Genomic DNA, 57,671 nt, shown 5'->3' on the forward strand with positions numbered 1-57,671 from the left:
TTTAATCTTTTTGTCCTTAAGCAAAAGGTCCGCAATATCTATTAACCTTATTCTCTTCTTCTTGTTTTTGCTTTGTGCCTGCAACCTTCTCTGGCACTCGGAAAGGGAAAGGATTTTATCAACGGCGGCCTCTTTCTTTCCCCTGTCAATCTCGAGGTCGCTTAAAACCAGTATTTTTTCGCCGTTATGCTCTATGTATATAACCGGGTCCGGCACAAAAAAACGGGTCCTGTAAAAGAGATCGGCGTTATTCTCGCTTTTGTCTATTATTAATAAAGTGCCCTTCATCGTTGAAGAAACACTATACCTTACGACATGTTCCAATATCAAGAAGAAAATGATGTATCCGGCGTTTGGGAATCAACGGGCGCTCAAGAGCGCCTGAACCTTTCGTATTCGACCTACTACGTGTTATAATTAGAGCACTTGACGGGAATAAATCTAATAATAAGAGGGGATTTATGAACAGAAATTCTTTCAATGCCGCGCTTATGATCCTGGCCGCCGCTTTTTTATATGCCGTTACAACTACGCCGGGCTATACAGAGGACGGAGACTCCGCAAAGTCGATATCCCTGGACCAGATTTGCGAACTCTATAGTGATTACCCCATGTCCACCGACAATATTTACGGAAACAAAACCGTCAAAACAACCGTGGAAGTATCGAGCGTGAGAAAAATTCACTCAATTTGCTCGGACGCCCCCGAAGGCAGCTTTACGATGGAGATAACAAACAAAAGCGGGACAATTCTGGAGTGTTTCTGCAACGAGCCGGTTTACAAAAGCGTGCTCGAAAATACACCCGGGGGGAGCCGCCTCAGTGTCGAAGGGATGTACAAATCAATGACAGCATCGTACTCGGAGAGTGAAAACAAACAGTGCAAGGTCACTATCTATAACTGCAGCTTTAAATAACGATGCATACGGCGCTGAAATTCATTTACAATCTGTCTATATGTTTCTGGATAGGGAGCATTTTCTTTTTCTCTTTCGTGGCAGCCCCGAGTATTTTTAAGGTATTGTCCAGGGAAACCGCGGGAAACGTAGTCTCGGATATATTTCCGAAATACTACCTCGTAGCATATATATCGGGCGGCCTGGCCATAATTTCATCTGTTATCCTCTGGTACTTGAGCGACCGCGGCTCGGGGCTTTTATTCGGAATAAAAATAGCGGTCCTGTTCGTTATGCTGGCGTTAGCTGTTTTCGCGGGGGAGGTGATAAGACCCAAAGCTGTCGAAGCCAGGGCGGAAATGAGAAGTCTTTCCGAAAAATCGCCTAACTACCCGATAACACATGATAAATTCCGGAACTTGCACAGGCAGTCGGCTATCATGAATTCGGCTGTTTTTTTATTGGGAATTGCCATATTATTCTTTAATGCATATACTAATAAAGAATAGGAAACACATTTTTTCAAGGGAGGTAGTTATTAATGTTCACAGTAACTACAAAAGCAGTTGAAGAGATCAGGAAATTACTGTCTGAAGAGAATATACCCGATGCCTTTCTCAGAGTAAGGGTTATACCCGGCGGCTGTTCCGGTTTTTCCTACGAAATGGGATTCGACGACGAGATGGAGGATTCGGATAAGCTTTTTGAACAGGAAGGAGTCAAGGTTGCTATCGATGAGCTCAGCCTTCCATACCTCCAGGGCGGCGTTCTCGACTATCAGGACGGTCTCAACGGAACCGGTTTTTCCATAAACAACCCCAACGCGACTGGTTCCTGCGGCTGCGGGCAGTCCTTTACCGCATAAAATCAGAATTTAAAAGCTAACCAAATGGCCGGATAGGGAACATTCCCTATACGGCCATTTTCTTTTTCGTTCTTATCAATTTAGAACCTTTCAGGTTATAATAGTCAATGCCGAATTTAAAGGCACAGAGCATATTACCGGTAAATTTCAACCGCATTATTAAACAGGAGTAGAAACGATGAAATTCGGAATAGGTTATTTTAGTCTTCAGTCACCCCCGCATAAATCAAGGCCTCACAGAGAGCTATACGCGGAAATGCTTGAAGAAATCAGCGCTGCAGATGAAATGGGTTTCGATTCGGCCTGGCTAACGGAGCATCACTTTCTGGAAGACGGGTATTGCCCTTCGCTTTTGGTAACGGCCGCAGCCATCGCTGCCAGGACAAAGAAAATACGTATCGGCACCGGAGTTCTTCTGATGCCGCTTCATGACCCTGTGAGGGTCGCCGAAGACGCCGCTGTCGTCGATCTTATTTCAGGTGGGCGCTTAATTCTCGGGCTGGGTCTCGGATACCGGCAGGAGGAATTCGCAGCATTCGGCAGGAGTCTTAAAGAAAGAAGGGGACGTATGGAGGAAAGTATCGAAATACTCCATAAAAGCTGGGCGGATGAGCCGTTCAGCCTGGAAGGAAAGTATTATAAAATCGAAAATACGAACGTCACGCCGAAACCGGTGCAAAATCCGATACCTATCTGGATAGGGGCGTTTACCGAACCTGCCATAAGAAGGGCTGCGAGGATAGGCGCGCCGCTCTTCGTACCCGCAATCGGGACAATACCTATTGTGAAATATCTCTTCGACCTCCATAGCTCACTGCTTGAGGAATACGGAGAAAATCCCGATGACTTTGAAAAACCGCTTGTGAGAGAGATATATATTTCGGATCAAAAAAGCGACAAGGCGTGGGAGAAAATAAAGGAGAACGTTACATATACGGCAAAGGGATACGCGTCGTGGGGTTCTATGGTGGACCGGGAGGGCAATTTGCTTTCGGACCCGGACGACCCTGTTTTGTATGATATAGCGAGGGAACAGTCCATAATCGGCACACCGGAGGAATGTATCGACACCATAAAAAGGTACATGGACGAACTCCCTGTCAATAATCTGATATGCCGGTTTAAATTCCCGGGAATCAGCCATGATGAAGCGATGAGGTCAATGAAACTTTTTATTGAGAAGGTGCTTCCGGCTGTATCTTAAGGCTTCAGAGGCTGTAAAGAATCCCGCCTTAAACCCTTGAAAAGAGGATATATGGAATTTAAGCCTGGAAAATTCTCCAGGTCCTCTATATATCATCTAGCCTGTTATGTGGTTATAATAATTCGGTTTATTATAAAATACAGCTCAAATGATTCAAAAAGCACGGAGAAAATAACAAATGAGCCGACCTTCCAAGCTGAGTTCAATACATGAACAATCAAGGTCCTACGATAAGATAAAATCCAGGCAAATAATCGATTCTTTATATAAAGATTTCGTATCGTACGGCGAACTGGAGGATTTCCCTACCAGTATAAGCGCCCCTTCCGGACAAATAATTGATATCGTCGATGATCCCGCCGTAATTGTAGGCACAGCTGTATTTAAGAAAAACAATAAAAAGGTCGCGGTCATCGCTCAGCTGATGCCCTCAAGCGACGAGGAGCGCACAAGACTCAACTACGGACTGGTTAAAGCCGACGGGTACGCACTGGCTTACAATATGATGAACTACGCCGAGGAGAACGGCCTGATGCTCCACACATATGTGGACACAATCGGAGGAGACCCTTTCGAGTACTCAGCGGGCAAACTGCAGTCGTGGCTGATTTCCAATTGCCAGGCTAAAATGATTTCACTCAAGACCAAATCCATATCAATAGTCCTTGGCAGCGGTGGCAGCGGTGGAGCGATCGCGCTTCAGCTCGCGCACAGAAGATATATGCTCTCGCGCGCAGAATATTCGGTTATAACCGCCGAAGGATGCTCCGCCATACTATTTCGGAGCGCCGAGAATATAGAAGAAGCGCTTGAGGTTCTGCAGCCGACCTCCGAGTATATGCTGAAATACGGAATAGTGGATAAGGTAATTAAGGAGCCGGCACTGGATAACTCCGACTATAAAAAGAAGATTCTGGGCAATATAGAAAAAACAATATTGACGGCTACCGAAGAACTTGAAAAAACGGACATAAAATACCTTCAGAAAAACCTTGTAGACAGGATACAGCAATGCGGTGAGGTAGAGAAGGGCGAGCATACCTATCAGGCGATTGCAAAGAAAATAAAAAGCTGGCTGCCGCACTACTCGTTCGGCAGGACGCCCACGCCCGAAGTATCCCATATGCAGTTAGCCCTCTACGGCGCCGAGCCTCACTTCTGCAACGATGAAAAGGATGCGGAGGGAAAAATAGTAAGGCCCGGATGCCGCAGACACTTTGCAAAGGAAGAGTTTCAAAAGAATTTTTACGCCTGCCCGTACTGCGAAAAACCCAATCCGATCGGGTCACACGATTATCTTGACCTTCTGCTTAATACGGATTCGTTCCATGAGCTTCATTCTAATTTCAGCGTGGACGATATCGATTCACGGTTCAATTTTTATGATTACAGCGAGACCAGAAAAAAAACTTTCAACCGCACGGATTCAAAGGATTCCCTGGTTGTAGGCTACGGGAATATGTTCGATATCCCTGTCGCGATAGCAGTGAGCGAATTCAGGTTTATGGGAGGGTCGATGGGAGCCGTATTCGGTGAAAAAATGAAACTGATAGCCGATTTCGCGGTGAAGGAAAACCTTCCTCTTATTTCCGTGACTGCATCGGGGGGAGCCAGAATGCAGGAAGGGACGATCGCTTTGTATCAGATGGCAAAAACCATCTCCGCCATACTACAATTAAAAGAGGCGGGACTTCCCTATATTTCGGTGCTGGGCCACCCTACGACAGGCGGGGCTTTGGCCAGTTATGCCGTTCAGGGCGACTATATAGTCGCCGAGAAGAAAGCCACGGTCGCCTTTGCGGGGGACAGGGTAGTTAAACTGACGAGCGGCGGAAGAGGCGTCGATCCGGCAACCATGACGTCCGAGTTTTTCACGAAACAGGGCGGAATTCACCTGGTAACGGAAAGAAGCCAGTTAAAATCATCCATTGCGGGAATCTTGAGGCTCACCCCATGGTATAACTCCATAAAAACCAAAAATAAAGATAATTGAAACTGTTTGGATTAATGACAAAATACAGTTGACCGTGATTCCGAAGCAATTACAACGTTGAGATTTGCTTATAATGATATGAGCTGGATCGGCGTAATCGATCGTAATGCAGTACCTATTGCGCCGATGATAAAAATGATACCTGTATAAAGAAATGAAACCTGAATCCGGATTAAAGAAGACGGAAAACAACGAAAAGGTCGTAATAATCGGGGCCGGACCCGCCGGTTTGACCGCCGCTTACGACCTCTTGAAAGCCGGTATGACGCCCGTTGTGCTTGAAAAGGACGACACGGTCGGAGGCATTGCAAGAACCGTAAACTACAGAGGGTACCGGTTCGACATAGGCGGCCATAGATTCTTTACGAAAGTCCCTCAGGTCCAGGGTATGTGGGAAGAGGTACTTGGGGAGGATTTCCTGGAGAGAAAGCGCCTGTCCAGGATATACTACAATAACAGATTTTTTTATTACCCCTTCCGTATATCAAACGCGGTGTTCGGACTCGGTTTGTGGAACAGTATCCTCATTGTCACAAGCTATCTGAAATCGCAAATTTCACCAAGCCTGCCCGAAGACACATTTGATAAATGGGTATCGAACCGTTTCGGTAGACGTCTCTACGAACTGTTCTTCAAAACTTATACGGAAAAGGTATGGGGTATCCCCTGCAGTGAAATAAGCGCCGAGTGGGCCGCGCAGAGGATAAAAGGTCTCTCGTTATTGCAGGCGCTCAAAAACGCCTTGCTCGCGGATAAGGGCAAGAAAAAAGAGGACGTAATTAAAACGCTTATAGACAGCTTTTACTATCCGAGGCTCGGACCGGGGATGATGTGGGAAAAGGTTGCGGACAGAGTGACCGAAGACGGGGGCGAGGTTTTGCTAAACGCCGATGTGCGAAGGATATTGATTGAGAACGGCGAGGTTCACGGGGTCGAAGTAGATGAGAACGGAGTGAAACGGGTCGTCAAAGGTTCTCATTTCATAAGCAGTATGCCGATCAGAGAGCTTGTGGCGAAGCTCGATCCTCCCGCGCCCGAAGAGGTATCTACAGCCGCTTCTCAATTAAGCTACAGAGATTTCCTCACTATTTCCGTTATAGTCAGCAAACGGGTCGTTTTCCCCGATAACTGGATTTACATCCACGACCCGGGAGTAAAGCTGGGAAGGATTCAAAACTTCAAAAACTGGAGCGAGGACATGGTTCCTGAAAAAGAGAAGACCTGTCTGGGGCTCGAGTATTTTTGCTTCGAAGGGGACGGGCTCTGGTCAATGAGCGACCGGGACCTGGTAAATATGGGAATAGAGGAGCTGGAGAAGGTGGGGCTGGTGAAAGCTTCCGAGGTGGTGGACGGAACTGTCGTCAGGATGCCGAAAGCGTATCCGGTTTATGACTCCACTTACAGGGAATCCCTGAGGGTAATACGAGCCTACCTCGGTGGAATCGATAATTTACAGCTCGTCGGCCGTAACGGAATGCACAAATATAACAATCAGGACCACTCGATGCTTACCGCAATGCTGGCGGTGCGGAATATTCTGGGCGCTGATTACGACCTCTGGAGCATTAACACCGATCAGGAGTACCATGAGGAAATATCAGAGGACAGCCGGCCCGAGCGATACGAATTCGGGGAAATTTCACAAACCCAGCCTATAGTGCCCGAACACGCAGCCCGGGAGGGCGCGTCCCCTGTTGAGCAGGCAATAATAAGAGCTTTCGCCAGACTGGATAAAGGAGCCTTCGCGGTTTCGGTAGGAACGGTTTGCGGTCTCGCGATTTTCCTTGCCACCCTTTTCCTGATAATAAAAGGCGGGCCTGACGCAGGAGCGAACTTGAGACTGCTCGGCCAGTATTTTATCGGCTACTCGGTAAGTCTGGAGGGGACGTTTATCGGGTTGGCATACAGCTTTCTATGGGGTTTCATTTTTGGATGGCTCTTCGCGTATATGAAAAATTTCTTTACCGGCCTTTTCATATACAGGGTAAAAAAAGAAAGGGAGCTTTCATCATTTAAAAATTTTATCGATTATATTTAAAGGCTTAACCCATGAACAACCGTTCGGATGAACAAAAACTGCTTGAAGCGGTCGCTATTTTAAATGCGAAGATGCTGGGGCTCATTCTCGGACTTTTAATAGGACTCGTAATATTCATAGCAACCAACTGGCTTGTGATAAAAGGGCCGCAGCTCTCCCCGTCCGGAGAGTACGTAATGGGCCCGCATCTGGAGCTGCTAAGCCAGTTTTTCATAGGCTACAGAGTTTCCTTTGCGGGAAGTATAATCGGTTTTCTTTACGGTTTTGCCGCAGGGACGATAGGAGGAGCTTTAATAGGCTGGATATACAACCGAATTGTTATATTGAAGCAAAAATACTGACCGGGGCTTTGAACATCAAATAGGGCTTATTTCCTGCTTCCTGCTGGGGTATAGTCTTCACCGGGAGTGTTCCCCTTGCTACTGTTTTAAAACCAAGAGAGCCGGAAGCTGCTTTTAAATCCTGTTCGTAATGTAACATTTACAACTTACAGCACTTTTTATAGCATTTGAAAATCAAGTAAAATAAGTTTCGACCAAAGGCAATCATTCATCTGACCGGACATCAAAACTTGAAGAACGAAAAAAAACTGAAAAGAGAGTTTTTACTCAACCTTCTGAAGCCCTATCGTAAATATATCGCATTACTACTCGTGCTGCTTTTGCTTGCGTCTGCGTTTGACGGAATATCCATAGGTATGCTCGTACCCCTTCTGGCGGGAATACAGCAGGTGCAGAACTACGAGCAGCTTCCCCGGATACTGCAACACATAATAGATATATTCTCGGGTTTTACGATTGAAAAACAAATTTTACTCTCCCTCGCTTTTGTAGTTGCCTCAATATTGCTGAAAAACATCTTCCTGGCCGTCTCTCATTATCTGGGCTACTGGTTAACGGCGAGACTGATCGCAAAATTGAGGTTACAGGTGGTAAATACACTGATGGTCGTTGGAATCGGTTTTTACAACACCGTCAAGACAGGCGACCTAGTCGACAAGGTAATACACAATACATTTATGGTCGAGGAAATAATAAAACGAACGACCGAAATACTGGATTATTTAATCTCCTTTTTAATACTCCTCGTACTGCTGGTCGTTTTCTCATGGAAATTGACGATAGTTACCATTTTGCTGGCCGCCGTCATAGCTTACGCCGTTTCTCTATACATAAAAAAGTTATCCTTAAGAGGCCGGAAACTCTTACTAAGCGGGAGAAGTTTGACAAGCACCCTGCAGGAGAGCCTTCTCGGAATACAGGTCATAAAATCATTTACAAAGGAGCGGGAGCAATTCCTCAAGATCGGGGGGGAAATTGAAAATCATGCGGCCAATCATCTTAAAGTGAATTTTTCGAATTTCATGGTCCATGTAATTACGGAGGCCTTAGGGGTCGTAGCCATAGGAACACTATTTTTAATCGCAATCGAGATCTCTCAGATGGATTACAGACTGGTTTTAACGCAGCTGCTTCCGTTCATCTACATACTCGCCCGTATTCTGCCTTTGATAAAACAGATCAATCAGGCGAGGGGAGTGATAGTCAGCAGATGGCCCGCATTTGAGGCGGTCTACGATCTGACACGGTTAGATAATAAGCCGGTTATTCCCGACGGGGATACGGAATATACAGGTCTGAAAGAAGGTATAGAATTCAGGTCGGTCAGTTTTTCCTATAATAACGATGAGAAATTAGCCCTGAGGGACGCGGGCTTTTTTATACCGAAAGGAAAAACGACGGCGATCGTCGGAAAATCAGGCTCGGGCAAATCCACCGTTATTAACCTCCTGTTAAGATTCTACGATCCTCAGGGGGGTAAAATCCTGATTGACGGGGAGCCGCTTGTAGATTACAGGACCGAATCATACAGGCGGAACATAGGTATCGTAAGTCAGGATACCTTTATTTTCAACGACAGCGTAAGAAATAATATCGCTTTCGGACTTATTGGCGAGGCAAGTGAAAGTATTATCGTGGAAGCCGCCAGAAGAGCGGGGGCCGATGAATTTATCGCCAAGCTGCCCGATGGCTATGATACGGTATTGGGGGACAGGGGCGTAAGGCTTTCGGGGGGACAGAGGCAGAGGATATCCATTGCCAGGGCGATATTGAAAAACCCCGAGATACTGATACTCGATGAGGCGACGAGCTCCCTTGATTCGAGAACGGAGCAGCTTATTCACAGGGCTATTACGGAACTCAGCCGAAACAGGACCGTAATAATTATTGCGCACAGACTTTCCACGATAAAGAACGCCGATCAAATAATCGTGCTCGGAGACGGCAAGGTGTCCGAGATCGGAGAGGAAAAAAATCTTCTGGAACAAAGAGGGGAGTTTTTTAAATTAGCGACAACCGAGACAGATCGGTAGTGAATGCCGGATCCGCCCGACCTCGCGATTCCGTGTAAGATTGAATTCCCGGTGCCGACGCAGTTCATCATGAATAACGAGCAACCCTTCATATCGGTAATAATACCGGTTCACAACGGAAGTAAATATATTGCCGGGTGTATCGATGCGCTCGGGGATTCTTCCTATCAGTCGTTTGAAATTATTGTTGCGGACGACGCTTCAACTGACGGCACGGCAGAAATCTGCAAACGGGCCGGGGCGAGGGTTATCGAGCTTCCCCGCCGGTCGGGTCCCGCATCAGCACGCAACCGGGGCGCCGAGGAGGCGGTTGGGGAGATATTGCTCTTCATAGACTCGGATGTCGTCGTCAAAAAAGACACAGTAGAACGGGTGGCTCGAAATTTCAGGGATAATCCCGGTATATCCGCTCTCTTCGGCTCATATGACGATGAGCCTTCGGCTCCCGATTTCCTGTCTCAGTACCGAAATCTCCTCCATCACTACGTACATCAGCGTTCGGAAAGATACGCAAAAACCTTCTGGGCGGGGTGCGGCGCCGTAAGGCGTGAGGTTTTTTTGACGCTGGGCGGCTTTGACAATGAGCGTTTTGAAGAACCCTCGATAGAGGATATAGAATTCGGATACAGATTGTCCGAGAAGGGTTACAAAATTGTTTTGGACAAAGAACTGCAGGTAAAACATTTAAAGCACTGGGGCTGGTACTCACTGATAAGGACCGACATAATGAACCGCGCTCTGCCGTGGTCAAAACTCATTGTGGAGAGTAAAACGATCCCCGGAGAGCTGAATCTCCGTATCTCGGACAGAATCAGCACGCTGCTCGTGGGTTTGCTGATTATTTCCGCCCTGATTGTTCTCGCGGGCCTTTTTGGTCTTTACGACTCACCCGGTCTGGAAATCATTTCACTTATTTTTATTTTAATCTCCTTCTCCGTTATTATCTTTCTCAATCGGGACCTATACGGGTTTTTCCTTAGAAAAAGAGGGGTGCAATTTACGCTCCTCGCAGTGCCCATGCACCTTTTCTATTATTTTTACTGCGGTTTGTCGTTCGGGTTCTGCTGGGTAAGAGAAAAACTTTCCTTTTAAATCTTAAGCTCCAAATTATTACTGGTAAGGAAAACCGGTTAAGACGAAGTGTATGTGCCCGTGAGTTTTTTTACCTTCTCGACCTCCTCGGGCTTGTCTAGAATCTCCCCTTTACCCATTTCATAAAGGAAATTGGCATTGTCTCTCGGGGCATGGCTTTTCACATTGGGGTCGAAGAATACTTCTTTCGTATGAACGAGACCGGCCCTGTTGTATGAGGACAGTTCGTATTTCATGCCCATCCTGAGCGCGTCGCAGGGGCACGCTTCCACGCAGAAACCGCAAAACACGCATCTCATGAAGTCTATGTTATAGACCTTGGGCCTTCTCTCAATTCCGTAATCATCCGCGGGCTCCGCTACTATGGAAATGGCCTGAGTGGGACAGGCGACCTCGCAGAGCTTGCAGGCCACGCACCTGATCTCGCCTTCATCGTCAGCCGGCAATATGTGAAGCCCCCTGTATCTTGGAGGGAGCTCCTTCACCTCTTCGGGATACTGGATTGTAACGGGCTTGAAGTGCAGTAAATGCTTCAGGGTTATAATCAGTCCCCCGAATATTTGAGGCAGATAGAGCTTTTCATACCAGGTGAGCTCCGGCTGTTTTAATACCTTAATCTTAATCGACATAGATTATTACCTGACTCTGAGATATAAGTAAGTTATAACATAAATGTGCGATTTTTAAAGGTCGTCCGGCGTCTCATAATGTAACATTTTTAAATGACTAACTCTTTTCTCAGTCTTGAGTAAACGATGAACCCAGACAACAGGGATAGCGATATCAGTATCACTCCCGGGAAAATTGAACCCAGGAGCAGCTTCCCCACCCCTACCATACCGAACAATATAAAGCCGACTCCAAGCAGCCAGTTAATAATCACCGGGGCGAATCGGGGTGGGGTTATATCCCTGTTTGTTTCGCTTACAGGCTTCCACCATCCCCACGGGCGCACCCTCTTGTAAAAGCCGCTAAGCGTACTATGAGGCTCGGGCGCGGTTAAAAATGTAACGAGCAGCCAGGTAATAATGGATACCGGTATTACTATAATCTGATGCTTCAACTCAAGCGGCACTCCGTTTGATTTCGTATATATGACCAGAATGAGAATTGTAATGAGTGACGAGGCGAGGGCCGAAATCTCGGACCAGGCGTTTATCCTCCACCAGAACCACCTCAATACGAGCACGAGCCCTACGCCCGCGCTCATAGCCCAGAGAAATATCCAGGCCTTTCCGATATTATTTATATACAGGGCGAAGTACCCGGCGAGCACCGTTAACAGCAGGGTGCATACTCGCGACGCCAGTATGTAGTGTTTCTCGCTTGCCCCCTTGTTTATAAACCGTCTGTAAATGTCGTTCATTAGGTACGAGGCGCCCCAGTTAAGCTGGGTTGAAAGCGTGGACATAAAGGCGGCCAGAAAGCTTACGAATAAAAGGCCTTTAAGCCCCGGCCCCAGAAAGTCCCTTATGACCACTATATACATGGCCTCATTGTCTCCCATAGCGGCGTCCGCCCTGGGATAAATTATCAGAGATGCAAGCGCCACCAGCACCCAGGGCCAGAGACGGATTATATAATGGTTCAGAGCAAACCATGCGGTGCCCAGGACCGCGTGACGCTCGTTCTTCGCAGAGCAGATTCTTTGTATGAAATAGCCGCCGCCGTCCGCATTGTGGGACGACCACCAAATGACTGTTATATAAACCAGGAAGGCGAAAAAGCTCGAGGACCAGAAACCGTCCGCCACACTCTCGCCGCCGTCAGGGATCATAAAAAAGGAGATATGTTTTTCGTCGATATTGCCGAGTTTTTCTATAAAGCCCGACAACCCGCCTACTTCCGGCGAGCCTATTACAACCCAGGCGAGTATTATTGTGCCGAAAAGCGCAATAAAATACTGCAGGAAATCGGTCAGCGCCACGCCCCAGAGACCCGACAGCATGGTGTAGAAAAACGCAATAGATATACAGATAATAACCGCGGCTAGGGTCTCGACGCCGAAAAATACCTTAAAAACCTTTGCCATCGCGCTTATGACCCAGCCCATTACAACGAAGTTAAAAAGGGTCGAAAAATAAAGCGCCTTGAATCCCCTTAAAAATGCGGCAGGCTTTCCGCTGTAACGAATCTCGATGAGCTCGTTGTCCGTAATTACTTCAGCTCTTCGCCAGAGCCTCGCAAACACGAGTACGATGAAGACGTGGCTGAAAAGATAGTTCCACCAGAACCAGTTCTTCCATATGCCCTCGGTCCTTACCCATCCGGTAATCGCCAGGGGCGTATCGGCGGCGAATGTCGTTGCCACCATTGACGTGCCGAGAATCCACCAGGGGAGATTCCTGCCCGATACGAAATAAGAGGACATGCTGCCGCTTGCCCTCCGGGTGAAATAGACGCCTATTGCAAGGGACAAAAGCAGATAGAGCGCGACTATGCTCCAGTCGAGCGGACTTAATGAAGATAGTGCAGAGCCAAGTGTAGTTTCCACCTAGGGGGTAATTTACCTGATGAGCATTAAACGGGATAGGTCAGTAAAGGCCGATACGCACAGGGAGCTTTCCCCCGGCTTCGCTGTTCCCCAAAAGAACATCAGCCGCCGCGGATTGACACGGATTCAGCGAATCAAAAGCGCACATAACGGTGTCGAAACCGCCCATACCCTGTATCACGTATGGTGAGCCGAACGATATAAGGACTGTCTCGGCGTTAAAAGAGGCGATCTCACTCAATACGAAGCTAAAAAATTCCGGTAGTTGAAATTGCTTTTTCCAGGCGCCAACAGTCGTATAAATGAGACAAATAATAGCCCCTCCGAATTCTGAATTCTCCCGGACAGATTCCATAGGGGATGTGAGAGTAACCGGCACGGTACTGAAATCTATTCCCGATTCCGCGAGCCTTACTGTGAAGGCCCGTGAAATGTCACTGCACGATCGGGTAACGTCAAAAAGACAAACAACCGCCTTTTCGGAGCCGAGCTTTCCGCCCTTTACAAGACAGACGGAGCGCTCAGCAATCTGCCCGATAAGTGTATTCGCCTTCCCGGCAGCCGGGGCATTTTCACCCTGTGAAGAGATCAGCCAGGAGTTCTTGAGCGAGATAATCCTGCCTGCAGAATCATTCAACAACCCCTCGCTCAGCTCTCCCGTATATGCCATATCGTTAATCCGGCTTAAGAGCGCATAAGGGTCCCTGGGGTCGAGGATAATGTCGCAGCCCGCTTTAAGCGCGAGGTGTGAAAGGTCGATTTCATCCCCGAGCTTATTTATTCCCGACATATGCAGTGAATCGGTAATAACGACTCCCCCATAACCCATCTGTTTTCTTAGAATTCCCTGTATAATCACATCGGATATGGTTGCGGGAATGGCGCCTCTTTCGATTTTGGGCAACGCGATATGAGCGGTCATAATCGAAGCGACTTTTGATTCGATAGCGGCTCTGAAAGGAATTAAGTCGAAATTGGTCAAGTTCTCCGTAGTGAGGTCCAATAAGGGCATTTCGGCGTGCGAATCCATGTCGGCCCTCCCGTGGCCCGGGAAGTGTTTACCGCAGGCCGCAATACCCGAGTCCTGACAACCTCTTATAAAAGCCGTCCCCAGACGGGAAACCAGTTCGGGATCATCTCCGAAAGAGCGAATATTGATAATCGGGTTTTTAGCGTTCGAGTTAATGTCCAGCACCGGAGCGAATATAAGATTGAGCCCACACTCCTTCATTTCTGAGGCTATGTACGCAGCCTCCCTGTAAACGAGCTCTTCGTCCCCTGCGGCCGCAAGGGACATTGTAAAGGGAAAAATGGTCATATCGGACAAGATCTGCCCCACCCCCCTTTCCGCGTCGCAGCCGAAGAGAAGCGGGGTTTCGGAAATCGATTGAAGTTCCCCGGTAGCCTCTTTAACAGACCGCCTATCCCCGCCGAATACAATAAAGCCCCCTACCTGAAATTCGCGCACCAGCCTCTTAGCAAGGTTTAACGAATCAGGCTCCCTGAAATCGAGCCTGGGCATAATAACCTGTCCTATCTTTTGCAGCACGCTGAGTCGGGAAATATCTATTCTGTCCATGAGTTTTCGTATACTACATTAACGCCCGGTTCGCCGATACGTTAAACCGACCTTCCAAGGGCTATTTTCCCCATCGGCACGGGCCCGGAAGCCCCTGTTACCGAAGGAAGATTCGAAGCGTTTCCGGAGATAAGCTCATTCGCCAGTATCGCGAAAGCGACGGCCTCCTTCGCCTCGTACGGAATACCGTAATCATCCGTCGTCGAGCATTTGACCCCGGAGAATTTACCTCTTAATTTCTCCATCAAGACGGGATTTCCGCACCCGCCGCCGCTAAATATAATCTCGTTTATATTCCATTTGGGGGAAATGAACCTTTCATACGCTGACGATATAGATTCCACGGTCAGCATGAGCAGGGTCGTCATGAGGTCGTTCAAAGAAATACTTCCCCTTTCAACCATTTGATACAATTCCTCCGCTTTTTTCCTGCCGAAAAGCTCCTGCCCGGTCGATTTTGGAGGATTTTTCGCAAAGTAGGGGTCGGACAACAAATTCCCGAGAAGCTCCTTATTTACGCTCCCCGCTGACGCGGATTTTCCGTCCGCGTCGAATCTCTGTCTGCCGCCCGTGCCCAGATTTATCACGTTGTCCATGAGAGAATTAGCCGGTCCCGTGTCAAACGCGATAACGTCGTCCACGCGCTCGGGGATAACGGTTACGTTCGCGATGCCGCCCAGGTTCTGCGCGAGCCGCACCCCGCCCCTTTTCATGAACAGCAGGTAATCCGCGTACGGGACTAAAGGCGCCCCTTCGCCGCCTGCCGCCATATCCCGCGTCCTGAAATCCCCGACAGTGGTTATACCCGTAAGCTCAGCTATTACGTCGATCTCCCCTATCTGCATTGTCGAGGGAACGCCTTCCCCGTAAGAGGGCGGGTTATGATAAATCGTCTGGCCGTGGGAGCCTATCAGGTCAACCCGGTCTGCGCTCATCCCCGCTTCACCTATGACGGTAAGGGCGGCTTGGGCAAACGCCTCTCCTATAATGAAATTGAGCCCGGACAGCTCGCCGGGCGAGCAGCGGGGGCTCAAATTATCGAGTTTACGGGTAACCGGGTCTTGATAGGGGATACAGATGAATTTTATTAACTCCAATCTTGTATCAAGCCCGCTTCCGTATATTTTCACGAGCGCGGCATCCACCCCGTCCACTGAGGTGCCGGACATGAGTCCCACAACGTGTTTTTCTTCCTTAGCTTGTAGTGAGTTTAAAATTTGAACCATGGCAAAGGGACCCGGGTGTATGTACAATCAGAGGCAATAATTAAATTTCAACCCTCTACTTAAGCGCCTCGCGCAGATATCCTTTATTTTTCCTGAGTAGCTCTTTAGCTTTTCCGTGGCTTATTCTTTTCTTCGCCATAACAATAGACGTCTTTACATCCCAGCCGGACGTTTCGAGAAATTCCTCGGCCCTATCCTCATCCACCTCAGCTATATGCATCACTATCCGCTTGGCCCTGTCCCTCAGCTTCGCCGATCCGGGCTGCACGTCCACCATAAGGTTCCCGTACGTCTTTCCCAGCCTGACCATAGAGGCCGTGGTCAGCATATTCAATACCATCTTGGTTGCGGTGCCGGCCTTCATTCTTGTTGACCCTACGAGAACCTCAGGGCCCACGAGGAGCGAAATAGTAACGTCCGGCAGAGGATTATCCGCCGGATTACAGGTAACCAGAACTACGCCCGCTCCTTTCTTCTTAGCATAGGATACAGCGCTTTCGACAAAGGGAGTGCCGGCGCTCGCCGCTATACCGACCAGCACATCACCCTTGTTCAGACCCAGTTCCGTGAGCGCCTCCACTGCGTCTTCTCTCGAATCCTCGGCGCCTTCCACCGACTGCGTGATTGCGCTCTCCCCCCCCGCTATAACGGCCCGGATCATTGAGGGGTCTGTCCCGAACGTGGGCGGACATTCGGCAGCTTCCATCACTCCAAGCCGGCCGCTCGTGCCGGCCCCTGTAAATATCAAGCGCCCTCCCCGCTCAAGCCTCCCGACGATTAATTCGACTGCACTGGCTATATTATCTTTCTCCCTTTCTACGGCGTCCGTAATCGTTTTGTCCTCTGCCAATATCAACTCGACTATCTCTACAGAAGAACATCCGTCGAGACCTGTCGTGCGGGGATTGATTTTTTCCGTAAGCAGGTGTCCTGTCTTCCGGCCCTCGTTCACGGAATTAATTATATCCTGAAGAGGCGCACTTATTAATATCGGGCTCTGAATTTATTGACTTTTACCCAAGCATGGAATAGATTTTTTTGGAGAGGGCGGGTGTAGCTCAGCTGGCTAGAGCATAAGCTTCCCAAGCTTAGGGTCGCGGGTTCGAATCCCGTCACCCGCTCATTTATTTAAAATTATCTGCCGGTCTCTTGGAATTAAGCTTTATTGACTGGAGTAAATCCGTAGGATCATAAGTAAAGGGTGTCTGCTCACATTGTTCTCTCTTGTGGAGAGTCTCCCAAAGCATTTCTGAACATTTTTTCTGGAAACTGTCTGAATCTATATGGCTCATCGTCTCCATTGCCGCCATATCAAAAGCTTCCTGCAGCGTAGACGAGCCTGAGGCTACAGACTCGGATAGATTTAAGGTGAATAGCCCGTTTGAGCCGTCCATGGTAAAATAAGAAAACTGGGTTGCCTTGGATGACATCATGAGCGCCTCACGTCCCCGCCAGTCCTCATCACGTCCATGGTCTTTTAGAATATCGGGCACAGCTGCTCCAGCGTGACAGGCATCTACTGTAATTACAATCTCATCCGCACGCACCTTGTCAATCATGCCCCGAAGCTCACTAGCCGTAATCCACTGTTTTAGCGCAAGCGCGCTTAGCACGGTAAAGGGTTTCTCCTCTGTCCAGAGAACGAGGACCTCATCCTGTACGGGTTTATCCCCACTGTTTATGTTGGTAAGGTCTCCGTGAATATTAAAGAGCATAACAACCCTTGCACCCTTAGGAACTTTATCCGCAAACCCTTTTAAACCTTTTTGTAAACCGTCGTAAGTCGCTTGCTCATCAACAAGAGTAAAAATATTCTCAGAGGGTATATCCAAAGCTTCTTTGACTGATGTAGTAAATACATCGACGTCATTCTTGCACGCGGAGGCAACATCCTTAGCCTGCTTTTCTAGTAGTTTTGTTTTCCATGGGGGGCATGCAGACACGGCAAATACATATGTATTTTCACCGGTTATTGCCAAGAGCGGCTGTATAAATAAGCATAGACACAGAGATGTTGCTGATAAAAGAGTTATAAGCCTCATAAATCTCTCATTTTATTATTTAGGGGAGCGAAGACAGCGATCTGCATTAACAATGTTTGAACAGAACAATGTATTGGCCCTTTATTCCATCTGCTGAGCCGAGGGTGCTATCACGCACCTCCCGGCTCGGGTTGGTATTTATATTAAGGAGTTTCTGTCTCCTTATTTTTATCCCTCTGAATTTCAGGCAATTCGTTAGGATTATCTCCGGCTTTCTCTACCGGCTGTACATTTGTAGTAACCGTATGTGTTATCGTCCCACCTGCCTTGATACAGTCCTCCCCGGATTGCGCGAAAAGCTTTACATCATTTATTTCGCAGTACACGCCGTTTGGCTGGTTTGCAGACTCCATAACTGCTTTCGCAGATTGAGGTAAAACCATTACAGCTACTAATAATAAACCCAAAACAGTCACTAATATTCTATTCATTGATGTACTACCTCCTTAGATTTATTTTTCTTTCTTAATCATTTTGATTTCTGATATTGAGGGAACCTGAACGCGCGTACCATATCGTCTCCTTTCATATGACAATTCAAACAGACTTGAGGTTTACCCGCGAATTCCGCCGCCCCGTCAGTTCTCCATTGCATGAATACCCACCCGTCTTCCCGTTTTTCGCTTGCTACTATATGCACAAATTCTTCATCCGCATATGTTTCCTTTACGAAAAGCGATCCTACAGGCCACTCTTCAATAGGCTCGTTTGCTTCGAGAACCTTTTCAAGGACTTCATTCATATATATATCAACGTACATATCCCCGCCGCTTTCACGATGTTGTATTGCGAGAGTTCTTTCTTCAAACCCTGGCGCGCGCGCAAATTGTTTGTAATTTACCTCATGTATGTGGGCATAAAGTTCGTCTGCATCCTTGAGGTCTTTAAGTGTCATAAAAGATAGAGAAAAAAAGGAAAATACAAGCAGTGCAAAGAACGATAGTCTCAATACCACCTCTTTATATTGATATTTACTGGATAATTCTAGCTTCCGACTCTCTTGGCATAAGACAATACTATAACCGATGTTTTCAACTGGGGGAGAGATTCATGGTGAATATCAGGATGTTATAAAAGCTGTCGCAGTGGAACAAGATGTACCGCTACTCGAAACACAGGATCAATTCAGCGAGTGTACTGCACCCCTTTTGTTAAACTCGATTTAAGCTTTTATATGTTTTCCCAATAGTAGAATAGAATGGATATAAATTTGTGGAATTATGTTCAAAACATGAGGGTGATGAGGTCGCATATAATTGTTTGTAATGAACAATGATAATATAGTCTATTGTTTTAATAGGAGAGGTGTCCAATAAGGTGTCTATAGTACAGCAAATAATACCAACATAACTATTATGACGAATAGTTCAAGATGTCAGAAAATAAAGGCCTTTTCTATAAGATATGTGATTACAGGGATTTATAAAAAAGTGCTGTTTTACCTTCCCAAGCTTGGGGTCGCGGGTTCGAATCCCGTCGCCCGCTCCAACACTTTATTAATATTCACGGTTAGTTAAAGCCACAATACCATCACCCTCATATAAATTGTTTTCGAATTTAGTGTCCGTACAGGCACTGTCAGTTTTAAATAAAAGCATAGCTATGAGGAGGAATGAAAACAATCCATATGTTAGAATCCTGAGTATTGCCGCGCTTCCACATGCGGTTGAGTACAAATAAATAAGATTATATAGCGGGAGTAAATTTATGCCTAAGATCACATTTACACTTATTTTATTAGCGTTTCCGGTCTTTTTTTTGCTGTACTCGTGCTCAAATAATTCAAACGGGCAGGACAATAAAACGAGAATATTCATTTCTACGGACATTGCCGCGGGGCTTGTCGGCGGCTGGCGCGCCGGACCGGCGGACACTGACGACCCGTATGCCGTTGAACTTATAAGCACTTATGCCGATGCCGAGGTGTTGGGCGCGGCGGTAGTCAGGGGAAACGATATACAGCCCGCTGAAATATTCGCTGCTATAGAAACGTTTAATGTCACTCCCGGTTTCTGGAACGGCCCCATACTTAGCGGGGCGGTCGAACCCCTCCCGACGCCTGACTCCGTCATGTGGACAGGTAGTCCCGGGCCCCCTGAAACTCTGGATGACCTATGTGTAAACGAGGGGGTTCTGGCTCTGGCTAACCTGTTAACAGAAAGTAATCAGAAGATAACAATCCTCGCAATCGGCCCCCTTACAGACATAGCGTGCCTGGTTCTAAACTTCCCTGAAACATTGAAGAACATAAAAGAAATGGTGTATCTCGCGGGACGAGCGCCCGGGGAGGTGCTCAAGTATCCGTTCTCGGACGTAATATTCACCGATTTTAACGTTCAGCAAGACCTCCGCGCTGCACAAATCGTATTAGAGCAATCAGACATTCCTGTCACATTTATTACATTCTCCCTTTCCTCAAGCACGCTTTACACGAGAGAACAGATTGATTCTCTCCTTGAGCCTGAGTGCGGCGCAAGGGCCAAACTCCTTTCCCGGGCATCCCAAGATAGAATGAATGACCTGGAGGAGGGTCTCAACCTAAACGGAATGGACACATTCGATATAAATGCCGCTTATTACATAGCCAAACCGGAGCTGTTTATATGTGAAGAGGCGGGGTTTGAATTTGTGCAATGCACCATTGGGACGCCGGGTGTTTATAACGGCGCTGATAACCCATGCGCCGGGCACGGACCCGATCAACAGTCCGGTCTTAACACGGAGAGCGAGCAGCTTTGGGTAGGCCCGACCCTCTTGGGGAGCAGCCGCTCTGTTAGATCCTGCGTCTCATATATTAACGAGGCCGAGCTCGAAAGGTTTGAAACCGGAACTATAGATGTATTCTGCGACGGGGGTGTCTGGTCAGAGCTTCCGGAATAATATATTAAGACCCCGGATAATATTAGAGAACGTTTAGATTCAAATTGTTCCGAGGCCCTATTTCCAAGCTTCACATTATTGTTCCGGAGTCGCGCTATTGCACCTGAGCCTCAGTTGCCGCTCTCCTCGGATTGTTCGGCTTTTTCCTGGTCGATCAGATACCTGACGGCGGCCCTTACGAATTTGCTCCGGTCCGCTTCGCCGAGTATTCCCTTCAGACTGTCGTATACGCTCGGATCGATCAACAGAGCGCCCAGCGTACCCTCGCCCCCTCTCAGCATTTCGGATACCTCCCTGAAATTGGACATCGTTTCCTGAAGCTCTGTCAGTACCCCGTTCTCGCCGTTCAGCTTGGCGGATGCGGTTTTAATATTAGCCATTGTGTCGTCGATGTCATTTGACAGCTTGTCATCATAAATCAGGGAATGAAGCGTACCGTCCCCGTCATTAATCTGGTTGAGCACCCGATCGAGTTTCGCAATTGTCTTATTAAGCTTGACCAGGGTATTCTCGTCGATTTTCTTTCCAGACCGGTCCTTTGGCCCGTAGATCATAGTGTTTAAAATGCCGTTACTTTTCTTTATAGCTTCCAGATTCTCCTGAATAGCTTCCGAGCTCGCCTTTACGGAGGCGATTGTTTTGCTAATGTTTTTAATGTTTTCATCTTCGCCGAAGCCCTTTACAATCTTATCGAGGCTTTCGGAAATACTTATTATATTCGCAAGCAAATCACCCGACTGTCCTATGATGCTCGTGAACTCTACCGGGGTCTGGCTTTCAATAGCCAGTGTGTCGGGAAGCCTCGCCAGAGGCGGCTCTTCCCCGGGTACTATCTCAACGTATTTATCCCCGAGAAGACCCTCGGTTTTTATTGTAGCCCTGGCGTCGGGATTGAGCCTCTCCATACCTTCTTTATTAACTTTCATTACAACGTTGATTGTTTTGTCCCCTACGGGGTGTTGAGCGAAGTCTATATTTGTTACAGCGCCTATGCGTACTCCGGAGAGCCTGACAGCGGCGCCCTTTATCAGGCCCGCCGTATTTTTAAAAGACGTGGTAAGCGTGTAACTCTTTTCAAAGAAACGCTGCTCTCCGAACAGAAGAAAAGCAATCAGAATAAAAAGGCTTAATGTAATAAGCACAAACAAACCGACTCTGAAATTCAGTACCCTCTGGTTCCTCATATATTGGTCTCCCGAACTTGAAGCTAACCTGATTAAACTAGTTGTTAATATTGAATTTTGTACTAAAAACAACTCAAGTTAATACTGGAAATTATACGTAAGAACAGTGAAATTCGCAAAAGCCGGAATGGTTATCGGCAGTCCGGTTTTGATTAAACACCGCTCTTTAACACCCTTCTATTGGAATTTCCGGCCATTCCGCTAAAATAATGTTTTTATAATTAGGTCGGAACTTCGACATTCCAAAACTCGCTTAAGCATATAAGCCTTGTTTTCAAACAATTATCTCTATCAAGGAGCCGCATGATGAATAAAATTAGAAGAGCAATAATCAGTGTTTCCGATAAGGAAGGCATAACCAATTTCGCGAAGGGCCTCAGAGAATTCGATATTGAAATCCTCTCCACCGGAGGGACCGCAAAGCGCCTTAGAGACGGGGGGCTGGAGGTAACGGATATTTCCAGCTACACGGGCTCTCCCGAAATACTGGGGGGACGGGTTAAAACACTGCATCCGAAAATTCACGGCGGAATCCTTGCGCTGAGAGACGATGAAACCCATATCGAGCAAATGAACGATAACGGCATCGAGCCCATAGATATGGTGGTAGTCAACTTATACCCCTTCGAGGAGGTTATAAAAAACGAGGGCGTAAGTCTCGGCGAGGCTATAGAGAATATAGACATAGGCGGTCCGACAATGCTGAGGGCGGCGGCTAAAAATTATCAATTCGTTACGATAGTTACGCGCCCTGAGGATTACAAGGATTTACTAAAAGAATTAAAGAAGAACAAGGGGGCCGTATCCCCCGAGACCAACTTCAGACTGGCGGCGAAAGCGTTTTCCTATGTCGCGCGCTACGCCGCCGCTATATCGAACTTCCTGGGCGCTATTGAATCGGAGGATGAAAAGACCAAATTCCCCCCGAGCATTACGCTGCATTTCGAAAAAAGGATGAAGCTCAGATACGGTGAGAACCCCCATCAGGATGGATCTTTTTATGTGCTGCCGGAAGTAGGGGAACCGTGCATTTCCAATTCCGTTCAGCTTCAGGGAAAGGAGCTGTCCCTCAACAACATTTACGATACGGACGCCGCGCTTGAAGCCGTTAAGGATTTTTCGGAAACGGCCTGCGTGATTGTAAAACACAACAACCCATGCGGGGTCGCTACGGACGAGAGCCTGGTGGAGGCGTTTCTCAAAGCCAAAGCTTGCGACCCTGTGAGCGCGTTCGGAGGGATAGTGGCTTTCAATAGGGAAGTTGACGAGGTCACCGCCTCGGAGCTGGCCGGCATGTTCCTTGAAGTAGTAATTGCTCCCGAATATTCGGAAAAGGCGCTTGACGTGCTCTCGAGCAAGGGGAATTTGAGGGTAATGAAAACCCCGCCATTAACCACGAATAATAAACCCGGCCTGGATTTCAAGAAGGTTGTCGGCGGGGCTCTAATTCAGGATAGGGATTCGGGAATAGAGGATGATTTCAAGGATATGAAGGTCGAGACAAAACGCCAGCCTACCGACGAGGAGCTCGAGGCCCTGAAGTTCGCGTGGAAGGTATGCAAGCACGTGAAATCAAACGCTATAGTTTTTGCCCGTAGCGGACAGACGGTAGGTATAGGAGCGGGACAAATGAGCAGGGTGGATTCTGTAAAGATCGCGACGATGAAGGCGATGCTGCCCACTGAGGGCTCCGTCCTGGCATCGGACGCGTTCTTCCCCTTCAGGGATGGAATCGATGAAGCCGCCAAAGCCGGAATCACGGCCATAGTGCAGCCCGGAGGATCAATCCGGGATAAGGATATTATCGAGGCCGCGGACGAACACGGAATGGCTATGGTATTTACCGGATTCAGACATTTTAAACACTGATTCGCTTTATAAATACCTCCAAATTGCATTGACCGCAGGGATGCCTTTTTAATTAACCCTCTTTTGTCGAATACAGAGAGCCGCAGCCGTTAAATGCTTGTCCGTCTGATTTCGTCGTCATATCCTCAAACTGCGGGAGTATACGATTCCCCACGGGAGTAAGCCAATTTTACCGCAGGGCTCCTTTGACCGTTTCACGTACGTACTCTATAATCTATTTACACTATGAAAATAACCGTGTTCTACGACTATATCTGCCCGTTCTGTTATCTGACAGCAACGAGACTGGACGCTCTAAGCCGGGAATTTGATCTTGAGATTGACTGGAAGGGGGTCGAAATTCATCCCGAATTTCCACCGCAGGGTAAAAAGCTCTCGAAGTCGATTAAGTCCCTCAAACGAGTAGCGATAATCAAGGATACTGCGCTGGAGGAGGGGGAGGGGGTTAAACTGCCGGGCTTTGTAACCAATTCCAGGCTCAGCCTCGAGGCATCCGAATTCGCCAAGACAATGAACCGATTCAGGGAATTTCATCACGGCATATACGAAGCCTACTTCGTCAAGGGCCAAAACATAGGGGATATGAATATTATCCTTCAAGTGGGTGAAAAAGCGTCTCTTGAAAAAACGGCGCTGGAAGAATGTCTTAAAAACAGAACCATGTACGACAGAATAGAGGAAAACAAAAAAGAAGCCGGGAAAAACAGCGTATTGGGGGTTCCCACGCTGTTTCTGGAAAGATTCCCGGTCCACGGTAATCAGTCACTTGAAACATTGAGAAAACTTATTAGAAGGGCCATAGAAAAATCCTGAACAACAATTTTTAAATAAAAAAAACCCCTTCCCTCACATAAGCAAGGGAAGGGGCTGTAATTTATAACACCGAGCAGGGAAGCCCTAGAGCATCCTTACTACGATGATTTTATTTCTATTTGAAGAACTGATCTATGAAGATCATCAGTCTGCCCTGAACGGTCCATGGCGTTTCATCATAGTTAACTCTCTCAGGGTCGATATCGTTCGCAGCCAACGTATTAAGAGCCTGCGCTTCGAGCAAGGTCTCCAAGCTGTCGCCTGTGAAAACTACACCGCCGATAAGATCGAGGCTAACACCAGGATGTATATGCCAGGTCAATGTACCTTCGACTTCTGTTCCCATGTAAGTATCGATACTGTCAACGCCCGGGAACGGATTGTCCGTTTCTTCGTTGAAAGCTACTACAACCTGAGGTGTGAAGGAAATTTCGTCTATCAACTTAACCGTTCCCCACGCTCTGGCATAGTACGCGTTGAATACGCTGCTCTCAACCTGATAAATGTTCGGAATAATGTGTTTGAAAAGGAGATTGTCGAGATTATAAGCAGGGTTGAAGAATATAACACCACCCTCTATCTCATCAGTCGAAAGGTCATCACCTTTCGCCCAACCGAACTCTGCCCCTATCATTTTTATCGGCCAGCCCGGATAAACCTCGGCACGCGCCGCCCAGATGATGTTAGAAGCGTCTATATCGACATCCGGAGCGCCGTCAATCGCGATTTCACCCCAGGAACCCTGAATTTCTCCAACGAGTCTCCAGAGGTCTGTCTTAAGATCAAGCAGACCGGAATACAGAGTCAGCCTGTCAAGAGTAACACCCGACGTGAAGGCGCCTGCGTTCGGCGGCACGCCCGGGTCTGTCCCGTTGAAAGGAAAACTCGCGAAATTGGTCTGGTGAATGTAAGGGAATACATAACCGCCAAGGGTTAAGTTTACGCCCCCTACGTTAGGATGGTTGAAAATAAGAGCCGCTGCTCCACCGTCCCATCCGTCGCCCTGTGCCGTGACTACGCTGTTACCCTGCGTGAATCTGTCAGAGACAAATACGAAGGTAATAGAAGACTGCCCAGCGGCAAAGGATTTAAGATACAGGAATCTGTCAAGCACGAATCCGAGGTCGGAATAAGGATCCCAACCACCGTTTGCAAGAATACCAATACCCCAGTCAAAAGGCTGACGACCTACCCTCAGGAATCCGAGGTTGTGAGGCAGCACTATGTCTGCGTGCAGCATTCTTACATCGAAAAAGCCCGGATCGTCTATGGCAAGAGGCCCTGTCAGTATAGCACCTCTGAACCTGTCGCTGAAAGATAGACTTGAATTAACAACCGTGTTACGTCCTCCGAGCAGCTCGGTTGTCGATCCACCCCAAATGTTGTTGTCGAACACATTAAGCTGCGCCCTGATCGTAACCGCGTCACTGAGCACAAGCTGAGGGGTTAAACGCAGAGTGGTATCTGCGAAAAATATGGTGTCATCATTGTCGTTAAATCCGAGATCCTGTGCGTTCTGCCTAGTCAATGCAGATATAAAGGTAGCGTTCTGGATAAAACGCGCTCTAGTACGCATGTAACTCGGAAAACCGCCCAAGGTGAGCTCGACTGCAGACGCCGGGACGGCCATAGAAAGAGCCAATAAAAACAAAATAAGCCATTTGGCTTTACTCATCTCTCCTTACCTCCTTAGATTTATTTTTAAAGTTCTGAGCTTACTTTATATAAATTAAAATCTTTTGTCAAGAGGTTTTTTCTACCTGCATAGCTCAGCCTCTCGACTTCTCTCTCCGATTTACACATTCTATCACAGTTTGTTTAAAAATCCAGTTCTAATTTGAAAAAACAGCAAATTTTCATCAAAGAATGCAAATCCGATTTTGCTCCTCCATAAATGCATTCTTAATCCTAATTTTATACCAAATTATCAATTAGTCACTATATTTCCTTAATTTAAGATAAAATTTTTGGTTATCTCCGATATACACGCAAACCGGCACGCGCTCCACGCGGATTTGGAAAAGGAAGCTCGCGACGGTCTTATTTCTGCCGGTGACGCTGTGGATTTCGGTCCCGACCCGAATAACTGCATAGGATTCCTCATCAATTCATCGCAAAAGCGGTTTTGGAGGTTAACTCCGCGATTACGACTCGAGGGCGTCTTACGCGCTAGGCAAGGACGGAGAAGCCTACATAATAAGGTAAGCTACGATATAGAAAAAACAGTGAAGGACATTGAAAAAAGCACCCTCCCGTATGAAGCAAAGGGCAGGCCGATTTCTATACTTGTCGCGGGGGCGGTTATAACCCAAACAATACATCAGACAAATCTTCACAGACCCGGGCTTTTCTCACCCAGCCACAACTACATTATTACAATCTCCGGACACATCCGTTTTCAAGAGAACCAAGGAAAACGCATTTACCTTAATAATGTGTGTTTTTAATAAATACAGTATTGCAGAGTCCGGAATTTGAGAGTTAGACCATATATAAGGAGATAAGCGGATTAATTATATCTATATTTTACCGCCATCGGGGAAACAACCGGCGTATAAATTGAAACCCGGCGCTCGAGATTACCTCAAGCGCCGGGTTTCGGAGGTTTCGGAGCCGGAATAAAAGGGAGATGATCTTATTTAATCTAACTCATAACAAAATGCACTTCAGAGCCGACTTTCCTAGAAGTAGGCCTGCAACTGGGCCCTGAATTGATTTTCATCTACATCAGGCGCTCCCTCGGTAAACTCATTTCTTATAAACGAATAATCAAGCTGTATCTTCCATCTGTGGTCATGGGAAATGTAGTAATTGAGGCCGGGAGTAACAGCCCATTTCGTATCTCTCACGCTTCCGACATCCGGAGGAAGAACGCCGCTCGAAGTATCGTAGTCTATCCAGGAGAATCTTCCGGCGATTTCAACCGTCCTGGGCAGTACGAAAACACCCGCCTGGGCGTTGAAGCCCTGGTCATAGGCAGTGTCCTGAGCGATTCCTGTCTGATCCGGGTCTATCCACCTGCCGTAGTACGAGCCCTGTACGTTGAATACGGGCATTTTGAAGTTTATGTCGCCAGTTGCTGTTATATAATCGGCTCTGATCAAACCCAGCTCAGCCATCCTGTCACATGTGTCGTTATCCGGCGATTTTCTATCGCAGTTGAGTCCGGGCAGCACGGCTGCGCCGCCGCCGATCGTAATCGTCGGTGACTTGGCAAAATTCGGAACGATCTCATAAGCTTCGCCGGTAGCGTATGAACTATTGGCCTTGAATTTTTTACCTTCTCCGCCCCAGCCGAACTGGAGCCTTCCCGCGTAGAGAAGGTTGCTGTCATTACTGAAGCCGTTTCTGCCGTCGCCGTTGAACACACCGCCTGAATACGAGAAGTTGTACTGCGGTCCGAACCCGCCCAATAATACGGCGCCGCGGTCTCTTCCCAGGCCGAACTCATCGTTTATGATAGACCTGTCGACAAACTGAAGGGCGGAAGATGAATTTAGTTCATCCCTGCCGAAGGGAACCTTGAACTGGCCTACCCTCGGAGCGATATTATTATCATACGCGACTGTGAAGTACATATCTCTCAGGGATGCGGAACCCTCAACCCCAAACTGAACGTAGTAAAGGAACCATGGTTTAAACGCGTGTCCGTCCCATATAAACCTGAGCCTTCTTACCTCGAAATTAGTACTTGTTTCAGGATCCCTGTCATCCTCATCTTCTACGGTCAGCCTGAACTGGCCTCTGATCCTGAACCTCATTTTAAAGTTCCCGTTATCGGACTGAAAGGTCAGACCTTTATCGTACTTGGCCATGAACTTCTGATACCAGGCGTCCCTGTTCTCTTCCTCTATTTCAACTATCCTTTCCTTATCCGCCTCCCTGGCTGTCTCTAGCATTTCAACCTTACGCTGGAGCTGCTCGATCTGCTGCTGACTCTGCCGCTGTATAGCATCGATCTGCTTCTTTAAAGCCTCGATATCCTGCTTAGTCGACTGCGCCCCGGCGTCCATGCCTGAAAACGGCAAAACGACCGCTGCAATTAAAAGCAATTTCAATAGCGCTTTCATCTCTCGACTTTCCTCCTTTAAAAGTAGATTTGTGCGAAGAATATAAAAGAGGGCCGTTAATTTGATGTGAAATTGATGTTAAGATTCGATTAAGCGCAGGCGGACGTTATTGCAAGACTGGACCTATGAATTACATTATAGGTAAACTTTTCAAAAGGTTGGGCGTATGACGGAAAAATTAATCACAATAGTCGATGATGAGGAAGACATCGTCAAGCTTGTGGGTCATCACCTCAAAAGAGAGGGATTTAAGGTAAAGGAGTTTCACAACGGCAGGGACTTTCTTTCCTACATAGAATCAGTGGCCCCTGACCTCGCGGTACTCGACATAATGCTTCCCGGCATAGACGGTCTGGAGATCTGCAGAATATTGAAAAACAAGACGAGCACGTCGCAGGTGCCTATAATCATGCTGACCGCAAAAGCAAGTGAGGCGGATGTGGTGGTGGGACTCGAACTCGGAGCCGACGACTACATAGTGAAGCCCTTCAGCCCGCGGGAGCTGGTAGCCAGGGTAAAAACCGTACTGAGAAGGACCGGCGTTAAGGATTCGGATAATAGCGTTATCAAAATCGGCCCGCTCTCTATAAACACCGAAAAATACGAAGTTACCGTGAACGACGGCAAGGTTCTTCTAACCACAACGGAGTTCAAGATACTGGAAGTGCTCACCGAGGGTAAGGGCAGGGTCTTTACGAGAGATCAGCTTTTAAAAAAGAAAAGGCTTTGGGGAGACGATAAACTGGTGTACGACAGGACAATCGACGTTCATATTAAAAACCTAAGGGAAAAACTGGGGGCCGCGGGCAATATGGTTAAAACCGTAAGAAGCATAGGATATAAATTAGAAGAGTAGGAAACTCTTGAGCATATTTTGGAAAAATTTCATCTCCAGTTTTTTAATCATATTCCTTGTATTGTTTCTATTCACGTTCCTCGTAATAGGGGAGCTGAAAAATTACGATAAAGCACTCACCAAAGAAAGCCTTCTCACTACAGCCAACCTCGTAATCGAAGTCCTCAAGCCCTTGCTGGAAAAAGAAAACCAGGAGCAAATACAGAAAATAGTATCCGAGCTGGGCGGCAAGACCGGGGTCAGAATCACCGTAGTAGCCAAAAACGGGGTTGTTTTGGGAGATTCCGGCAAAAATCCCGACGACATGGAGAATCATTCGGACAGGCCGGAAATAGTAGAGGCCATAGACAAGGATGTTGGGGAGAGCGTACGATACAGCACGACCCTGGAGAAGGAGATGTTCTACGTTGCCGTGGCTTTCAGTGACAAGAGCGGTAACGTGATTTCGGTTATCCGGACATCACTTCCCCTGAGCTTCATTCAAAGCGCCCTGTTGCCGATCGAAAGGAAGGTAATTTATCTGGGGGCCCTTTTGACGGTGATTGCGCTGCTGCTCTCCCTGGCTATGTCCAAAACCATTACCAGCTCGCTCAAGGGAATAATCAACGCCTCCGAGGAGCTTGCCAGGGGGAATTTGAACGTAGCTATTCCGGTTACGAAAAGCAAAGGGGAAATACCAAAAATCAGCCTTGCGCTGAACCAGATGGCCAGGAAGCTGAACGAGCTTTTCAAGCAGCTATCCAGGGAAAAGAACCAGCTCGAAGCGGTGCTGAGCGCAATGAGCGAAGGGGTCATGGTAGTCTCCTACCGGGGCAATGTGATAATTATAAACAAGGCTCTGAAGAAGATGTTCGGCCTGAAGGACGATCCGACCGCTAAGCCCTATTGGGAAATATTGAGAAACAGAGAGCTGACAAAGCTCGTAGAGGGAGTCCTGCAAAACTGGAAGCCCGACAACGGGGAAATCTTCTACCTCTACCCGGACGAGAGGCACTATTTTGTAAACGTGATCCCGCTTGATTCCCCGGAGAGGGAAATCATCGTTGTGATGTTTGATATCACCGACTTTAAAAGGCTGGAAAAAATCAAGGCTGATTTCATCGCGAATGTATCCCACGAGCTCAGGACCCCGCTCACCGCCATAAAAGGATACACCGAAACACTCGAGGAAGAAGCATATGAAAGCCCCGAGGATCAGAAACATTTCCTAAGTATCATAAAACGCCATACCGACAGGCTGATCAACATAGTATCCGACCTGCTGGTACTGTCCGAGGTTGAAAGCGGGGATTCTCTTTCCAGAGAAAACACAAACGGTAATTGGGAGGACATCGATATAAACGAGGTGATAGTGTCCTCGCTCGAAGCGCTTAGAGCGCAGGCCGCGGAAAAGGGTCTCGAAGTATCGTTCGACGCGGAAAGGGATGACAACATTATTAAGGGTAACAAATTCCTGCTGGAGCAGATGTTTATTAACCTGATCGATAACGCCGTGAAATATACGCCGGAAAACGGCAAGGTCGGAATCCGTATCTCAAAACCGGACTCCGGGATACTGATAGAAATTTACGATACGGGCATCGGGATCGCCAAGGAACAACTGCCCAGAATATTCGAACGGTTTTACAGGGTGGACAAGACCCGGTCGAGAAACCTCGGGGGCACCGGACTCGGATTGAGTATCGTAAAACATATAGTCATAATGCACGGCGGCAGAATCGACGTTCAAAGCGAAGAGGGGAAGGGAAGCAGGTTCAGCATAACTCTGCCCGGTTAGACACATAACATCGATAGAGGTTGTGACTTACTTACGTTTAAGAATCAGGTTTGGAAGGCGGCGCTTATTTTTTATAACCAATTTTTCAACTAAAATTAATATAAGGTGTAATCCGCCGAAATTTAAATCCGGAAGCGGATCACGGAAAGCTCAGTCGCCCGTTATCCCGACCGGGTAGGAACCCAATATTTTCAGATAAACACATTTCTTTGCCACCTTCGCAAGCAGGCTCTTTACGACCCTGTCCCCTCTGTGTCCTTCGAAATCGACGAAAAACAGGTATTCCCAGGGCCTCTCCTTCGAGGGCCTGGACTCGATCTTCGTAAGATTTATCCCGGCCAGGGCAAAAGGCTGAAAAAATGATTTCTGAAGCTCCCCCGGCTTATCCTTTAACGAAAAGACGATCGAAGTCCTGTCCTCACCCGTCCGCTCGCTCTTCCTGTTTCCAATTACAAGGAATCTCGTGGTGTTCCAATTGTTGTCCTGAATATTTTTTTCAACCGTCTTTAAATTATATATCGCAGCGGAATGCTCACTGGCAACTGCACCTATCCTCTTGTCCCGTGACGCGAGTCTCGCCGCCTCGGCAGTGCTCGCGGTCTCCCTGAACTCAATATCTCTCAAACTCTTATTCAGCCACTTCCCGCACTGAGCAAGCGCCTGCGGGTGAGAAGCGACGATCTTGATATCCCGAATGTCTCCCGTTTTGGACAGAAAAAAATGATTTATTCTCTCGAAGAGCTCGGAAGAAACGGTAAGAGGCGAGGCGGAAAGTAAATCGAGCACTATCCCTACAGAGCCCTCGATGGAATTTTCAACGGGCACGATTCCCAAAGAAGCCCTGCCGTTTTCCACTTCCTCAAATACTTCTTTGAAGCTTCCCTGCGGGAGAAGCTCCGAGGAACCGCCGAATTCATGAAACGCCGCCTGATGAGAAAAACTTCCTTCAGGCCCCAGATAAGCTATCTTGAGGGGATGCTGGAGCGCGCGGCAGGCGGAGATGATTTCCCTGTACACGCTGACTACGGAATCATGCGACAGGGGGCCCGTATTAATATCCGTCAGCTTTCTTTCGATCTCCCTTTCACGAGCAGGGTCGTAAACGCCTACCAGATTTTCCTTCTTAAGCTCCCTTATTCCAAGCGCGACTTTAGCGCGTTCGTTCAGCAGTTCAAGTATCTCACGGTCGAGAGTATCGATTTTCTTTCTTAGTTTTTCGAGATTGTCCGAGGAGCCCATGCTTTATTTAACGAAGCGGTTTGAGGACAATGATAGCAACAGGGTAAATATATGTCAAATGCAGGCGGAGTGTAAGTAAGAGAGCCCAAAAACAGAAAAAATCCGAGAGGGCGTAATGCAATGCATTCTATAATTCCCTCCGCTCGACGTCCGAATCCAGTAAAGCGGCCTTTTCAAGCACGGATTTTTTTACGAAAATCGGGGAATTCATCCTCGACGCGAGCGCTATGGCGTCGCTCGGGCGGGCGTCTATCCTGGAGACCTCGCCGTTTACCGACACTTCGATCTGCGCATAATAGACCTGGTCGCGGAGATCGGTTATGACAATTCTCTTTATATTCCCCTTCATGGTCCTGATCAGCGCGGCCACCATATCGTAAGTGAGCGGACGGGGCGGTATCATTCCCGAAATTCCTATCTCTATAGACCTCGCCTCACAGAGTCCAATCCAGATCGGAACGATTCTTTCCCCTTTTTGGTCGGAAAGAAGCACTACCGGAGTCTGAGTGAGCTGATCAAAACCCAGCCCCTGGATTTCCATTTTCTCATCCGTGTTATCATCTTTCGTTTCGCCAAGGACACTGGAAGAAAGAAATAAAAAAACCGGAGCAGCCAAAACCGAAGCTATAAATAAAGATATAGTTAACGCCCTCATATTGAATACCTCCATCAGAGAAGCTTATCACAACCATATGAAAATCCCCACCGGAATCCCTACAAGCACACTCCCGCAGATGAATTAACCCCTGTCCCGAATTTAATGAAATAGTTTCTGTAAATACAGCGGAAAGCAGAAACCGTCCGCTATCGAACACTTGGTTGTTTAATCGGGAAGAGCGGGGGGCGGTATTTTAAGAAGCGAGCTTTATATTATTGCCTCGGGTAATACAAGCGGATGATAAATCCGTACTAGGGGTATGGGATCTCACGCCGGGTGACTATTTTTCCCCGATCATGTATCTGCAGCCCCGAGGGCCTATCTTTGCCGAATGGACCGAACCCGCCGGCACATCGAATCTGTCCCCCGTCGCGTATGTGCGTGTTTCACCCTCGGAAGTTACTGTGATTTCCCCGTCCAGCACCATGTGAGCCGTTATGCCCGGGTGGGTATGATCAGGGTAGAAGGCGCCGGGGCTGTCCCGATGGACGAAAATGCCCGAAAATCCTTCGTTCAAGAGCTGCTTTTCCAGTTCCTCTTCATTCATTGTTATGTCTTTATATACTTGAACACCCGAGTCGGAATCCGCTTTGGAGGAAACGGGTTAAAGTTTGTTAAAACCTTTTTACAGACCCCTTTTCGAATCTCGGATTTTTGACAGTTCCCAGGATTTTCCCTCCGAGGCTTCCGTCCTGGAGAGTCGCGAGGTAAGGCTCCAGAATCCCCTTGTACCGGGCCATCTGAGCCCCTTTCATCTGAATCCGGTATCCGAGGTTAATAACGCCGCCGCTGGGTATTTCCCAAAGAAGCGGGGCAGTGCCCGTAATTTGCACATCAATATCGTCGCCCTTGACGTTGAACTCCTCTATTTCCGTCGTTTTCCCCTCGAAATTTCCTTTGAATACCGACTTCAAATCATTGAATCCGGGGAGCGTGAAACCCTTTACTTTCACGTTATACAAGTTGAGACCGTTTATTTCGAACTGAAATTTTCCCTGAGCCTGGGGCTCGAACTGAGCATAGAGCTCTCCCTGCATTGTGCCGCCGATGGACAGAGCCCCTTGAGGATCATTAGACAGGAGAGCCGGGATCGAGTCAATGGAGACGTTTTTCACAGTCGCGTCTACTTTCTTTACACCGTTCTTCGCCTTGTTAAAAACGAAACTTCCCTTCACTTCTCCTCCCAGAAGCTCGGCGCTGAAAGGAAATTTTGGAGAACCCGTAATAAACGAAAGCACTGAAGGGCTTACAGTCAGACTATCCAGCTCCAGGTACCGGTCCCTGGATTTATAAAGCTTCACGCCTTTGTAATTTATACTGAGGAGGGGAGAGACGCTTACGCTTTCTATATCGGCCTCAAACGGGGTATTTCTTTCAATCTCCGCGATCGTGCGGTTTTTTATAATCTCTCTCGGAAATGTGGCAAACAGAAACGCCGTAAACACAATTACGAAAAAGAATGTGTAGGAAAGGGGCTTAATATGCTTGAATTTTTTAATTCTGTCCTTCATTTTCAGCTTACCTCTTTGAATTCAAACGTAGACACCCGAAGCTTTACCGTCATAGAGTCCGATTTATCGAATTTGGTGCTTATGTTTAAATTCGAAACTTTAAGAAAAGACTGGGCGTTCTGGATCTTATATAGAATATCGACCAGATTATTCAGAGACAGGTTTTTTAATTCAACGTCCACACTTCTCTCTTCATAGAAATCTTCGGATGCGGATGTTCTCAAATTCATATCCTTGATTGAAAAGTTCTTTCTCTCAATGTTCTCGTCCACAAGTATCTGCTCAACCACCGATATGAGCGGCTCGCCCTCCTCCTTTATCCGGGATGATATCTCAATTATCCTCTCTTTCGAATTCCGGTACTCGTCTCTCAGGTTTTCAATTCTGGCCAGGTCCGCATGAAGCTGTATTGCCCTTTTTTCAAGCCGCTCTGCGCCCGAAGTGAAGGAATGCAGAAACAGGTACAGAATCAGCAGACAAAGACCCGCGGCCCCTATCTTGATTGCTCTCCTGTCCCGCTCCGTAGACGAAAGGCGCGTCAGTTTTTCCCGGGCCTCTCTCAGTACTTTTCGTACGCTCTCGATCAAACTGTTGATGTCCATCTTATACCTGTGGTTTTAGCACCAGCGATATCTCAAATTTCGTTTTTCCGTTAACCGTGTTACCGGTCTGATTCCTGGTTACGGTTTCAAAAATTTCCGACTTGGAAAGCGCTTCCTCTATCTCGGTTACTTCCTGATACGAATCACAAACCCCTTGTATCTTGACATTATTGCCGTTCTCGAACCTGACGTCGTTTAGGGTAACCTTCATGCTCTCGGGCAGCATGGTGGAAATGTTCCTGAGTACTTCGAGGGGAGTGCTCGCGCCCTGGACGCCTTCAATCATATTCAGTTTTTCTCTGAGTTCCGAGACTTTCGATTCCATATACTCAACGGGTCTCGGAATTACTTTTACATCGGGAAACGTTTCCTTTACGACCTCGGAAATTTGCGTCTCCAGGATATTTACCTCTTTTTTAAGCTCCAGATATCTGGACGCGTTGTTATAGATAAATAACAGGATTAAAACAGCAAGCAGCACGGCGGGCGCCATGAAGACCTTTCTGAGCTCGTGGTCCATACCGGCATACTTGAAATCGTCTTTCCTGAAATTGAGATAGCCGCCTTTGAGCGAGCTTCCGTAAAGTGCGAGCGCGTAGGATTTCGCGTATACCGGCGAGTTATCCACGCCCAGGTCGGGGATGAACAGTTTTTTTACATCCCTGCCGAATTCATTTTTCAGCAAATCGCAAAGTCCCGCGGGCTGAGACAGGGAGCCCGAAACAAGGATCGTCCTGATTTCCTCCTTAAGCTCGGTCTCGAAAAAATGCACCGTCTTTTTTATTTCGCTTAAAACAGGCCGGAAACTCTCTTTTAAATCTTCGCCGCTCAGCCGTGAGAACTCCTCTTTCGAAAATCCGAACTCGTCCCGTGAGATCCCGAACAGGGAGCATAAGTTCTCCATAAACAGCTGCATTGGCTTCCTTGAGGACCTCACGCGTTTCATTCCCGTTTCGTCAAAAAGGGTAAAACTCAACTCATCGTCCCCTATATCGACGAGCACGAGCGGCCGTGCGCCCTCAAGAAGCTCGTTTAACGCGCCGAAAGCCACGGGCGTATAAGTTACGACTTTAGGGTCTATCCCGTCACTATTGAAGACTTCCAGCAGCTGCCCTACGTCCTCTTTCTCGAAAACGCAAACGAGCGCCTCGCTCCCGGTATCGTTTTTAACCAAATGGTATCCGTGAATTTTCTCGCCGGGATCGAAGGTGGAAATGTTCTCAAGTTCAAAGCCGTAAACCTGGTCGATCTTCTTAGAGTCGGAGAAAGGGAGCTTTATGACCCTGACCGAGGTCGGGTCTTCGGAAAGGGAGACGGCAATGTCCCCTTTCGGCAGGGAATATTCCGTGAAAATATTGCTCAGATAGTGCGGTTGGCTTTCAGTTATTACGGATTTTTCGATGCGAATTGTCTGGAGTAACTGTATATCCCTCAACCCCCTTTTGATCAGAGAGGCCTTTACATCCCTTTTCCCAATATCCAGTCCAACGAATCTTCCGTACATTTTTTAAGTAATTTACTTAATCCTATTGTTTAAATCTAAAGTAAAGGTCTTTTAAAGTCAAATAAATTTTACACCCCTTTTGCCCTCGCAAGCGTTATTACGGAAACCTCCGACGCCCCCGATTTAAGGAGCTCCCTCGTACACTCTTCGCTTGTAGAGCCCGTGGTGAATACGTCATCGACAAGCAGTATCGAGGCGCCCCTCAATGTCTCTCCGGACTTTACCTTAAACGCCCCTCTTACATTTCTACGCCGTTCTTCCTCGTTTTTCAGCTCAAACTGCGGCCTCGTATCCCTTGTTTTCCTCAAGCTCAGAAGATTCAGGCGTATCCCGGCGCGCGATGCCAGATTCATAGCCATAACCGCAGACTGGTTATACTCCCTCTGCCTTAATTTGTTAACATGGAGGGGAACGGGGACCACCATATCGAACTCCCCGGGATCACAGGGGGAATTATCGAACAATAAACGCGAAAGAACGCCTTCGAGGCTTAATCTTCCCTCATACTTGAACTCGTGAATCATGTCTCTCAATCTACCCTCGTAGACCGCAACCGAGCGCGCCCTTTTAAAACTGAATTTCCCTCTTATACAATTCCCGCAAAGATGACCCTCGTCCCCTGCGCCCGGGGCAAAGAGGAAATTATCGCTTTCTTCCGAACTGAAGAATCCGAACGGCCCGCCGCACAACGCACAGCTCGATAGCTCATTAATAAATTTTATTTCACCCGAGCAAGGACCGCACAACGCGCTCTCGCCCGTCAGAGGCTTTTCACATGAACAACAAATCTTGGGAAAAATCAAATCGAGCATGAACCTGTTCCCGAAATTTATTTGCGTGCGAGAAAATCTCCAAGGGGATCGTTTTGGTTTTTCGATATTTTTTAACCCCTCGGATTCAGGTCCTGAAATACGCCGTTGAGCTCACAGGGCGTCTTGTAAGCTTGATTACAAAGGCATCCGGAAGACTAACTGGCCGGGTTAAACCCTCATAGGCATGATTACGGATAAATAGACCTCGTCTCCCTCGGGTTTGACGACGGCCGGGCTAAGCTCATCGATCAGGCCTATCTGTACCTTATCCACTGTAATAGCCTCAAGAACGTCCATCAGGTACCTCGCATTGAATCCGAGCTCAATAGGGTCGCCTGAATAATCCAAAGGAACGATCTCTCTTGCCTCGCCCACCTCGGGGGAAACGGAAATTAAAGTCATGCCCTCACGGTTAATACCGAATTTTACACTTCTGGTTTTCTCGGAAGAGAGTATAGAGACACGCTTTAAGGCGCTCAAAAATTCGTTTTTGCCCAGGGTAAGGGTTACTTTGGTGACTTCAGGGGTTACCTGTTTATAATCCGGGAAATCCGCGTCTATGAGCCTGGCTATCAGGATAATATCCTCCCCTTCCGCCATGAAGAAGTTATCGCCCGCCCCTATCCTGACCTTATCCGACAGTTTGAGGACTTTTCTCAGCTCCGCAACCCCTTTTTTGGGTACTACGAAACCCTTGTCGAACTTCACCCTGCTGTCGATATTTTTTTCCACGAGAGAAAGCCTGTGACCGTCGGTCGCCACGAGCCTCAGACTCTTATTCCCCGCTTCCTCAAAATATATGCCGGCAAGGTTTCTTCTGAGCTCGTCAGGGGACACGGCAAAGATCGTCTTCGAAATCATCTCCTCTATGAGCGAGCTTTGAACGGAAAACAGGTTGTCCGAGTGGAGCTCGGGAATTATGGGAAAGTCCTCGCTCGGCAGACCCGCAATCTTGAATACGGCTGATGAAGCCCTTATTTCCACCCAGTGGTTTCCGATTTCCTCTACCTCTATCTCTCCGCTCTCAAGCTCCTTTACTATTTCGTAGAGCTTTCTGGCCGGTATGGCGAGACTTCCTTCCTTCGATACTTCGGCATTCGACCAGGTGCTCATTGTTGTCTCAAGATCGGTTGCCGAGATTTCGATCTTGTTTTTATTCACGCTTATGAGAACGTGAGACAGGACCGGCATAGTCGCCCGTCTTTCAGATATGCCCTGAACGAGTCCGAGTTTAAGCGAGAAATCTTGTACCTGGGTCTTGAATTTCATTGCGGCTACTCCTGCTTTTACTTTATAACATTAACTTTAATTCTTTTTCTCTAGTAGTAGCAGTAGTAGGGCCTGTGGATTTGTGGATAATGGCCCTATTACTTAAAAAACAAACGTTTTTTTATGTTTACAAACATGTGGATAATAGAGAGTTTTTATCAACGCGCATCCACAGATTTCTCCGGAATCCTTAAAAACAGCTTTATCCACAATTGCTTCCACAGTTTTATGCACCCTCTATCCACTGACCAAACTTTCTATTTTTCTGGACAGGGTTTTAACATTGTTTTCAAGGGACGAGTCTTTACCCAGATGATTTTCTATTTTCTTTACGGCATGTATCACGGTGGAATGGTCTTTACCCCCGAATTTTTCGCCTATCTCCGGATACGAAGCCCCTGTATATCTTCTGGCCAGATACATCGCTATTTGTCTCGGCAGCGCGATGTTCTTTTGTTTTCTACCGGATTTGAGGTCCTGTATCCTGAGACCGTAAAAGCCTGCTACTTCCCTTTGAATGCTCTCTATGCTGAGAAACTTATTGTCCTGCTGCTTGAGTATGTTTTTCAGGACTTCCTTTGCAAGATCGAGAGAAATCGCCGTGTTCAGAAGCTTTGAGTGCGCCACAATGTTGGTGAGCGTTCCTTCGAGCTCCCTTATATTGGAAGTGGTGTTTTGAGCTAAATACAGGGCCACTTCGTTCGGAAGGACTATACCCTCGGATTCGGCCTTGTTTTTGACTATAGCAATCCTGGTCTCGGTTTCAGGGGGCTGAATATCGGTAATGAGTCCCCACTCGAATCTGGATCTCAGTCTTTCCTCAAGGTATGACATGTCCTTGGGGGATTTATCGCTCGTAAGCACTATCTGCTTCTTGGATTCGTAAAGGGTGTTGAAGGTGTGGAAGAATTCTTCCTGTGTGCTTTCCTTTCCCGCTATGAACTGTATATCGTCGATAAGAAGCACATCGCATCCGAATCTGTATCTGTTCCTGAACTCTTCCATTTTATTGGATTTAATGCTGTTTATGACCTGGTTTGTGAAGTGCTCCGCGGAGATGCAGCATACACGGGCCATATTCGATGTCGATTTTAATATGTGGTTGCCGACGGCGTTTATTAAGTGGGTCTTCCCGAGTCCGACACCACCGTATATGAAAAGGGGGTTGTAGGCTTCGCCGGGCTTTCTCGCTACGGCTGTGGAAGCCGCGTGGGCAAACTGGTTGCTGGGACCTACGATAAACCTGTCGAATGAGTAGTTCGGGTTTAAAACACCGGTAAATAGTTTGTTCGACTTTGCCGCTTTTTGTTCTTTTGCTTCGCCTTTCTCGATTTTACTGCCCGAAGAGGGGGTTTTATCCTGCGAAGTGATAATATCCACATCTATCGTTTTACCATATACTTCCCTTATAGTTTCGTGAATGAATTCCAGATAATGGTTAATAATCCAGTCTCTGTCGAACTCGCTATTTGCTTTTAAAACGATTGAATCTTCGTTCTCGGATACCGCTTTCAGGGGCGCGAACCAGAAAAATACCTGCGGGTTAGACTTCTTTTTTATTCTTTCAAGCACCTTTTCCCAAACTATGCCCTGATTCGACTCCCCGGCATCAGCGTCCCGGGTTTTTTCAGGTCCAATCGCTTTTGATATGAAAAATTCAACCCCCTTGCCATCATTCTTTTTTTCCGAGAAAAGCGAACTCAACTTGTGTCTAAGGGGCGATCTTTTCGTGGCCAATTCTCCTCCGTTCCTCCGGGATAAAAGACAATTTATCCACAATCCATCAACACGATGTGGATAACTTTTACTCAGGTTTATTATGTGAATTAAGCCCCACCCAAATCCGTAGGTTACATCCTAACAGATAGCAAAATACGTTGTCAAGTTTTTTTTTAAAGTCCTGTAATTACACGGTGTTAGGCGCAATAGTTAAATAAACAAGGGACTCCCGGGGCTGTTTCGGCTGACACTCAAAACGGGAGCGTTTACAGGGCTTTCCGCGTCTCTTATTAGGGGCGAAAACGACTGGCAAATAAAGATATTTCAGTGCCGATAACAGCAAATTTTTAAGCCCCGACATTCTGAAAATTCATGCCTTGTTCATGGCTGCCCGGACACCCTTTTCAACGTCGACCCGGCTCAGAAGATAGGCGCCCAGGATAAAAAATAATATTAGCGAGACAATGCTCAGGCGGCTCGAACCCGTCAGCTGGGATACGACCGCGAATACAAGCGGACCGACTATGCCTGCGAATTTGGAGCTCATCCCGTAAAATCCGAAAAACTCCGCTGTTTTCTCTCGGGGCAGCATGGTCCCGAATAAAGACCTGCTCAGCGCCTGTGTCCCGCCCTGCACAGTACCGACAAAAAAAGCCAGCACCCAGAAGTGAAGCGCAGTCTCCATAAAGTAACCGCCTATCGAAATTAAGGTGTAAACGAAGAGTCCGAAGAGAATTGCGTTCTTGGCGCCGGTTATTTTAGCCAGCCTCCCGAATGCGAAAGAGAAGGGTATGCCTACAAACTGAGTCATGAGCAGCGCGCCGATAAGGTCGGTCTGGCCGATTCCGATTTCGGCTCCGTAAATTGTGGCCATCTTGATTATTGTTCCTATACCGTCGTTATACACCCAGAAAGCGGCGAGAAAGAGAAATAACTGCCTGTAGCTTCTAAGCTCACTGAATGTCTTAAGCAGCCTGTTAAAGCCGGCCGTGACGGGATTTATGCTCTCTGATCCGAACCTTCTTGCCGGGGGCTCTTTTACGTTCAGTATCAGGGGGATCGTGAACACTGCCCACCATACAGAGACCGTTATGAATGAGAGGCGCGTCGCGAGCATTTTATCTTCCATGAGCTCGATCATTGCTATGTTTATCGCGAGCAGTATCCCCCCTCCGAGATAACCCAGGGCATATCCCTTGACCGACACACGGTCTATCTGTGAGGGGTCCGCCACATGCGGAAGGAGAGCGTTATAGAAAACCTCGGACATCGCAAAGCCTACGTTGCCGAGTATAAAAAAGAGCGACGCCGTAAGCCAGTCCCCCGTCGTTACGTAATATAGCAGCGCTGTGGCGAAGATTCCGAGCGCAGCAAAGGTTAAAAGAAGGCGTTTTTTTATTCCGGAGTAATCGGCTATGGCGCCCATTACAGGGGCGAGAAGGGCCGATATAACAAGCGCTAGGACGACCGTATAACCCCAGTAAACGGTGGCCGTATTGCCCGGAAGATTTACGCCCGCTACCTGGCTGTAGTAAACGGGCAGCACCGCTGCCATCACAGTCGTGGCGAACGCGGAATCGGCCCAGTCGTATAAACACCAGCTCAGAACTGCGCCGTTTCTCTTTTTATCACGGTCTTTATCGGACATGTTTTATTTATTCGGCAGAGGCGGTCTCTTCATTTTGACTCGGGATTCGTTCAGTATTATTATTGGAAAAAAGACAAAAGGGAAGGATCAGGGGATATTATGAAGGCGCTGATCGTATTCGTCTTACTGTGGACACCTTTGTGTCTCTTTATCTTGTATCGACTGCCCGATTGGTTCGGTGACGAAAACAGATTCAGTCTGGGGGTAATATTCTGGCTTGTCGGTTTTCTCGTGGCCCTGTACTATCTGGTCGCGCGGAAGTGGCGTTAGGAGTGAATTTCCTGCTCATTTTCCGGACGTATTTTCTTCGCGAGATTCAGTTTTGAATCCCCGTTTTTATATACCAAGCTTTTCTGAAACGCTGAAAATAATTTTTCGTTTGGCCGTCATATTAGCCTGGAATTATTAATAAAATGCTCATATAATGCCCTGAGATTTAAATGGTAATGATTTCCACCTAATAATCACTTGAAATTAGAACCCTTTTATGGGATAATTATTTACAGGTCAGGGTCGGCAAAATTAAATATTTTCAAAAGAGAATACCGATCCCTGAAAAAGGAGGTTGTCATGCTGAGTAAGGAAATACAGGACGCACTGAATAATCAAATCAAGAACGAGTACTTCGCCTCATATACGTACCTGTCCATGGCCGCGCACTGCGAATCCATAAATATGAGAGGTTTTGCAAGCTGGCTCAGGAAGCAGAGTAAAGAGGAGCTTGAGCACGCAATAAGGCTCTTTGACTACGTAATTGACAGGGACGGGCACATTGTGCTTCAATCCATCGACAAGCCCCAGAATAAATTCAAGTCTTTATCCGACATGTTTCAGCAGGTTCTGGACCATGAGAGAGAAGTAACCGGTATGATTAACAAGCTCTACGAGAAGGCGATAAGTGAAAACGATCATGCCACCGCTGTCGAGCTCCAGTGGTTTATTCAGGAACAGGTCGAGGAAGAGAAGAGCGCGACCGAGATATTGGAGAGGCTTAAATTCGCGGGCGACAACAGCTCGGCGCTTCTTCTTCTGGATAGGGAGCTCGCGGAGCGCGGATAGGTCCCGTCTTAGACAGAGAAGATTTTCTGCGGATTTTCCGGTTTATTCGCGGCTTGAATCTTATACTTGATGATTTCCGGCAAGAGAGGTATTGTGAGCCTGAAGTTTGAGTTCTGGTATGACTTCGCCAGTACGTACTCTTATCTATCGGCGTCCAGAATCGAAGATATGGCCCGTGAGCGGGGTATCTCAGTCGAATGGAAACCTTTTCTTCTGGGGCCGATATTCAAGGATCAGGGGTGGGATACGTCTCCGTTCAATATCTATACTGCCAAGGGAAATTACATGTGGCGGGATATTGAGCGGCTCTCGGACAAGTACGGGATACCATTCACAAGGCCGTCTCAGTTTCCGAGGAACAGCGTTCTCGCCTCGAAGATCGCGCTCGTAGCCGGGCCCGAAGGATGGGGCAGCGAGATTTCAAAACTTATTTACAGTTACAATTTTGCCGAGGACAAAGATATTTCCGATAGTGAAATTTTAGCCTCCGCACTCAATATTCTGGGTAAGGAGCCGTCGACGATACTGCAAAGGGCGGTTTCCGGGGAAAACAAGGGCAGGCTCAGAGCGCAGACCCGGGAGGCGATTGACAGGGGCGTCTTCGGCGCGCCCAGCTTCGTTACGGGCGACGAGATTTTCTGGGGAAACGACCGGCTCGAGGACGCCCTGGACTGGCACGTGGAGCACGCGGCCTGAAGGGAAATTCGTTTCCGCACACTATAATAAAAGAGTGTTTTAACAGCCGCTCCGAAGAGCACTCCGAAAAATTGACTCCCGATCATTTATACTTGGACAACTAAATATATTAAAATGGAAGAGTGAAAATGTTTTCAAAAACTATCCGGCCTGTTTTTATTGGCCTCCTTATCTGCCTTCTCTATGCAGGGCATTTATCCCCGGCGCTTTCAGACAACAGCGGGAATTCCGGGAACAAGCATTTTCTCTGGAGGGTCAGCTCAGAGACAAACAATGTTTACATACTCGGCTCGCTCCACCTTCTGAATGAAAAGCATTACCCGCTGAGCGAAGTCTATGAAAACGCCTTTGACGATTCCCGGATTCTGGTTTTTGAAGTGGACCCCGGCGTCTTGGACGAACCGGAGACCGCACGGATGATGCTGTCCAAGGCTACCCTCCCAAGGGATAAAACCCTCAGCGGAGTTCTGTCCGAGGAGACTTACACGCTGACCAAGGAGAAGCTTGGGGATATGGGGGTGAATATAATTATGTTCAGCAAGTCAAAGCCCTGGTTTATCGCGCTTACGGCGGGGATGTTGAAGCTGAAAAGCATGGGGCTCAATCCCGAATACGGCCTCGACAGATATTTTTACGACAGAGCAGCCGAAGAGGACAAAGAGGTTGTGGGGCTTGAAACCGCGGAGTATCAGGTTGATTTGCTGGCGTCAGTCGGGGGAGACAAGCAGGATGAATTGCTGCTTCAGACACTGACCGAGCTTGACCTTATGGAGGAGGAGATAAATAAATTAATCGCCGCCTGGAGCAGCGGCGACGACGAGCGGTTCGAAACGATAATCTTTAAGAGCTACGAGGGGTATCCCGAGATTTACGAGAGGCTTATAGTCGAAAGGAACAAAAACTGGCTTCCCCGGATTGAGGAGTTTACAGGCGCGGGCGAGAATTATATGGTCGTGGTAGGGTCGGCGCACCTTGTCGGAAAGGACGGACTGATAAACCTGCTCAGAAAAAAGGGACATGAAGTCGAGCAGATGCAGGATTAGAAGCTATGACGTTACTTTTACTCCCTTCCAGAAAGCGACATAATTCTTTATCGGGCCCGCGGCTTCTTTAGGCTCGGGATAGTACCAGGCCGCATCCTTTTTGGCGTCTCCGTTAACGACGACATCGTGGTAACCTGCCACTCCCTTCCAGGGGCACCTCGTATGAGTCCCGCTTTCCTCGAAAAATCCCTTTTTTATGCTCTCTGGCGGGAAATAATGATTTCCTTCGACGACAATCGTATCGCCACTTTCAGCAATAACCGTTTCATTCCATATGGCTTTCACGATTTAAATCTCCTCAGCTTTAACACTTAACTTTTATTAAGTTTCTCATATTTGAATTGGTACACCTTTACTTTTAATATATGTAAAAGGGAATCAAAGATTTCGATGCAAAAGTGGTTCGATGGATTCTTAGGCATGCATCGATAAGCGGGATTAATCCTGATAGGTACGGAAGTACCGGGGGAACGATAATTGGCGAGTAATACGGAATCCAATTTGCACACGCTCGACGAGGATGCCGCTCTCAGGATGATTATGGAGGGCACAGCCACCGAGACGGGGGAGCGGTTTTTCAGGGCGCTTGTTAAAAGCGTATCGAAAGCACTCGATACGAAGGGCGCCTGGGTTACGGAGTATCTCAAAGAATCAGAGCGGCTCAGGTCTTTCGCCTTCTGGTTTGACGGGGACTGGATAGAAGAGTGCGAGTACGATGTCAAGGGAACGCCTTGCCAAACCGTGATAGAGGAAGCCAGGCTCGTGCACATACCTGAGAATGTGGTAGCGCTCTATCCCGATGACCCGGATTTGGACCCTCAGGGGGCGGTAAGCTTTATGGGCGTACCGCTTACTGATACCAACGGGGAGGTTCTCGGGCACCTTGCGGTTGTCGATTCAAAGCCGCTCCCGAAACTGCCAAAGGCGATAACAATATTTCGTATTTTCGCGGCAAGGGCCTGCGCGGAAATATTGCGGCTGCGCGCCGAGGCCGAAGTCCGCGAGCGGGAGAAAGAACTGGGGAGTCTTGTCGACAGCGCGATGGACGCAATTATAGAATTAAACAATATGCTGGAAGTCAGCATGTTGAACCCTGCGGCGGAGAAGGTATTCCAGACGAAGATATCTGAAAATGAGCGGAGGAGTTTCCTTGAATTCCTCTCCGATGAAAGCGGAGAAAAGCTCAGAAATATTATAGGGGAGCTTGCGGTCCTTCCGGAGGGGCAGAGATATATATGGATTGCGGGCGGACTCGCGGGCAGGGAGGCAGGGGGCGGTACATTCAAGGCGGAAGCTACAATTTCCCAGTTCGAGATGCAGGGTAAAAGATTTTATACACTTATTCTGAGGAACATAAACGAGAGACTGGAAGCGGAGAAAAGGATAAAGATGCTCTCCCGGGAAGCCGATTATCTGAGGGAGGAGATTAATTCACTCCAGAACTTCGGGGAGATTATAGGAAATTGCCCAGCCTTGTTGAAGGTATTGAGCAATATTAATAAGGTTGCGGGCACTGACGCTACGGTGCTGATTTCGGGAGAGACCGGTACGGGTAAGGAACTAATCGCCAGGGCCATACATGCGGGGAGCGGAAGGAGGGATAAACCCTTAATAAAGGTCAACTGCGCCGCGATTCCCCGGGGGCTGATCGAGAGCGAATTTTTCGGTCACGAAAAGGGGTCGTTTACAGGGGCGTCAGGTAAGAGGGAGGGGCGTTTTTCTCTGGCGGACGGCGGCACTATTTTCCTTGACGAGATAGGCGAGCTGCCGCTCGATCTTCAATCCAAGCTCCTCCGGGTGCTTCAGGAAGGGGAGTTCGAGCCTGTGGGCAGTTCAAAAACCAGAAAAGTGAATGTCAGGGTGCTGGCGGCGACAAACAGGGACCTTAATCGGGAGGTAAAAGAGGGGAAATTCCGGGAAGACCTGTACTACAGATTAAACGTATTCCCATTAACGGTGCCCCCTCTCAGGGAAAGGGGTGAAGATATCATAAAGCTTGCATCGGTCTTCGCGGAAAAGTTTGCGTCTAAGATCGGTATTTCGGTAAGACCCCTCACGCAGGACCAAATTGAGAGAATGATGGCTTACAGCTGGCCGGGCAACATACGCGAGCTACAAAACGTAATAGAGCGCGCCGTTATTACCGCTCAAGGGGGAGGGCTCAACCTGGACCAGGCGCTTCCGGTTACTTCACTAAATAGAGATTCGTCAGAAGAGCGTTCAAAAGCGGCTCCGGGAAAACGGGTCCTTACACAGAAGGAGCTTCAGGACCTGGAGAGGGAAAATATCATAGCCGCCCTCGAGAAAGCCAGCTGGAAGGTTTCAGGTGAAAAGGGCGCCGCCAGTCTGCTCGGTATTCCTCACACGACACTTAGCTCGCGTATCAAAGCCCTCGGAATTAAACGCCCGTAATAATGGTTCCTGTATCTAAAATGACAAACGGATTCCTACTGCAAGCGGGTTCACACTATCTTCGCCGAACTCGTTTATAAGGGCATGTACCGCACGCCATCCGGTACAGTGGCCTGGAATTATAACCTGGAAATCGAACTCTTTCAGCGCCTTGATCGATTCTTCGATCAGCTCTTCATTCGGGTAGACAAGGTGAAGACCGCCCACCAGGGCGTAAAGCGGAATATCGGGGAAGAGCCTTTGTGCATGTGTGCAGATATTAATTATCCCGGCATGTGAACACCCCGTGAATATGGCGAGTCCTTTTCCCTTCACATGGGCCGCCAGAAACCTTTCTTCCATTACGAGCGGATCGGGCTCCCAACTCCCCGAATCCCCCAACCTGACCTGGTTCTCGAGTCCCTTCTCAAAACTTTCGCGGGGAATTTCACCGCTTAGATAAAACATATCGTCAATAATTCTTTCCGCCATCTCCGACTTTTTTATTTGCAATCCTGCCCGCTCCAACGCTTCCGGTGAATGCACGTCCTGGAGCGGGAGGATCGTGCCGTCCTGAAGCCGGTCTCCGCGTTTTACGAACGCGCCCGGATGGACGTGAAGCGGTACCCGTTTTCCTCCGTTCCGGGCGCGGATTAGCCTTGCCGCCCTTGTTAGACCCTCTGAATGGTCGAAGTGGCCGTGAGTTAGAACGATAGCCTCTACGCAGCCAAAATCGAATCCCGTTTTAAGGCCGTTTCTCTCGAGTGTATCGGAGTCCGGGCCCCCATCGAAAAGTACTGTGCGCGCTTCGCTGCCGAGACGGGCCGTAACTGCGAGACAGAGTCCGTGCTGAGCCAGACAAAGCGATTGTCCCGCCATCTCATTCATCCCCGCATCCATCAGAACACTAAGCTCCGAGGTAATGTGCGCGGGTCTCGTTGACAGCATGTCTGCCGTATTATCGACAAGGGCATTAACGGTTAGGCCGTCTAGTTGTTTCATTTCTCTCACAAATGCGATATAAGAGCTATTTTAGCCTCAACCGGGCTAATCCCATAATTCACGCTTTTCTTGCAAAGAAGTTCACGCCCTGAACGTACAGGTCTTTGGACACCTTCGCTTCAGCCGATGTATTTTTAAAACAATCGAAGCGCTCAGTTATCTCACAGTCGGAGAGCCCCGCCGAAGAAGCTATTTCCGGGAGCTCCAGTTCGGTCAAAGCGCCTCCTATACAGGCTGCCCAGAGGTCGGGGTTGCTCCTCGCGTCCATTTTAAGCTCCCTCTGCACGACGACGTCGCCCATGAACAATCTGCCTCCGGGTTTGAGCACACGGTGGATTTCCTTGAATACCTTTTCCTTATCGGGAGCTAGGTTTACGACGCCGTTTGAAATGACCACGTCTATGCTATCGTCATCGACGGGGAGGTCCTCGAATAAGCCTTCTCTAATTTCAACAATTTCCGAAAGACACGCTTTCTTCGCCGCCATCGTTGCGCAGTCGCGCATGGCTTCGGTCATGTCGACTCCTATCGCTTTTCCCGTGGGCCCTACCTTTTTCGCAGCGAGCAACAGATCCATCCCCGCCCCGCAAGCGTGATCGAGCACGGTCTGGCCCGCTTCGATCGGGCCTATCCTGTGAGGATTGGCCACCCCCGCGAAGCGCGCGGTGCTCTCCTCCGGAAGCTCTCTCAGCTCATCGAGATCGTAGTGGAGGTATCCGCTCGCGTACTCGGGCCCCCGGTGGAAATGAAACTCGCCGCCGGGCTCCCGCGCCACACGCTCGTATGTTTCATGTACCCTTTCCCTTAAATATTTAACGTCGAATCCTGCCGGACATTTAACTGCCATTTTTTCTCTCCTTTTATGTTTTTTACCGGCACATCATGCCCCTTATTATTGCGGGGCATGATGTGCCGCCTAAATTAGACTTCTAACGTTACGTTTACGGGCACCGGATTGCTCACTATATCAAAAACGGGGGAGTGTCCGGTGGCAAACTCAACAAGCTCCTCTATTTCTTCCCTTGTAGCGTCTGCTTTCACTTTTACAGAAACCCTTATTTCCTCGTAACCGTTTCTCCGGGCGCCCGGCAACGCGAGGAGACCGCGCAGATCGAGATCGCCCTCAAATCCGGTTTCCACGTTATGAATCTTAATACCCCTCGCCGCGGCGTGATAAACCAGGGTTGTAGTTATGCATCCCGCTAACCCGTGCAGAACCTGCTCCACAGGGTTCGCGCCCTTGTCCTCTCCGAGGAGAAGCGGGGGTTCATCGTTGTCCATGACAAACGGTTCTTCCCTTGTGTTTTCCTGAAGGGCACCGTAAAAACTATCTATGTGTGATCTGTTGTGACCACCCATAATCCATTTGTTGGAGTTACGGAATTTAAATCTAGCTATCTCCGCATTCCCCTTAATTACTTCTATGGTGTCGAATAGCTTCGTAACGTTGACACCGTTTAAAACTGTTTCCTGTGAACTGTTTACCGCTGTTCGTTCTGACATTTGTATTACCTCCTATTTTTAGTTTTTTGCTGCCGAGAACTTACTTGCTTTAGAAGCACAGGGTGTGCCAATTTAGTTTTATTGGTGATAATTGAGTTGTATCAGGTAGTTATGAGGATTTAATGAAGGGTGCGTAATTTATGAGATTTCGTGAATAACGAGATGTCGTAAAGAGAATTAACGATTTTTCGTGAAATTTATAAATTATAGTGTCGGTAGGGTGCTGTGAATTCGTTGAAGTAACCGCAGCGGCAGCAAAAATGCAGGTAAAGTGCAGCCACTACAGCCGCTCGGACTCCGAATGCTTAGCTCCACTTTTTATTTTACAGCAGAACGTACTATTTCTTCAGAGCGCTTCTTACTATTCAGAATTGAGTAAAACAGCGGTTTGAAGTATAATGGCTATCGTCGGTATTTATCTAAATTTTGGTTCCCTATTAATTGATCAGGAAAATGCGGTTTTTATACTGGTGCTATACTTGGATAAAAGTGCCTGCAGACTCTGGCATTTAGTAACAAAAAGATCGGAGGTTCTCTTTATGTCCTTTAGTAAACCGGAGAGCAATCTTGCTCTTCTACAGAACAACAATAGGGAGACAATTCAATATGTGCCTGCAAAGCGCCGAAGCAGCTTAGCAACAATTGTTTTTGCTGCCGTAATTGCGGCATTGTCCCTGGGATTCTTCGGAACAGAGTCCCGCGCGGTAGACTTCCCCGAGGCACGCTGCCCCGCGCAACCGAGTGACGACGCATTCCTACCCTGCGGCGAGACGTTTCTTATGCAGCCGGGGGTCGGGAGCAGCCTTGTGCCGTACAGGGGACAGTCACTCCCCAGCGACGGACCCTTACTCGATCTCCTCTCGGAGGCGCGCTCCGTCCGCTCGGAGAACGGTCTGCTCGAATCCACATTTACGCTTACATCCGGCACTGCTGATAATCCGATGATGGTCGGCTCGAAGCCCTATAAGGTAATAACGTACAGCGGTCCCTCACGTCTTGGAGGCGTGGTGACCTCATACAACAGCCTCTTTCCCAACCCCACTCTCATTGCCGAGCCGGGCGACACAATCAGGCTTAATATACTGGATGAGCGTCTTCCGGAAGAAAAGCTCCAGGACACATCCCAGTCCTGGGACCCGACACACCCCGTGCCGAAGAATTCGAACATACACTATCACGGGCTCCTCGTTAGCCCGACAGGAAATGGTGACAACGTGTATCGGTCCTTTCTTCCGGGAGGGGATTACGTATCGGAAATCAACATACCGGAAAACCACGACCGCGGAGTCAACTGGTATCATCCCCATTTTCATAGATCAACGGCAACCCAGGTATACGGAGGTTTGGCTGGTATTTTGCAGGTCGGCAATGTGGTTGACACAGATAAACGGTCGGTTTACGGCGGGTTTGCGCAGAGGATACTCGTTCTGAACGGTATGGCACTGGCAGAAAGTAAAAAGAACGCCGGAATGTTTGAAATCGGTCCTACAGGAATCGGCACAAGCCCACATTTTACCGATCCTGATCCTTCCGCGGCGCAGGGTAGTCCCAGCGACGCTCCAAATTATGCCCCGACCTATTTTGTAAACGGTCAGGTGAATCCTATCATAGAGATGCGACCCGGTGAAACCCAGGTCTGGACCCTTGCCAATGTGAGTCCTTTCTCTGCTTATTCACTGGGGATATTTCAAATTGGAAGTAACGGCGCGGTAGATCCGAACGGGCCTCTTTTTAAGAGCGTTATGATAGCGCAGGATGGTAACGATCATTTTACTCCCGTCCGCACTTACTTCACTAAACAGCGTGATATAAATAAAGATACATATGTTGCTCCCGGTGAGAGGATTACCTGGGCTATCACCGCGCCCGCTGAGCCCGGTGACTACTATCTGGCAAACGTAAAAGACTCGGCATACACGAATCTGGTATCGAATCTTCCTGCTATGCTTACATTCGAGCCGCCCGCATCGTATGTGCCTTCTGTGATAATGGCTACTGTGCGGGTAAAGGGCGAACCCGTTGATACCCCCGCTCCCACAGTGGAGGCTGAATATCCCCCCGAGGATTTCGATGCCGAGCCCGAGGTTACAAGAAATATATCTTTTGACTTCGATGAGCATAATCTCAGAGGCCGTATAAACTTCGGTTATTTCCCTGATGTAGCAATGCCGCAGAGCTATTCGGGTGATTATGAAAGGTGGGTGATTTCCACTTTCTCACAGGTATCGCATCCTTTTCACATACATCAGGGGCAGTTCGTGATTGAAAAGATCGAATACTTTGAGGATCAGGAACTTACAAAGCTCAGGACTGACCTGCCGCAAAACCCGGTTATCAACGATGTACCCAGGGACATTGATACATTCGCTTTTCCCGGACGAAGCAAGACTTACATTAAGCTAAAGGCGTCTAATTTTGTCGGTAAGTTCGTCATGCACTGTCACCTGCTGCTTCATGAAGATAGCGGTATGATGGTGACGGTGAGGGTATTGCCCCCTAGAGAGGCTTCGTTAACAGCTATTGGCGCTCAATCGGGCAATGCTCCTGAAGTTAGTCTCGCTCATGCGACAACCGGCCAGAATGCGGGTTCGTTCATGGCATATGAGGAAAGCTACAAGGGGGGCGTAGATGCCGAAGCAGGGCATATGCTGGGAGTGGAACATATAGGCAGAAGTGAGTACAAGTCACACGTCGTTACGGCCAAAAGATCTGGCAAACCTTTGATCAGGGTGTTTGACCATAAGCAAAATAATGCCCCTCTTATCGAATTTGTTCCGTTTGACGGAAAGGGCGACGGGAGTAGTATTGCCCTCGGGGATGTGGACGGAGACAGCGTAAAAGAGATTATTGTCGGCTCCGGAAGGGGACTGGAGCCCAGGGTTGCCTTATATAAAATAAAAACCTCTTCGGACGGCTCACTCAAGGCGGAGTTTCTGTATGATACGCCGGTTCTTGACGAGACCTACAAAAACGCCGGTGTGCATGTTGCTTCAGGCGATGTCGACGGGGATAACTGGGACGATATAGTCGTTTCAAACGGCCCCGGGTCTGAGAACAGGGTAATGGTCATGAGCGGACAGCTTCTTTCCAGAGGCGAGAAGCCCGAGGAAACAGTGGTGTTGGATGACACCGGCATCATTCCCGGTAAACAAGGTCTGAACATCACGGCCGAAAACCTCGCAGGCGGTTATTTTATGTATCCGCCTATCACCAATGTAGGCATGAATCCGCCTGCTCCGAACCCTTACCGAGCGCTTATCGCCGTCACACCGTCAGTCGAGACCGAGAACCCGGCAGTTACGCTGTTTTACTATATGGGCGGCGGCGGTCATAGCCATGGTCCCTATGCCGAACACGGAGTTCTCCGCATAGTAAAGGAATTCACGCCTTTTCCCGGAGAAAAATCTCCTGAGGACGGACTCGATATTACAACTGCGCTTACGCTCGTTGCCGACCACAACAACCCGCTCGTCGGCCTTATTTCCTCGAACGGACTAAAAGGCCAGCGCGTTTCTTATTTTAAATTGTCGGGCGATATGGAAACGAAGCCGTGGGCTACGCAGACAAAGTGATGCCGGCTCTCGAGGAAATCTCCCCTGGAGTTAGTTCAGATACCCGCCAGGTTTGTGGTACTGAATAGCTTTCTATGTACGTTTGAGGGCGCGGTGTCGGATCCTCCGACGTTAGAGACTATGCGTGCTTTTAATTTAAATTAATCTGGCATGTATTCTAAAAACGCTAGAGTTATTCAGAGCATACCCTTATTTTCAATCGGTAGAAGAAAAACAGACCTGGTAGCACGTTTGAATCTTTAATGAAAAATTACTACACTGCCTGCAAGCTCCAAAAATAATATGGTCGCCATACGAGCAACTTTCCGCAGGCTTATACCCATTTAGTCCTGATCAGCGCTGCGAGTGCGCTTGAGCGGTTCGGGTAAAGAATACATTGACTGAAAGAGGGTATAAATTTTCAGGCAGATTTCGTTAATCCCGCTTTTGGTCGGCCCGGGCGAAGGCTTCGTCATCAGCCTTTTTTCTTCCGGTTATATATGGAGAATAGCGGCCGCTTCGTGATGTCGCAGCGTTGATTCAAGTCACATAAGAAGCGGATGTATGGGTTTTTATCGAGTCATAAAATTTCTGATATAGTGGAGGCCCTTTTTTGTTGATTAATCTTTGTATGAATAGCCGCTTAAAAAGGGAAATCCATCTATTCTCTTTTCTACGATGTCGATTAATTCTTGACTCCACTCTACCTGATGACGGCTTTTGTGCGGGGATTTATACACAATGCCCGAGCAGTCATTGAGATAATCATCCGGGGCCCCGACTCCCAGGAAATGACATAATTCCTTAAGATGAGCTTTGGGATTTTCGAGGAAGGACTCGTGTCTCAGCTCGAAGAGCTCATGTTCCTTTAGCTGTTTTTTTATTTCCATCGTTGTTTCACACAGGGAAAAGTAGTATTCAATGCTGTCCGCAAGACTTTTTAGTCGTTTTGTTTTCCTGCTTATAGTGCTTATGTTGTCAAATGGGTTTCTTACAATATGTATGAACTTTATATCGGTGCCGATAGTATTTTGTAAACCGCTTAGTAGTTTGGGTTTCGTTCTGAGTATTGAGGTCGAGCCCCCTCCTTTTTTATCCCCGATAACCTGTAATTTAGTGAAATCGCCCTGCCACTGGTTTGGGACTTCGTAAGAGTATGATTTGGTTTTTCTTCCCTCCTTTGCATTTATGCGAGAGGTTTCAATCAGGAGATAATAGATTTGTTTTTTAGTGTACCCTGCGTAGATGAACTTTAGCGCGTGAAGCTCGTGCGCGAAAATCATGTTCGGGTGCGCGTCCAGTAAGGCTCCGATCAGGCTGTGACCGCTTCTAGGATAGCCTATAAACATTGAATATATTTTAATTCCTTCGAATAATTGCCGGTATTTATAGCCTCCGTAAGCAGATAGCGGGTAGAGCTTGGCAATCTCCCAAATCGTGGCGCATATTTTAATTATTTTTCTCATTTTTTGTTTTGGCTGCGAATCGATTTTATGAAGAGTAATTACAAGCTCCACTCTTCAAACTTTTGACCTGTAAATTCTCTCAGGCTGTTTATGTCGTCCCTGATATATTCAATTATGTCGTTCCGTAATTTATCGTCCAACTGAGGGCGCTCTATTTTCCGTGAGAAGGGGTAGTAAACAAGCCACTCCGCCTTCCAGCGCAGATACTGCGGGAGTCTCTCAATTGCTTTCTGGACGGGTGTGCGGGACAAAAAGATACCTGCCCTTGTGGGTTGTCTTTTAATCGAAGACCTGTGATACATCGTATTAAATTTCCTGCTTTGAAAAGAATCATCGACGTCTAAGAACCGGAAAACCTTTTTCAGGGTCTTCAAACGGTCATTGTATAACTCCTCTCTGGTTAATATCAGGATTTGTGATTCAGAGAAGTACTCGAGGAACTGCTCCAGCTGCATATAATATTTACTCCGTGATATATATGAATTTTGAGCTGTTATATTTTTGAGAGCGTCGGACAAGGATCTATATTCTTTTCCCTGAGAGCAGTGATGTATGTAATTCGATATTATTCGCTCAATCGGGTCCCTCAGTATGTAGATTAGCTTTGCTTCGGGCACGACCGAATGCATTCTTTCAGGAATGCATTCTATATGCGGGTAAGCAGTATAGTTGGGAGAGCTTTCACCCCTTATTTTAGCTTCACTGTTAAACCTGCTTTTATACCAACCTGATCCCTTGCGCCAGTTGGATACCCACCCGGGTTGATCAATAAAAAAGTTTAGCTCCTTCTCCCACGACATTTTTATTTCAGGATGAAAATTGAGGTATTTATGCAGACTCGTAGTGCCGCTTTTTTGAGCGCCGATTATAATCAGGTTCGGAAGACATCCTTTGGCAGATTTTCTGATTAGAGCCATGCGGTTAAACCTGCTTTCCCATACTTCAATAAAATTGAGATTATCGCGCAGCCAATTTCTTATTCGATTAAACACAATGAGTATTTATTAAACTTTTGACAAAGAATTGACAGACGCGAGCAAGCCATTAATTATTATCGAAAATATTAAGAGAAAAAGTGCGGATTGTAAAACGTTTGTGGTAAGCATATCGATAATAGTACCTTTCTATAACTCGGAAAAATATATCAAAGGCTGCGCCGATAGTCTTGTAGCACAGAAATACCCGGCTAATGATTACGAGATAATATTTGTGGATAATAACTCGACCGACTCTTCGGCCGGTATCGTGGAACGCTATCCGGAAATAAAGCTTGTGTCCGAGAGCAAGCAGAGCTCGTATGCTGCACGAAATAGAGGTATCAAGGAATCCTCCGGCCGAATAATTGCTTTTACCGATCCGGATTGTATAGCCTCTCCCGACTGGCTCGCGGAAATTGAAAATGCAATGTCGGACCCCGTCGTTTCAATTATTCTGGGACGGCCGCTAATGGCTAATGATTCGTTGCTTCTTTCAATGCTTGAAGACTATGAAAACGAGAAAAATGCTTACATCCTGAACAGCAATGATAGAAACAGATATTTCGGCCATACAAATAATATGGCGGTACGGAGAGAGCTCTTTGATGAGTTAGGCCTGTTCATTGAAAGGGAAAGGGGTGGAGACACTGTTTTCGTCAACAGCGCAGTAAAAAAGTATTCCTCTCAGGCGGTCAAGTATAGTGAATCTGTGAAGGTGCGGCATCTGGAAATCGAGACGCCTCTGGACTACTATAAGAAGGCTTTTACCCACGGCAGACACAGGGAATTGTCCAAAGATATAAGGATCATTCTACCGATTTCTTACAAAAAAAGGCTGTCCATTTACAGGAGAGTAACAAAAAAAAGAAGGTACTCCTATCGGAAATCCTTAGCCCTTTTTATTTTGCTCATAGCAGGAATGATTTTCTGGGAAGCTGGGGGCTTAAGCGCTTGGATTCATAGGGATTAGGCTCTTATTTATTCCGCTTTGGTTCGTTTTGGATTGAGCGTTGTCAAGATAATTGCCACAAGAGGAAGGTCCTTTAACGCTTCCCCTAGTTTATTGCCCGGGGGGATGAAAGGTGAATTACAGAGAAAAACAGCCAAAAAAAGCACATTTATTGCAAAATCGATTTCCATTGCAAGATAAATCCCTATATGGAGTAGTATCAGAAAGAGCCCCCAGATTCTGTGAAGTGAATATCGAAATATCGCAATAACTGAAAACAGTTCTATATATATAGCTGATATAAAAAAGAACCATCCCAAGAGTTCATGTTTAATAAAAAAAGCTCCCAAGATCGTTTCCGAATTTAATTGTAATATTTTATGGGCAACGTGAAGAGCAAATGCGGACGAGTGAAATATACTCGTTTCTCCACTCACAAGCTGGGCGATTCCGGCAACTATTTTCCACATACCCGACATGGAATAAAATGTCATGAATAAAAGGAGAGCACCCCAAAAAATAGTTAAATACCTCTGCATCAGAATTCTGCTATTTTCAATAAATTCCTTTTTACCATCCGGCAGAAAGATAAAAATAAAACTAAAAGCCAGGACCACGTGATAGTAATGATCGATTTTCCCAAATGAAAAATTAAATCCGACATAATTCAGCACCGCTATAAACCAGATTATTCTGAATACTCTTTTATGGCTGAATAGTAGACAAAGGAGCGCGGATACGACGGAAAAGGTAACTATGATAATCACCCCTGTTCTGACACCCGTTAAGTTAATCCAGTAAACAGGCCATAGAGGTGAAA

Annotated in this window: 50 protein-coding genes and 1 tRNA gene (2 of these 51 cut by a window edge); 22 read left to right on the forward strand and 29 right to left on the reverse strand. The window is 47.6% G+C overall.

All coding sequences use genetic code 11. The features are described 5' to 3' along the window. On the reverse strand, positions 1-330 hold the start of the coding sequence (locus tag RIG61_12565) for a Xaa-Pro peptidase family protein (protein ID MEQ9619991.1). Its footprint begins 852 nt before the window's first position; only the first 330 of its 1,182 coding nucleotides appear in the window; its start codon is at positions 328-330; its stop codon lies beyond the left edge, outside the window. Between the two features lie 131 nt (positions 331-461). Here RIG61_12565 and RIG61_12570 point away from each other — a divergent pair, with 131 nt between their 5' ends. The 9 genes from RIG61_12570 (at position 462) to RIG61_12610 (ending at position 10,462) form a co-directional block, all read left to right on the forward strand. Further along, entirely contained in the window at positions 462-917 is a 456-nt protein-coding gene (locus tag RIG61_12570; GenBank protein ID MEQ9619992.1) for a hypothetical protein, read from the forward strand. Positions 918-919: 2 nt separating this feature from the next. Beyond that, positions 920-1,405: a DUF4149 domain-containing protein gene (locus RIG61_12575; GenBank protein ID MEQ9619993.1), complete on the forward strand. Its 486-nt coding sequence runs from the start codon at positions 920-922 to the stop codon at positions 1,403-1,405. Positions 1,406-1,437: 32 nt separating this feature from the next. Continuing rightward, on the forward strand, positions 1,438-1,761 hold the full coding sequence (erpA, locus tag RIG61_12580; protein MEQ9619994.1) for an iron-sulfur cluster insertion protein ErpA: 324 nt from the start codon (positions 1,438-1,440) through the stop codon (positions 1,759-1,761). Positions 1,762-1,939: 178 nt separating this feature from the next. After that, positions 1,940-2,965 (forward strand): LLM class flavin-dependent oxidoreductase, encoded by a 1,026-nt coding sequence (locus tag RIG61_12585; protein MEQ9619995.1) that lies wholly within the window; start codon positions 1,940-1,942, stop codon positions 2,963-2,965. A 178-nt stretch (positions 2,966-3,143) separates the two neighbouring features. Further along, positions 3,144-4,958, forward strand: a complete 1,815-nt coding sequence (locus RIG61_12590; protein MEQ9619996.1) for a carboxyl transferase domain-containing protein — start codon at positions 3,144-3,146, stop codon at positions 4,956-4,958. 154 nt (positions 4,959-5,112) lie between these two features. Next, on the forward strand, positions 5,113-6,996 hold the full coding sequence (locus RIG61_12595; protein ID MEQ9619997.1) for an FAD-dependent oxidoreductase: 1,884 nt from the start codon (positions 5,113-5,115) through the stop codon (positions 6,994-6,996). Positions 6,997-7,007: 11 nt separating this feature from the next. Then, positions 7,008-7,337, forward strand: coding sequence for a hypothetical protein (locus RIG61_12600; protein MEQ9619998.1), 330 nt, complete (start codon positions 7,008-7,010; stop codon positions 7,335-7,337). Between the two features lie 230 nt (positions 7,338-7,567). Beyond that, positions 7,568-9,370: an ABC transporter ATP-binding protein gene (locus tag RIG61_12605; GenBank protein ID MEQ9619999.1), complete on the forward strand. Its 1,803-nt coding sequence runs from the start codon at positions 7,568-7,570 to the stop codon at positions 9,368-9,370. Positions 9,371-9,373: 3 nt separating this feature from the next. After that, on the forward strand, positions 9,374-10,462 hold the full coding sequence (locus tag RIG61_12610; GenBank protein MEQ9620000.1) for a glycosyltransferase: 1,089 nt from the start codon (positions 9,374-9,376) through the stop codon (positions 10,460-10,462). A 38-nt stretch (positions 10,463-10,500) separates the two neighbouring features. On the opposite strand, the gene RIG61_12615 is transcribed toward RIG61_12610, so the two are convergent. The 5 genes from RIG61_12615 to murQ form a co-directional block, all read right to left on the reverse strand. Continuing rightward, positions 10,501-11,091 (reverse strand): NADH-quinone oxidoreductase subunit I, encoded by a 591-nt coding sequence (locus RIG61_12615; GenBank protein ID MEQ9620001.1) that lies wholly within the window; start codon positions 11,089-11,091, stop codon positions 10,501-10,503. Positions 11,092-11,180: 89 nt separating this feature from the next. Then, positions 11,181-12,956: a sodium:solute symporter family protein gene (locus tag RIG61_12620; GenBank protein ID MEQ9620002.1), complete on the reverse strand. Its 1,776-nt coding sequence runs from the start codon at positions 12,954-12,956 to the stop codon at positions 11,181-11,183. A 40-nt stretch (positions 12,957-12,996) separates the two neighbouring features. Continuing rightward, positions 12,997-14,535 (reverse strand): glycoside hydrolase family 3 protein, encoded by a 1,539-nt coding sequence (locus RIG61_12625; GenBank protein ID MEQ9620003.1) that lies wholly within the window; start codon positions 14,533-14,535, stop codon positions 12,997-12,999. A 41-nt stretch (positions 14,536-14,576) separates the two neighbouring features. After that, positions 14,577-15,761 carry an anhydro-N-acetylmuramic acid kinase gene (locus RIG61_12630; GenBank protein ID MEQ9620004.1) on the reverse strand — a complete coding sequence of 395 codons (1,185 nt, stop codon included), beginning with the start codon at positions 15,759-15,761 and terminating at the stop codon, positions 14,577-14,579. 55 nt (positions 15,762-15,816) lie between these two features. Then, complete coding sequence (gene murQ, locus RIG61_12635) at positions 15,817-16,713, reverse strand: N-acetylmuramic acid 6-phosphate etherase (protein ID MEQ9620005.1); 897 nt, start codon at positions 16,711-16,713, stop codon at positions 15,817-15,819. Positions 16,714-16,808: 95 nt separating this feature from the next. On the opposite strand from murQ, the gene RIG61_12640 reads away from it, so the two are divergent. Beyond that, positions 16,809-16,882 (forward strand) — tRNA-Gly (locus RIG61_12640). A gap of 3 nt (positions 16,883-16,885) precedes the next feature. Here the strand turns inward: RIG61_12640 and RIG61_12645 are convergent. The 3 genes from RIG61_12645 to RIG61_12655 all read right to left on the reverse strand — a co-directional run bounded on the left by RIG61_12645 (position 16,886) and on the right by RIG61_12655 (position 18,752). Further along, positions 16,886-17,803 (reverse strand): hypothetical protein, encoded by a 918-nt coding sequence (locus RIG61_12645; protein MEQ9620006.1) that lies wholly within the window; start codon positions 17,801-17,803, stop codon positions 16,886-16,888. Between the two features lie 143 nt (positions 17,804-17,946). Beyond that, complete coding sequence (locus RIG61_12650) at positions 17,947-18,234, reverse strand: hypothetical protein (protein MEQ9620007.1); 288 nt, start codon at positions 18,232-18,234, stop codon at positions 17,947-17,949. Positions 18,235-18,272: 38 nt separating this feature from the next. After that, entirely contained in the window at positions 18,273-18,752 is a 480-nt protein-coding gene (locus RIG61_12655) for a hypothetical protein (GenBank protein ID MEQ9620008.1), read from the reverse strand. 758 nt (positions 18,753-19,510) lie between these two features. Here RIG61_12655 and RIG61_12660 point away from each other — a divergent pair. Further along, positions 19,511-20,683: a nucleoside hydrolase gene (locus tag RIG61_12660; protein MEQ9620009.1), complete on the forward strand. Its 1,173-nt coding sequence runs from the start codon at positions 19,511-19,513 to the stop codon at positions 20,681-20,683. 110 nt (positions 20,684-20,793) lie between these two features. Here the strand turns inward: RIG61_12660 and RIG61_12665 are convergent, their stop codons facing one another. Further along, positions 20,794-21,867, reverse strand: a complete 1,074-nt coding sequence (locus RIG61_12665; protein MEQ9620010.1) for an MlaD family protein — start codon at positions 21,865-21,867, stop codon at positions 20,794-20,796. A gap of 306 nt (positions 21,868-22,173) precedes the next feature. On the opposite strand from RIG61_12665, the gene purH reads away from it, so the two are divergent. Both purH and RIG61_12675 read left to right on the forward strand, forming a co-directional pair. After that, positions 22,174-23,736 (forward strand): bifunctional phosphoribosylaminoimidazolecarboxamide formyltransferase/IMP cyclohydrolase, encoded by a 1,563-nt coding sequence (purH, locus tag RIG61_12670; GenBank protein ID MEQ9620011.1) that lies wholly within the window; start codon positions 22,174-22,176, stop codon positions 23,734-23,736. A 225-nt stretch (positions 23,737-23,961) separates the two neighbouring features. Continuing rightward, complete coding sequence (locus RIG61_12675; protein ID MEQ9620012.1) at positions 23,962-24,549, forward strand: DsbA family protein; 588 nt, start codon at positions 23,962-23,964, stop codon at positions 24,547-24,549. Between the two features lie 115 nt (positions 24,550-24,664). On the opposite strand, the gene RIG61_12680 is transcribed toward RIG61_12675, so the two are convergent. Then, positions 24,665-26,224 carry a hypothetical protein gene (locus RIG61_12680; GenBank protein ID MEQ9620013.1) on the reverse strand — a complete coding sequence of 520 codons (1,560 nt, stop codon included), beginning with the start codon at positions 26,222-26,224 and terminating at the stop codon, positions 24,665-24,667. 1,006 nt (positions 26,225-27,230) lie between these two features. Beyond that, entirely contained in the window at positions 27,231-28,619 is a 1,389-nt protein-coding gene (locus RIG61_12685; GenBank protein MEQ9620014.1) for a porin, read from the reverse strand. Positions 28,620-28,785: 166 nt separating this feature from the next. Here RIG61_12685 and RIG61_12690 point away from each other — a divergent pair, with 166 nt between their 5' ends. Both RIG61_12690 and RIG61_12695 read left to right on the forward strand, forming a co-directional pair. Further along, entirely contained in the window at positions 28,786-29,475 is a 690-nt protein-coding gene (locus RIG61_12690) for a response regulator transcription factor (protein MEQ9620015.1), read from the forward strand. 7 nt (positions 29,476-29,482) lie between these two features. Beyond that, complete coding sequence (locus RIG61_12695) at positions 29,483-31,252, forward strand: ATP-binding protein (protein ID MEQ9620016.1); 1,770 nt, start codon at positions 29,483-29,485, stop codon at positions 31,250-31,252. A 150-nt stretch (positions 31,253-31,402) separates the two neighbouring features. Here RIG61_12695 and pheA read toward each other — a convergent pair whose 3' ends face one another. The 10 genes from pheA to RIG61_12745 all read right to left on the reverse strand — a co-directional run bounded on the left by pheA (position 31,403) and on the right by RIG61_12745 (position 42,214). Next, positions 31,403-32,491, reverse strand: a complete 1,089-nt coding sequence (gene pheA, locus RIG61_12700; protein MEQ9620017.1) for a prephenate dehydratase — start codon at positions 32,489-32,491, stop codon at positions 31,403-31,405. 127 nt (positions 32,492-32,618) lie between these two features. After that, positions 32,619-33,146: a bifunctional nuclease family protein gene (locus RIG61_12705; GenBank protein ID MEQ9620018.1), complete on the reverse strand. Its 528-nt coding sequence runs from the start codon at positions 33,144-33,146 to the stop codon at positions 32,619-32,621. A gap of 283 nt (positions 33,147-33,429) precedes the next feature. After that, on the reverse strand, positions 33,430-33,696 hold the full coding sequence (locus tag RIG61_12710) for a cupin domain-containing protein (protein ID MEQ9620019.1): 267 nt from the start codon (positions 33,694-33,696) through the stop codon (positions 33,430-33,432). A 67-nt stretch (positions 33,697-33,763) separates the two neighbouring features. Then, complete coding sequence (gene gspN, locus RIG61_12715) at positions 33,764-34,660, reverse strand: type II secretion system protein GspN (protein MEQ9620020.1); 897 nt, start codon at positions 34,658-34,660, stop codon at positions 33,764-33,766. Between the two features lie 2 nt (positions 34,661-34,662). Beyond that, on the reverse strand, positions 34,663-35,262 hold the full coding sequence (locus tag RIG61_12720; GenBank protein ID MEQ9620021.1) for a hypothetical protein: 600 nt from the start codon (positions 35,260-35,262) through the stop codon (positions 34,663-34,665). 1 nt (position 35,263) lies between these two features. Beyond that, on the reverse strand, positions 35,264-36,766 hold the full coding sequence (locus tag RIG61_12725) for a PilN domain-containing protein (protein ID MEQ9620022.1): 1,503 nt from the start codon (positions 36,764-36,766) through the stop codon (positions 35,264-35,266). Positions 36,767-36,834: 68 nt separating this feature from the next. Next, the gene (locus RIG61_12730; GenBank protein ID MEQ9620023.1) at positions 36,835-37,578 is read right to left on the reverse strand and encodes a ComF family protein; all 744 of its coding nucleotides are present in this window, start codon (positions 37,576-37,578) and stop codon (positions 36,835-36,837) included. Between the two features lie 168 nt (positions 37,579-37,746). Further along, positions 37,747-38,847 carry a DNA polymerase III subunit beta gene (gene dnaN, locus RIG61_12735; protein MEQ9620024.1) on the reverse strand — a complete coding sequence of 367 codons (1,101 nt, stop codon included), beginning with the start codon at positions 38,845-38,847 and terminating at the stop codon, positions 37,747-37,749. 237 nt (positions 38,848-39,084) lie between these two features. After that, positions 39,085-40,584 carry a chromosomal replication initiator protein DnaA gene (gene dnaA, locus RIG61_12740; protein MEQ9620025.1) on the reverse strand — a complete coding sequence of 500 codons (1,500 nt, stop codon included), beginning with the start codon at positions 40,582-40,584 and terminating at the stop codon, positions 39,085-39,087. Positions 40,585-40,936: 352 nt separating this feature from the next. Continuing rightward, positions 40,937-42,214 (reverse strand): MFS transporter, encoded by a 1,278-nt coding sequence (locus RIG61_12745; GenBank protein MEQ9620026.1) that lies wholly within the window; start codon positions 42,212-42,214, stop codon positions 40,937-40,939. A 99-nt stretch (positions 42,215-42,313) separates the two neighbouring features. Here RIG61_12745 and RIG61_12750 point away from each other — a divergent pair, with 99 nt between their 5' ends. The 4 genes from RIG61_12750 to RIG61_12765 all read left to right on the forward strand — a co-directional run bounded on the left by RIG61_12750 (position 42,314) and on the right by RIG61_12765 (position 45,012). Further along, complete coding sequence (locus RIG61_12750; protein ID MEQ9620027.1) at positions 42,314-42,484, forward strand: hypothetical protein; 171 nt, start codon at positions 42,314-42,316, stop codon at positions 42,482-42,484. Positions 42,485-42,784: 300 nt separating this feature from the next. Continuing rightward, positions 42,785-43,273: a ferritin gene (locus RIG61_12755; GenBank protein ID MEQ9620028.1), complete on the forward strand. Its 489-nt coding sequence runs from the start codon at positions 42,785-42,787 to the stop codon at positions 43,271-43,273. 93 nt (positions 43,274-43,366) lie between these two features. Continuing rightward, positions 43,367-43,969 carry a 2-hydroxychromene-2-carboxylate isomerase gene (locus RIG61_12760; protein ID MEQ9620029.1) on the forward strand — a complete coding sequence of 201 codons (603 nt, stop codon included), beginning with the start codon at positions 43,367-43,369 and terminating at the stop codon, positions 43,967-43,969. 128 nt (positions 43,970-44,097) lie between these two features. Beyond that, on the forward strand, positions 44,098-45,012 hold the full coding sequence (locus RIG61_12765; GenBank protein MEQ9620030.1) for a TraB/GumN family protein: 915 nt from the start codon (positions 44,098-44,100) through the stop codon (positions 45,010-45,012). Positions 45,013-45,015: 3 nt separating this feature from the next. Here the strand turns inward: RIG61_12765 and RIG61_12770 are convergent, their stop codons facing one another. Beyond that, positions 45,016-45,300 (reverse strand): DUF427 domain-containing protein, encoded by a 285-nt coding sequence (locus RIG61_12770; protein ID MEQ9620031.1) that lies wholly within the window; start codon positions 45,298-45,300, stop codon positions 45,016-45,018. 189 nt (positions 45,301-45,489) lie between these two features. On the opposite strand from RIG61_12770, the gene RIG61_12775 reads away from it, so the two are divergent. After that, positions 45,490-47,424, forward strand: coding sequence for a sigma 54-interacting transcriptional regulator (locus RIG61_12775; GenBank protein MEQ9620032.1), 1,935 nt, complete (start codon positions 45,490-45,492; stop codon positions 47,422-47,424). A 15-nt stretch (positions 47,425-47,439) separates the two neighbouring features. Here the strand turns inward: RIG61_12775 and RIG61_12780 are convergent, their stop codons facing one another. From RIG61_12780 to RIG61_12790, 3 genes are all read right to left on the reverse strand, one after another. Further along, complete coding sequence (locus RIG61_12780; GenBank protein ID MEQ9620033.1) at positions 47,440-48,405, reverse strand: MBL fold metallo-hydrolase; 966 nt, start codon at positions 48,403-48,405, stop codon at positions 47,440-47,442. Between the two features lie 58 nt (positions 48,406-48,463). Continuing rightward, positions 48,464-49,252: a methyltransferase domain-containing protein gene (locus tag RIG61_12785; GenBank protein ID MEQ9620034.1), complete on the reverse strand. Its 789-nt coding sequence runs from the start codon at positions 49,250-49,252 to the stop codon at positions 48,464-48,466. A gap of 74 nt (positions 49,253-49,326) precedes the next feature. Then, positions 49,327-49,908, reverse strand: a complete 582-nt coding sequence (locus RIG61_12790; protein ID MEQ9620035.1) for an OsmC family protein — start codon at positions 49,906-49,908, stop codon at positions 49,327-49,329. Positions 49,909-50,447: 539 nt separating this feature from the next. On the opposite strand from RIG61_12790, the gene RIG61_12795 reads away from it, so the two are divergent. Then, positions 50,448-53,480: a multicopper oxidase domain-containing protein gene (locus tag RIG61_12795; protein MEQ9620036.1), complete on the forward strand. Its 3,033-nt coding sequence runs from the start codon at positions 50,448-50,450 to the stop codon at positions 53,478-53,480. A gap of 599 nt (positions 53,481-54,079) precedes the next feature. On the opposite strand, the gene RIG61_12800 is transcribed toward RIG61_12795, so the two are convergent. Both RIG61_12800 and RIG61_12805 read right to left on the reverse strand, forming a co-directional pair. Beyond that, the gene (locus tag RIG61_12800) at positions 54,080-54,925 is read right to left on the reverse strand and encodes a sulfotransferase (GenBank protein ID MEQ9620037.1); all 846 of its coding nucleotides are present in this window, start codon (positions 54,923-54,925) and stop codon (positions 54,080-54,082) included. A gap of 38 nt (positions 54,926-54,963) precedes the next feature. Beyond that, positions 54,964-55,842 carry a sulfotransferase gene (locus tag RIG61_12805; GenBank protein MEQ9620038.1) on the reverse strand — a complete coding sequence of 293 codons (879 nt, stop codon included), beginning with the start codon at positions 55,840-55,842 and terminating at the stop codon, positions 54,964-54,966. Positions 55,843-56,020: 178 nt separating this feature from the next. On the opposite strand from RIG61_12805, the gene RIG61_12810 reads away from it, so the two are divergent. Then, complete coding sequence (locus tag RIG61_12810) at positions 56,021-56,872, forward strand: glycosyltransferase (GenBank protein ID MEQ9620039.1); 852 nt, start codon at positions 56,021-56,023, stop codon at positions 56,870-56,872. 8 nt (positions 56,873-56,880) lie between these two features. Here the strand turns inward: RIG61_12810 and RIG61_12815 are convergent, their stop codons facing one another. Continuing rightward, positions 56,881-57,671, reverse strand: the 3' portion of a protein-coding gene (locus tag RIG61_12815) for a hypothetical protein (protein MEQ9620040.1). 190 nt of this gene lie beyond the right edge of the window; 791 of the gene's 981 nt are visible here — the last part of the coding sequence; the start codon falls outside the window, past its right edge — the gene reads right to left on this strand; it ends in the stop codon at positions 56,881-56,883.

The organism is Deltaproteobacteria bacterium, assembly GCA_040223695.1.
In the GTDB taxonomy this organism is placed as follows: Bacteria; Desulfobacterota_D; UBA1144; order Nemesobacterales; family UBA2774; genus JAVKFU01.

Bases quoted from the DNA above. Each gene is read 5' to 3' on its own strand.
- RIG61_12570 (MEQ9619992.1), top strand. From the start codon at position 462: ATGAACAGAAATTCTTTCAATGCCGCGCTTATGATCCTGGCCGCCGCT.
- RIG61_12575 (MEQ9619993.1), top strand. From the start codon at position 920: ATGCATACGGCGCTGAAATTCATTTACAATCTGTCTATATGTTTCTGG.
- erpA (MEQ9619994.1), top strand. From the start codon at position 1,438: ATGTTCACAGTAACTACAAAAGCAGTTGAAGAGATCAGGAAATTACTG.
- RIG61_12585 (MEQ9619995.1), top strand. From the start codon at position 1,940: ATGAAATTCGGAATAGGTTATTTTAGTCTTCAGTCACCCCCGCATAAA.
- RIG61_12590 (MEQ9619996.1), top strand. From the start codon at position 3,144: ATGAGCCGACCTTCCAAGCTGAGTTCAATACATGAACAATCAAGGTCC.
- RIG61_12595 (MEQ9619997.1), top strand. From the start codon at position 5,113: ATGAAACCTGAATCCGGATTAAAGAAGACGGAAAACAACGAAAAGGTC.
- RIG61_12600 (MEQ9619998.1), top strand. From the start codon at position 7,008: ATGAACAACCGTTCGGATGAACAAAAACTGCTTGAAGCGGTCGCTATT.
- RIG61_12610 (MEQ9620000.1), top strand. From the start codon at position 9,374: ATGCCGGATCCGCCCGACCTCGCGATTCCGTGTAAGATTGAATTCCCG.
- RIG61_12615 (MEQ9620001.1), bottom strand. From the start codon at position 11,091: ATGTCGATTAAGATTAAGGTATTAAAACAGCCGGAGCTCACCTGGTAT.
- RIG61_12625 (MEQ9620003.1), bottom strand. From the start codon at position 14,535: ATGGACAGAATAGATATTTCCCGACTCAGCGTGCTGCAAAAGATAGGA.
- RIG61_12630 (MEQ9620004.1), bottom strand. From the start codon at position 15,761: ATGGTTCAAATTTTAAACTCACTACAAGCTAAGGAAGAAAAACACGTT.
- RIG61_12645 (MEQ9620006.1), bottom strand. From the start codon at position 17,803: ATGAGGCTTATAACTCTTTTATCAGCAACATCTCTGTGTCTATGCTTA.
- RIG61_12650 (MEQ9620007.1), bottom strand. From the start codon at position 18,234: ATGAATAGAATATTAGTGACTGTTTTGGGTTTATTATTAGTAGCTGTA.
- RIG61_12660 (MEQ9620009.1), top strand. From the start codon at position 19,511: ATGCCTAAGATCACATTTACACTTATTTTATTAGCGTTTCCGGTCTTT.
- RIG61_12665 (MEQ9620010.1), bottom strand. From the start codon at position 21,867: ATGAGGAACCAGAGGGTACTGAATTTCAGAGTCGGTTTGTTTGTGCTT.
- purH (MEQ9620011.1), top strand. From the start codon at position 22,174: ATGAATAAAATTAGAAGAGCAATAATCAGTGTTTCCGATAAGGAAGGC.
- RIG61_12675 (MEQ9620012.1), top strand. From the start codon at position 23,962: ATGAAAATAACCGTGTTCTACGACTATATCTGCCCGTTCTGTTATCTG.
- RIG61_12680 (MEQ9620013.1), bottom strand. From the start codon at position 26,224: ATGAGTAAAGCCAAATGGCTTATTTTGTTTTTATTGGCTCTTTCTATG.
- RIG61_12685 (MEQ9620014.1), bottom strand. From the start codon at position 28,619: ATGAAAGCGCTATTGAAATTGCTTTTAATTGCAGCGGTCGTTTTGCCG.
- RIG61_12690 (MEQ9620015.1), top strand. From the start codon at position 28,786: ATGACGGAAAAATTAATCACAATAGTCGATGATGAGGAAGACATCGTC.
- pheA (MEQ9620017.1), bottom strand. From the start codon at position 32,491: ATGGGCTCCTCGGACAATCTCGAAAAACTAAGAAAGAAAATCGATACT.
- RIG61_12705 (MEQ9620018.1), bottom strand. From the start codon at position 33,146: ATGAGGGCGTTAACTATATCTTTATTTATAGCTTCGGTTTTGGCTGCT.
- RIG61_12710 (MEQ9620019.1), bottom strand. From the start codon at position 33,696: ATGAATGAAGAGGAACTGGAAAAGCAGCTCTTGAACGAAGGATTTTCG.
- gspN (MEQ9620020.1), bottom strand. From the start codon at position 34,660: ATGAAGGACAGAATTAAAAAATTCAAGCATATTAAGCCCCTTTCCTAC.
- RIG61_12720 (MEQ9620021.1), bottom strand. From the start codon at position 35,262: ATGGACATCAACAGTTTGATCGAGAGCGTACGAAAAGTACTGAGAGAG.
- RIG61_12725 (MEQ9620022.1), bottom strand. From the start codon at position 36,766: ATGTACGGAAGATTCGTTGGACTGGATATTGGGAAAAGGGATGTAAAG.
- RIG61_12730 (MEQ9620023.1), bottom strand. From the start codon at position 37,578: ATGCTCGATTTGATTTTTCCCAAGATTTGTTGTTCATGTGAAAAGCCT.
- dnaN (MEQ9620024.1), bottom strand. From the start codon at position 38,847: ATGAAATTCAAGACCCAGGTACAAGATTTCTCGCTTAAACTCGGACTC.
- RIG61_12745 (MEQ9620026.1), bottom strand. From the start codon at position 42,214: ATGTCCGATAAAGACCGTGATAAAAAGAGAAACGGCGCAGTTCTGAGC.
- RIG61_12750 (MEQ9620027.1), top strand. From the start codon at position 42,314: ATGAAGGCGCTGATCGTATTCGTCTTACTGTGGACACCTTTGTGTCTC.
- RIG61_12755 (MEQ9620028.1), top strand. From the start codon at position 42,785: ATGCTGAGTAAGGAAATACAGGACGCACTGAATAATCAAATCAAGAAC.
- RIG61_12765 (MEQ9620030.1), top strand. From the start codon at position 44,098: ATGTTTTCAAAAACTATCCGGCCTGTTTTTATTGGCCTCCTTATCTGC.
- RIG61_12780 (MEQ9620033.1), bottom strand. From the start codon at position 48,405: ATGAAACAACTAGACGGCCTAACCGTTAATGCCCTTGTCGATAATACG.
- RIG61_12785 (MEQ9620034.1), bottom strand. From the start codon at position 49,252: ATGGCAGTTAAATGTCCGGCAGGATTCGACGTTAAATATTTAAGGGAA.
- RIG61_12790 (MEQ9620035.1), bottom strand. From the start codon at position 49,908: ATGTCAGAACGAACAGCGGTAAACAGTTCACAGGAAACAGTTTTAAAC.
- RIG61_12795 (MEQ9620036.1), top strand. From the start codon at position 50,448: ATGTCCTTTAGTAAACCGGAGAGCAATCTTGCTCTTCTACAGAACAAC.
- RIG61_12800 (MEQ9620037.1), bottom strand. From the start codon at position 54,925: ATGAGAAAAATAATTAAAATATGCGCCACGATTTGGGAGATTGCCAAG.
- RIG61_12805 (MEQ9620038.1), bottom strand. From the start codon at position 55,842: ATGGCTCTAATCAGAAAATCTGCCAAAGGATGTCTTCCGAACCTGATT.